Source organism: Acinetobacter sp. ABJ_C5_2, assembly GCF_044538485.1.
GTDB lineage: Bacteria > Pseudomonadota > Gammaproteobacteria > Pseudomonadales > Moraxellaceae > Acinetobacter > Acinetobacter nosocomialis_A.
The window spans coordinates 1-57671 of record NZ_JBIUCS010000011.1 but is presented as its reverse complement, the minus strand read 5'-3'; the positions used below and the strand labels follow the sequence as shown (position 1 = coordinate 57671).

Genomic DNA, 57671 nt, shown 5'->3' with positions numbered 1-57671 from the left:
ACTGCCATAACGAAGTTGAATGATGGTTTGTTTGAAAATATTCGGCAGGCCCTCAATGTATATGTACCCGAAGGTGCAAGACCATATGATGTTGTCAAAGGTACTGATCGAAAAAGTACTTTACCAAAAGAAGTGATTTACTATTTTGAAAACTATGTATGTGACTCGGTCGGTGGCTTTATTAAACAAGCAAGTGACTACCAAGCTATTCTTACTGATATGAAAGCACCTAATTTCTTGATTCCTAGAGGAATTGCTAAACCTACTTAATGTAACAAAGCAATTTGTAGTGTTCCTAAACAGGAGATACCGCAAACTCAGTTTATTGATGCTTATGAACAAGCCCAACAGACAGATAACTTTTTAAATGCATCTTAGTGATGCATTTAAAATACCTTAGCTTTAAAAATAAAAAGTCCAATTGTATTGTATCTGGTTTAAATACACTCTGACTTAAAATGCAGAGCTGGGTTTTAAATAATAATGATAATGAAATTGGAACAGGCGGAATAAATACATCTTCAATAAAGATTGGATAACAAATAGTTATATGGAAAATGCAAATACGGGTGAAAAACATACTGATAAAATCAAGTGACTATCACAAAAGAACAGTTAAAAGTATTTAGCAGCTCATATTTATCCTGATAATACTGTAGAAATAACGACTTCAAATAACTGGCCTGATGCAACAGAAAAAGGGATGAAGTGGATGCATGAATTAAAAAAAAGCTAAATAATTTTTGGAAAATATAGTGGTTTAACTATATAAATACTATTTTTCTTATTAATAAACTGATATGTCAGCTAAGGCTGAAGTAGGTAATTTTTATTAAATATTTAGTATTAAATTATAAGTTCTTAAATTTATAAAAATCATGAGTTTTTATAAATTTAATAATTGGATTATAGAATGAGGTTTTGTGAAATGAGTTTAAAGAAAATATTGTTATTACCAGTAAGTCTAATGTTGAGTGCAGCTGGTTGCGCAGGTATTGGTCCAAATTCGACTTATAATATGGCGGCTACATCTTTTAGTTACGATCCAAGTTATACAAGTTACATGGTGGAGTTGAATGGTTCTGAAATAGGTGGTGGATTTGGAGGTGGAACAAATACCTCTAGTGTAAAGATAGGGCCACAGATAGTTACATGGGGTGAGACAAATAGTAAAAGAAAGCATGTAGCGAAGAATCAAGTTCTTCTTACAAAAGAACAATTAAAAGGGAAAAAATATTTAGCAGTACATATTTATCCTGATGATACGGTTGAAATATCAACTTCAAATGATTGGCCTGAACCTATTCAAAAGGGATTAGATTGGCGAACTGAAATCTGGAAGAAGATTCATAGAAATTAAGAGGCTTATACTATGAATATAAAATTAAAATAGGATGCAAATATTAAATAATGAGAAAATTCATAAATCTTATTTTCGTAAGGTGGTATATATTTCACTTTTTAATTAGTGAGTAAATAAACTTATTGTAAGTTCTTAAATTTATAAAAATCATAAGTTTTTATAAATTTGATAATTGAGTTATAGAGTGAGGTTTAGTGAAATGAGTTTAAATAAAATATTACTGTTTCCAGTTAGTTTAATGTTGAGTGCAGCTGGTTGTGCAGATATTGGCCCAAATGCGATTTATTATATGGCGACAACATCTTTTAAATATGATCCTCGGTATACAGATTATATGATGGAAGTAAATGGCTCTGAAATTGGTGGGGGATTTGGTAAAGCAATATCTACTAATCCAATTAAATTAGGAGAGCAAGTTATTACATGGGGAGAGTCTAATAGTAAAAAGAAACATACTGCAAAGAATCAAGTGATTATTACAAAAGAGCAGTTAAAAGGAAAGAAATATTTAGCAGTACATATTTATCCTGATGATACAGTTGAGATAACTACTTCTAACAATTGGCCTGATCCAACAGAAAAGGGAGTGAAGTGGAGAGAAAAAATAAAAAGTGAGGAATAATAGATATTATTTGGATAATTTACCTAAACTGAATGTAAATATTCATACATTAAAGAGATAGCTATTATATGAATATGATTTTAGTAATGTAGTTAAGGTAATTATTATAAGTTATTAAATTTATAAGAAACATAAGTTTTTATAAATTTAATAATTGGATTATAGAGTGAGGTTTAGTGAAAATGAGTTTAAAGAAAATATTGTTATTACCAATAAGTCTAATGTTGAGTATGGCAGGCTGTGCAGGTATTGGCCCAAATGCGACTTATGATATGGCAACAACATCTTTTAATTATGATCCTTCATATAATAGCTATATGGTGAAGATGAACGGTTCTGTAATTGGAGGGGGATTTGGGAATGCAACCCTTACTAGTTCAATTAAAGTAGGAGAGCAAGTTATTACATGGAAAGATGCAAATACAGGTGAAAAACATGCTGCCAAAAATCAGGTGATTATTACGAAAGAGCAGTTGAAGGGAAAAAAATATTTAGCAGCTCACTTATATCCTGATGATACAGTTGAGATAATTACATCTAATAATTGGCCTGATCCAACAGAGAAAGGTCTTAAATGGCAAGAAAAAATGAGAAATGATAAGAAGTGAGAAAAATAGACATTAGTCAAATATTTCACCTTAAGTTAATATAAATACTCATATATCAAAGAGTTATTAATTATGCGAATACGATTTTAGTAATATAATTTTTATAAATTTTATAATTGAATTGTAAAGTAAGGTCTAATTAAATGAGTTTAAAGAAAATATTGTTCTTACCAGTAAGTCTAATGTTGAGTGTAGCTGGTTGCGCTAGCCTTGGTCCAAATGCAACTTATTATATGAGTACGACATCCTTTGATTATGACCCTTCATATAATAGTTATATGGTGGAGATGAATGGTTCTGAAATTGGAGGTGGGTTTGGGAATGCAACTCTTACTAACTCAATTAAAGTAGGAGAGCAAGTTATTACATGGGGAGAGTCTAATAGTAAAAAGAAACATACTGCTAAAAATCAGGTGATTATTACTAAAGAGCAGTTGAAGGGAAAGAAATATTTAGCAGTACACCTTTATCCTGATGACACGGTTGAGATAACTACTTCTAATAACTGGCCTGATGCAACAGAAAAAGGGATGAAGTGGATGCATGACTTAAAAAAAGCTAAATAAGTTGTGGAGAAATATGTTGAATAGTCAATTACAACATATAAATAGTTTAAATAACGATGTCTTGAATGATAAGCCTTCGTGTAAGCAAGTTTGTCGCGATGTCGTAAATCTCTCAGTTTTTTGATGGTACTAGTAATAATAAAGAAGACGATGAAGATACAAAAAGTAGTCAAATCCTGCTCGATTATGGAGTAATGCTCGAACATACAGTGATAAAAACGAAGCGAAAAATGATTATGCAATTTATGTATCTAATTTACATACACTCTGACTTAAAATGAACAGCTAGGTTTTTACATAAAGATCTGTTGTTATTAAAGATCGAAATTTATATTAAATTTCTGACAAAAAATTTCTAATTAAAAAACCAATATTTGATAGGAAGTGTAATGCCAGAGACCTCAATTCAACAAGAAACACAAAGTACGTGGGCACTATGTCGAGATCCTGTTTTACTGACTATGGTGGGTGGAGCAATTGATACCATTGGCTTTATTGCGTTATTTGGTTTTTTTACCGCGCATGTAACGGGCAACTTGGTGCTTGCAGGAGCAGCCTTGGTGAAGGGTGGTACAGGTGTCTGGATTAAGCTTGCTGCTATTCCATTGTTTATTTTGACGGTGGTGATTACCAAACTGTTAATTGACCGTAGTCAAGCCAAACACAAAACGCTGTCTTATTTATTTTTGTTTGAAGCTATTTTTCTGTGTGCCTTTATGGTTGCTGGGCTTTACTTTGAGCCATTTAAAAATGCTGATGCGATTACCGTTGCTATCACGGGTGGCCTCGGTCTAATTGCCTTAGCTATTCGTAATACTTCAAGTAAAACACTCATTAAAAATATTAGCCCAAGTACCATGATGACAGGCAACACCACCCAGCTTGGGATTGATATTGCCAACTTACTCAAAAACAATAATGAGGCCAATCGGTCAAGCTTGCTTAAAAGTGCCAGTATTGTCATTGGCTTTGTGATTGGTGCTTTTATGGGGGCTGTGCTTTATGTCTATTTTGACTTTTGGAGTGTAGCGCTGTTTATTTTACCTATCCTTTATTTTTCTTATTTGGCTTCACAGCAGAAGTTTAAACAAGCTTAAACAGAGCTGTTGAAAGAGCCTGAATTTAAAAAAATTCGGGCTTTTATTTTTTGAATAAAACACTATTGAAGCTGAGCTGAAATTGTTCGTTCATCGCTTTACAGGCATAATGACGAATGGGGAAATACATTCGCGAAAGGAATGCACAATGACAAAGTCTGGCCATTATTTAGTGCTTGCAATAATGGGGCTGCTTAGCGGTTGTCAGGTCATTCATTTAAAAGAAAGTAACTTAAGTAGCGCTTTAAAAAGTAAAAATGAAAGCATTTTGACTGACAATACGTTAAGCCATCAAACCCAAAACTTGCTATATTTGGTCAAAGAAAATGAGACGTCTTGTCTACAAAATTTTGATGTTTGTTTAAATAAAATTCAGGGGTTGTCTGAAAATAGCAGCCGAGAAGAGCGTTATGCTGCGCTCAGTGAAATTTATTTGGCAAAAGCTTTAGATGTTGGGCGTAGTAGCCAATGTAATGTGGGCAGTAAAAATAATAGCTGTGTTGAGCAAGAGCTGGCGTTGTTTGATAAAAGCTTGCGCTATAGCTATGTCTATTTGTTTGACTCTGAAGAGTCGCCGTTCGATCGAGTGTTTGACCATAGGCAAAATCAGGTACGTATTTTTTATAACGTCGCCTTGTCGAAGCTCATGACCACGTATTTTAATCATTTAAATACGCTTCATTTCCCACCTTTACTAAAAGCAGATGGGCATGAGTACCACGTCAACTTTGACCATGCGCTAGATGTACAACACATTGAAGTCGATACCTTTCGCTCTAGCTACAACATGAACTTTTCAGGGTTTAATACCGTCAACCGTAAGGATGGTTTAGGTGCCGAGTTTATCGTTGGGCGTAAGGAGCATGATGTAAATCATGGTTTCATTTTAGACCCCGATGCTTTTTACGCTCACAATAGTAATCCGAACATACATTTACCACGCTTCTTTCCAGTCACGGCCATTGCCTATCCAAAACAAAAGGCCACAGCCGAACAAGTCATTGCTGGGGCAGATTTGGAAATTTCCATGTTCGACCCATACCGACAGGACCGTGTAAAAGTTGAAGGTGTGGACTATCCGCTTACTGCAAACTATTCGGCACCTTATGGGCTTTGGCTCTCGAAATATAATTTAGGTGCAGCAGGTTATTGGTCTTTAATTAATAAAGAAGCCAATTTGATTATGCCGCATTTATATATGCTGGAACCCTTTAACCCGAATAAAAAAATCATTGTGTTTATTCATGGTTTGGCCAGTAGCCCAGAAGCATGGGTAAGTCTAACCAATGACATTATGGGCGATGCTGAATTAAGAAAAAACTATCAAGTTTGGCAGGTGTTTTATTCAACCAACATGCCGATTTTTGAAAGTCGCTTTCAGATTTATTCATTGTTGAATCAGGCTTTTCAAAATGTTGCTAAAGACAGCTATGCTGCACACGATGCCGTGTTGGTTGGGCATAGTATGGGCGGAGTGATCAGTCGTTTATTGGTAAGTGATGCTGATATTTCAGAACAAGCCATGCAAAAAATGAATGAAGCCCAGCTAAACCGTTTAAAAGAAAATCCGGTGGTGCTAGAGCGCTTTCAATTCAAAGCTTTGCCTTATTTTAAGCGGGTAGTTTTTGTTTCGGCGCCGCATCATGGTACTGACTATGCTGATCGATGGTTTACCCAAATTGCCCGTCGTATTATTCGTTTGCCTGCTGACTTTTTTATTGCAGTTGAAATGAGAGATGAGAAAAATACAAAACTCAGAAAAGGCTTAATTGAAAATGGAGCGAGTAATTTAAGTCGTTCATCTAACTTTATGAAGCTCACTCAAGCCATTCAGCCATCGTCCAATGTGGTCTATCACTCGATTATGGGGAACATGAATGGCACGACAGATAAATCAAAAATGAGTGATGGGATTGTGCCGTATCAAAGTTCACATTTAGGTGGAGAGCAATCAGAACTGATTATTAAAGGTGGGCATTCAATACAAACTAGCCCAGAGGCAATTTTAGAATTACGTCGTATTTTAAGGTTGCATTTAAAGCAGTCGCAGCTTTCAAAATAGAATTTTTGTTTTTAAAAAACCACTGCTGAAATAGCTCAACAGTGGTTGAAGTGATTAATTAAGCTGGTTTTGTTTGAGCGATTTTTTATGCTCAAAGTAGCTGATTGAAAAAATAACCAAGCCAACCAAATACAACACGCCAGACAACAGCAGTAAGTCTAAACCTGCCGCATAGAGCAGCCAAAGTGCATAGATTGAAGCAACACTTGCAATGGCAATATGCGGGGTGCGTTTATGGCGAATAGATTCTTTAAGATAAAAAGCCGACACCAGAAAATAAGGCAGCAAAATCATCACCGATGAAATCAGTAAAAGCTGAGTGTAGTTTTTATTGAAAAAATATACGGCAATGAGGGAGCCTTGTACCACAATGGTGGTGAGCCAAAGCGATGAAATCGGTACATTGTTCTGATTATTCTTTAAAAATAATTTAGGGAAAGCACCATTTTTTGCAGCTAGATATGGAATTTCAGTCGCAAATAACGTCCAGCTTAAATAAGACGATGAAACTGAAATAATAAGCCCGATGGTAATAACAATCGTACCCGGTAAGCCGATCAGTTGCTGCAAAATGGTTGCCATAGATGGGTTATGCATGCCTGCAAGGGCTTCACGACTTGCCACCCCATAAGCCAGTACTGTCACCATGACGTAAAAACTTAATGCCAGCAACACACCTAAAATAGTCGCTTTACCAATGTCATGACGGTTTTTGGCACGTGATGATAAAACTACCGCACCTTCAATACCGGTGAATACCCAAAGGGTAATCAGCATCAGGTCTTTTACTTGCTGCCAAAGCGGAACTTTTAAAGAGAAGTCATTTAAGTTGAGTTTGAACAAATCAAACTTAAAGGCAATAAAAGTAAAGAAGATGAAAACCACCATTGGAATAATTTTGGCAATGGTTGCCAGTAAATTCACAATCGCAGCTTCTTTAATACCTCGGCTTACTAACCAGTGCACCAGCCATACAAAAATGCTTGAGCCAATCAGAGAGTAGAGTGTATTACCTTCACCAAAAATAATGTGGTCTTTGCTATCGGTAAACATGCCGACGCCTGAAAAGGCAATCACTACATAGCCGACAATACCAATGGTGGTACATAACCAATAACCCCATGCCGAGCAAAACCCGATGAGGTCTCCAAAACCTTCCCGCGCATAGTTATAAATACCGCCATCTAGATCTGGTCGTTGACGGGTTAAATGCAACAATGACAGGGCTAAGAAAATAATGCCGACTCCGGTAATGAGCCATGCAACAAGAAGGGCAGAGCCGTTGGCAACTTGAGCCATATTTTGGGGAAGGCTAAATACACCAGACCCCACCATAGAGCTAAATACCAGCGCTGTAAGAGACAACAATCCGATTTTGGCAGCAGACATGGTATTTATTCTTTAAAAAATTGAGAAAGTTCAGCAATGTGTTCTGGTCCAATACCGCAGCAACCGCCGACTAAACTTGCACCTGCTTGCTGCCATTGCTTAGCAAAACCAAGATAAGCTGGAGCATCTAAGTCTTTACGAATTTCATCCAGACCATCGTTGGCTGTAGCGCTTTCATCTTGTGGTGGGAAGGCGTTGGCATAAGCACCAATTTGTACAGACTCTGGAATGAGTCCTTTAATTTCATTAATTGCTTGCAAGATCACTTCAGGTTGGCAGCAGTTAAACAATACTGCTTTGGCATTTGACTGCTTTATAAAGTCAGCCACTTGTTGCATGTTTTCGCCAGAACGAAGTAAAGCTTGTTCTTGTTTGATTTCATCTTGCAGCGTAAATGACACCCAATAGTCTTTACCATCTTGTGGTAATAATGCATGGACTGTTTCAACTTCTTTTAAGCACGATTGAGTTTCAGCGAGCCAGAAATCTACTTCTGGTGCCAATGTGTTAATAATTGGCTCAGCAAGGTTTTTAGCCTGTTCCGGTTGGAACAAGTCGGCGCGGTAAGAACCAAATAATGGTGGTAAACAGCCTGCGATTTTGACATTTTTGCCGCTTTCTTTAACTGCATTTTTTGCTTGTTCAATCGCAACTTTAATTAAACGCACGCCATCAGTTTCAAAACGTTCTTGACCAATATGAAATGGCACAACCGCATAGTTATTGGTTGTAATGACTTCTGCACCAGCGTTGATAAAGTCGAGATGGACTTCTTTTACTGTTTCAGGTGCTTCAATGAGTGCAAGCGCAGACCACTCTGGTTGACGAAACGGAGCGCCACGGCGAGCCAATTCACGGCCTAAACCGCCATCTAAAATTTTCATAAATTACAACGTAAAGGGAGAAAAATAATTCAGCTAATCTAGCGTGTAGATGAATGCTATTCAATCGCTAATATGCTCGATATATTTCTAAATAAATTAGATTGTTATGAATAATTTTTCTTAGGAGGAATTCTGTAAACGATGTTCAGTTTTACTGATGAACTTCATGTGAAAATGAAAATACATTTTCATGAAGTATACAGACTAAAAATACTCTTATAGCGCGCCGTATTGCTGCCAGCTTTCACCTGTATGCTGTGTTTTATAATAGGCTTGAAGTTGTTTAAGCTGTGAAAAATGTATACCTGACCACACCAATAAACTAATAAATATTAAAACTTTAGATAAGTTACGAATTTTATTTAGGCGAGCAAAAGCTAACAGCACAAAAAATAAGGCAGGTAAAAATATAAAGAACTGAATAGGTGAGAAAAATAGATGAGTCGTGCTGAAATATAATGCGGCTGCGCTCATGAACACATTTAGAACAGCACATAGTTTTTGATACTTACCGAGCTTAAATGCATAAGCGGTTATGGCAAATAATACGGCTGAGCTGACATAAATTGCTGTACCGCCAATCATCCACATATAAAACCCGCTTAACAAAAGATAAGCCAGTAGCAAAACAAGTACGAGCTTAAAGCAAAATGATAAGAGGCGAGGTAATGAGTTTAAAGGCGTCATAGCTAGTCTAAATATCTCAACTGAGGTCTTAAAAAACAAAAGGACGAATCGAAATTCATCCTTTTGATATTTTACTTATACATCATCAAACTTAGTTTGCTTTTGCAACTGGGGCAGCAGCAGTTTCATCGTTTGCAGCTTTGAACGGAGATGTATAGTTCAAGCCAAGAGTAGAACTTGTGTACTGACGAACTTTGTCGAGTAACACAGGGTCTTTGCTCAAGTCTTGCTTATAAGAAACTACAATTTCATGAAGCTTCTGGTTCCACTTACCTTCAGTTTGCTGAGGGAAAGCTTTTTCAAGTAAGTTAAGCATGATGTATGGAGAAGTCGAAGCACCCGGAGAAGCACCTAACAATGCAGTTACAGCACCATCTTTAGACGCAAAGATTTCTGTACCGAATTGAAGTGTTGCTGGTTTACCTGGTTCTTTCTTGATGATCTGAACACGTTGACCACCTTGACTTAAACGCCAGTCTTCAGCTTTCGCATCTGGGTAGTATTTACGAAGTTCATTTAGACGGTCTTGGTCTGACATCATTACTTGGCTCACCAAGTATTTAACAAGATCAAGGTTTTCCAAGCCAACAGTGGTCATTGGTAAAACGTTGTTTTTGTTAGTAGATGCAAGCAAGTCAAGCTGAGAACCATTTTTCAGGAACTTGTTTGAATAGGTTGCAAATGGGCCAAACAATACATATTTTTTACCGTCGATATAACGTGTATCAATATGTGGTACAGACATTGGAGGCGCACCAAGTTCAGCACGGCCATATACTTTCGCTGTATGTTGAGACGTAATTGCTGGGTTATCAGTAATTAAGAATTCACCACCTACAGGGAAGCCAGCATATTGTTTGGCTTCTGGTAAACCAGTAAGTTGCAATAATTTAACCGCTGCACCACCTGCACCGATAAACACAAAACGTGTTTTAACGTGATCTGTTTTACCAGTTTTCAAATCTTTGAAAGATACAGTCCAAGTTTTGTCATCATTTTGGCTGATGCCAGTCACTTCAGTTGAAGTCTGTAATTTGAAATTTGGGTTTTGGTTTAAGTGTTTCACTAACTGATTCGTGATTGAACCGTAGTTTACATCTGAACCAACTTCCATACGAGTTGCTGCAACTTTTTGAGTTGGATCACGATCGTTCATCACCAAAGGTGCCCATTGCTTAATCACAGCTGGGTCTTCAGTAAATTTCATACCTTTGAACAACGGGCTTTGAATCATGGCAGCATAACGTTTTTCTAAGAACTGAACGTTATCGCCCCAAACGAAAGCAATGTGTGGAACTGGGTTAATGAATGATTTTGGTTCAGCTAAAACGCCTTGTTTTACCTGATATGACCAGAACTGTTTAGCGACTTCAAATTGAGAAGCAACTTTTTCAGCTTTGACAATTTCCATCTTACCGTTTTTTTCTTCGGTATAGTTCATTTCCATAAAGCCAGAGTGGCCTGTTCCGGCATTGTTAAAGCCGTTTGAACTTTCTTGAGCAACTTGGTCAAGACGTTCATACATACGAATTTGCCAATTCGGTTCAAGCTCAGTGAAATAAGTACCGAGAGTGGCACTCATGATGCCGCCGCCAACAAGAACAGCATCAACAACTGGCTCATCTTTTGCAGTTTGTACTTGTTTTGACGCAATTGGTCTAAACAAGAAAACAATACCTGCAATTAAAATAAGAATGATTAATACCAGAAGGTATTTCAAAAACTTTTTCATGTAAGGGGGACCTTAAAATAAGTTATTTGAGTCACTTAAGGTGTGAGGAAACCTAGACAGCGTATCCAGACAAAATGGATATAAATGCGAAAGTAAAATTCTCCAAAACAGAGAACTTTAAAAAAAGAAAAATTACTTGGGATTATCGCAAACACTCTATATTTTAGACTAATTTTGCATTGACAAGACAATTTTTATAATAAATGGGGTTCATCAAAATCATAAATATGATTTATATTTGATCAAATTGAGCTTTTGTAAGATTGTTTTTAGCTTTTATTTTAATTTAAGTGATTGATAATTAACTATTAAAATAATTTTGGTTAAACTTGAATCATTTGAGGATAATTTGCCTATAAAAATAGATTAATTTTTATTTCATGCCATATTTATGTAAATGTTTAGCTTATAGCCGCTTATTTTTTGTCATACATAGTTCTTATTAATGCTTGTGCAGTACCTATTAAATTAAGGGCATATCTCTGTATAAGAAATATGCCCTTAACGGTTTTATGATGCGACATAGAACGGTGCAGTTGAACGTGGTAACGCTTCGCGTCCACGAATTTGGTCTGCAATTTTCTCGGCAATCATAATGGTAGTTGCGTTTAAGTTGCCGGTAATAATGAGCGGCATAATTGAGGCATCAACCACACGTAAACCATTCATACCGTGTACGCGGCCTTGACCATCTACAACAGCCATTTCGTCTTCACCCATCTTACAACTACAAGACGGGTGGTAAGCCGTTTCTGCATGGTTACGAACAAAGTCATCAAGCTCTGCATCGGTTTGCAAATGTTTGCCCGGGCTAATTTCATCACCACGATATGGGTCAAGCGCAGGTTGCTGCATGATTTCACGTGTAATACGAATTGCATCACGGAACTCACGCCAGTCTTGTTCAGTCGACATATAGTTAAACAAGATACTTGGGTGCGCAAACGGATCTTTCGATTTAAGTTTGATACGACCGCGTGAAGGCGAACGCATTGAACCGACATGGGCTTGGAAGCCGTGTTCTTTTACTGCATTACTACCGTTGTAGTTAATAGCTACTGGTAAGAAATGGTACTGAATGTTTGGCCATTTGAATTCATCCGAACTACGGATAAATCCACCCGCTTCAAACTGGTTACTCGCGCCAATACCTGTACCATTAAATAACCACTCGGCACCAATCGCAGGTTGGTTATACCATTTTAAAGCAGGGTATAAAGAAACAGGTTGCTTACATTTATACTGTAAGTACATTTCCAAGTGGTCTTGCAGATTTTCACCTACACCCGGCAAATCATGAACCACATCAATGTCCATTGATTTTAAGAAGGTACTTTGACCTACGCCTGAGCGCTGTAAAATTTGCGGTGACGCAATTGCACCTGCACAAAGTAATACTTCGCGTTTAACCAATGCGCGTTGTAAGTTGTTTTGGTCAGCGCCAATAATGTATTCAACACCAATCGCTTGCTTTTGGTTGAACAAGATTTTGTTGGTCGTCGCGTGTGTCAAAATAGTCAGGTTTGGACGACCTTTTGCCATATCCAAATAACCACGTGCGGTACTTGAACGACGGCCTTTAGGCGTAACCGTACGGTCCATTGGGCCAAAACCTTCTTGCTGATAACCGTTTAAGTCGTCAGTACGCGGGTAACCTGCCTGTACACCTGCTTCAACCATGGCATGGAACAACACATTGTTGCCATTTTTTGGTGTAGCCACTGATACAGGGCCGCTATCACCATGGTAGTCGTTGCCACCAATGTCACGAGTCTCGGCTTTTTTGTAGTAAGGCAAACAGTCGGCATAAGTCCAGTTTTCAAGGCCTTTATGAGTTGCCCATTGTTCTAAATCCATCGCGTTACCGCGGATATAGCACATACCATTAATTAAAGATGAGCCACCTAAACCTTTACCACGACCACATTCCATACGACGGTTGTTCATGTGCGGCTCTGGGTCAGTTAAATAAGCCCAGTTATAGCGACGACCTTGAAGAGGGTAGGCCAAAGCTGCCGGCATTTGTGTACGGAAATCCAAGCGATAATCTGGACCACCTGCTTCTAGCAGTAAAACGGTGGTATCTTTGTCTTCAGTCAGACGCGCAGCGAGTACATTTCCGGCAGATCCTGCGCCAATAATAATGTAATCATATTCTTTAATATTCATAACTATCCTTTTTTTTTACTAACAGTTTGCCTGAGCAATCTATAAAGACTGCTCGGCATATGTGATTTAGGTTGAAGTGTTTAGAGCGATTGGGGCATTAAAAAATGCTTTGATAATCGCCAAGTTCAACTTGAATAGATTTGATACGGGTATAGTGCCCAAGTGTGGTCAAGCCATTTTCGCGGCCTACACCAGATTGTTTATAGCCACCCACTGGCATCTCGGCAGGCGATTCACCCCACGTGTTAATCCAGCAAATACCAGCTTCAATCTGGTGAATAATGCGATGAGCACGGCTGATGTCTTGAGTAACAACGCCAGCAGCTAAACCAAAGGTGGTGTCGTTAGCACGACGGATGACTTCTTCTTCGGTTTCATAGCTTAAAATGCTCATGACAGGTCCAAAAATTTCTTCTTGAACAATCGCCATCTGGTCAGTGCAGTCGCTAAATACTGTCGGTAGTACATAAGCGCCTTTGGCAAGTTCGCCTTCTGTTGCGCGGCCACCACCAATTAATACTTTAGCGCCTTGTTGTTTGCCTGACTCAATGAAAGACAACACTTTTTCCATGTGAGGGAAGCTAGTGAGTGGACCGAAGTTCGTATCTTCAGCCATTGGGTCGCCAATGCGAATACGTTTTACACGCTCTACAACCGCTTTTTCAAAGTCGGCTAAACGTGATTTTGGAACAAATACACGAGTACCGTTGGTACATACCTGACCTGAGCTAAAGAAGTTCGCCATGACTGCAATATCTGCTGCACGGTTCAGGTCGGCATCTTCACAAATAATCAGTGGTGATTTACCACCAAGTTCCATGGTCACTTCTTTAAGCGTAGAACCCGCAGCACTTGCCATGACTTTTTTGCCGGTTTCCACACCACCAGTGAATGAGATTTTTTCAATCACAGGATGTTCAGTGAGCCATTGACCAATTTCACGGCCAGCACCTTGTACCACGTTAAATACGCCGTCTGGTAAACCAGCTTCTGTATAGATTTCTGCAAGTTTAAATGCAGTGAGTGGTGTTGTTTCACTTGGTTTGAAAATCATAGCGTTGCCGGCTGCAAGAGCAGGGGCAGATTTCCATAAAGCGATTTGAATTGGATAGTTCCAAGCCCCAATACCTGCAACCACTCCTAATGGTTCACGGCGTGTATAAAAGAAACTTGATTCGCGAAGTGGAACTTGGTCGCCCTGAATGGCGGTTGCAAGTCCTGCGTAGTATTCGAGTACATCTGCACCAGTCACAATATCAACTGTAGATGTTTCGCTGTAGGCTTTACCGGTGTCGAGTGTTTCAAGACGGGCAAGCTCATCATTACGTTCACGGAGAATATCGACAGCACGGCGTAAAATACGTGAACGCTCCATAGCGGTCATGGCTGCCCAGATTTTTTGTCCTTGTTGGGCACTTTTTACAGCAGCTTCAATATCTTGTTCAGATGCCTGTTGAAGAGTCGCGATTGTCTCGCCGTTGGCAGGGTTAATACTATTAAATGTTTTACCACTGGTTGCTTCAACGTAGCGTCCATGGATATACAGTTGATAAACTTGTACATCACTCATTTTGTCTCTCCTGCAAAGGCTTGTTCGCAAATTGCAATTGCGTTTTTACATAATCGTAAGCAATGGAACGGGCCAGCTCGCTGTCAAATTCGTTGTGACGGCTTAAACTGCCGCGTAGCCATAATCCATCAATCAATGCTGCCAAACCTCTTGCGGCAACACTGGCCTGTTGTTCATCTATTAACTTGAGAAAATAAAACTTCAAGTTGGAGTACAGGCGTTGATCATTAATCTTTTGCAAACGGCTCAGGTCTGGTACATGCATACTTGCAGACCAAAAGTCTAACCAGACCCGCATTGCTTTTTCATTTACCTGACTAATGTCAAAGTTAGAGTCAATAATTGCCTTAATCTGGCTTTCCGGATGCGAATCTGCTTCTGCTCTGTACTGTTCGGTTTTCCGACGCAAAACATTGAGCATTTCTTGCATACAGGTATTTATTAACCCTTGTTTGTCGCCAAAGTAATGGCTGACAATACCGGTCGACAACTCGGCTTTTTTTGCAATTTGTGCAATGGTGGTATTGGATAACCCCACTTCATAAATTACGTCGAGTGCAGCGTTCATAATCTCTTCACGGCGCACATGCTCTGGTTTTACTCTGCGTTTTGTCATGATTTTCCACATCAGCACTTTTAGGGGTGCTTTAAATTCAGCATGTTAACTTGCAGAGCATCATAGCACTTTTTTTATCATACTTGTTATTGATTGAACGTTCAATCAATAACAAGTATGATGTGTAAAAATCAATGAATTTTTGAATCTGACTTCGGGGAAGAAGAGGTAGAATCAGAAGTTCTTACGGATAGGATGATGCGCATAAGTCCAGTACTTATCACGTTATTTTGGAAAAAATACACCGATTGCAAGGAGCAATAAGATGGTGTTGAAAAGTGATGGATATTCTTCAGACCATATTCGGTTAAATCGTTTTGTATTTTGGAGTTCGGCAGTCAGTATCGGCATTTTTGGCCTATTATTTGTACTGTTTCCAGAAAAAAGTCAGTTTTGGCTGACCTATGTGCAAGAACAGGTAAACCACTTTTTTGGGTGGTATTACATGTTAGTCATTGTGCTGTGTTTAGGCTTTGTGGCTTGGCTTGCCTTCTCAAAAGTTGGGCAAATTCCGTTAGGTAAAGATGACGACAAACCCGAGTTTGGCTATTTGGCTTGGACCTCAATGCTATTTTCAGCAGGGATTGGTATCGCGCTACTTTATTATGGTGTTGCTGAACCTGTTGATCATTTTCTAAGACCACCCGAAGGTGAGGCAGGAACCATTCAGGCTGCTCGAAATGCCATGACCTATAGCTTTTTGCACTGGGGTATTCATGGCTGGGTGCTTTACGCTTTGCTCGGTGTGACCTTAGGTTACTTTGCTTTTAGACAAGATTTACCGCTTGCATTGCGCTCGGCCCTCTATCCAATTTTCGGAGAGCGGGTTCATGGCTTGGTGGGGGATTTTGTTGATGGCTTTGGTATTTTGGCGACTGTCATTTCGCTCGTGACCAACTTAGGTATTGGTGCTTTAGTGTTGGTTTCAGGTATTTGTTATTTAATTCCTGAAATACCGCATAGCTCTGCAACCTTAATTACAGCTGTTCTCGTCATGATGAGTGTTGCGACCATCACAACAGTAGTTGGTATTGAAAAAGGTCTGGCATGGTTATCGCGTATTAATTTGCGTTTGCTCTATGCTTTACTTTTATTTGTATTTTTAACAGGGCCAACTAACCATTTGTTAAATGGTCTTGTTCAAAATGTCGGTGATTACCTCAACAATTTTATGGGTAAAAGCTTTGATATGTATTTATACAATCAAAAAGCCAGTGGTTGGTTGGGTTCATGGACTGTGTTTTATTGGGCATGGTGGATTGCTTGGGCGCCTTTTGTCGGTATGTTTATTGCGCGTATTTCAAAAGGCCGAACCATTCGTGAGGTTGTATTAGGTGTATGCCTCATTCCATTAGGTTTTACCTTGGCTTGGATTTCGATTTTTGGAAACACCGCAATTCATTTTATTCTCAACCAAAAGCAGAAAGCTTTGGGTGATATGGTTTTAAGTGACCCAGCATTGTCATTATTCAAATTACTCGAATATCTCCCGTTTAATCCGTATATTGCCGGGATTGTTGTTGTAATTTGTTTCGTTTTATTTTTGACCCCTGTTGGGTCTGGTACACTAATGATCGCCAATTTGTCCTCGAAAGGGGGCACCAGTGATAGTGATTCACCGATCTGGTTACGCATCTTTTGGTCTGTGGTCATTACCATTGTAAGTATCGGCTTATTATTAGCAGGTAGTTTTAACTCCATGCAAAGTGCAGTGGTGTTATGTGGTTTACCATTTTCAGTCATTATTTTGCTTTATATGTTTGGTCTAGCCAAAGCCCTAAAGCAAGATGATTTTGACCCGAATGTTGCGAAAAAGCAGTTAGCTATTTCAAAAGACATTTCTATTCCATCGAATTGTGACCAGAACAAAGTGACCGAGGTTTTATAACCTTGGTTCATCACATTTATTTATATTTTTTGCGTTCAAAGCAGTCTTTTCATTATTGTTAAATAGTGAAAAGACTAAATTGAATATTTTATTTTTCTTCTATTCCTTGAGGATTGTATGGCAACAGATAATCCAAGAGCAGTTGATGATTTAACATTATCTAAATCTAAAAAAGACCCGCTTAACCGTGTGGTTTTTTATATTTCAGCTCTAATCATTTTAATCTTTTCTCTCGTTACTTTTTTATTTAACGATTTCGCAAATCGAACTATTAACACTGTTCTTGCATGGGTAACGTCAACCTTTGGCTGGTATTATTTACTGGCTGCAACGCTATATATGGTGTTTGTCATTTTCATTGCCTGTTCAAGATATGGTGAAATTAAGCTTGGCCCCAAACACTCAAAGCCTGAGTTTAGCCTACTGAGTTGGTCTGCCATGCTGTTTTCGGCAGGTATTGGTATCGATTTAATGTTCTTCTCGGTGGCCGAGCCATTATCTCATTATATGCAACCGCCTGTCGGAGTAGGCCAGACCTATGAAGCTGCACGCCAAAGTATGGTGTGGACCCTATTTCACTATGGTTTGACTGGATGGTGTATGTATGCCTTGATTGGTATGGCACTTGGTTATTTCAGTTATCGGTATAACTTACCGCTTACCATTCGTTCTGCACTTTACCCAATTTTTGGGAACAGAATTAATGGGGCCATCGGCCATAGTGTGGATACTGCCGCCGTCATCGGGACAATTTTTGGTATTGCGACCACCTGCGGGATTGGCGTGGTACAGCTGAACTATGGTTTACATGTTTTATTAGGACTGCCAGAGAATATCTGGATGCAGTTTGCACTCATTGCCATTGCAGTCGGTATTAGTATTATTTCAGTGACATCTGGGGTGAATAAAGGCCTTCGGATTTTGTCTGAAATCAATATTTATGTATCAATTGGCCTTTTGCTATTTATTTTGTTCTTGGGCAATACCGAGTTTTTACTCAATGCACTGGTACAAAATATTGGTGATTATTTAACTCGCTTCCCAACCTTAGCCTTACAAAGTTTTGCCTTTGAACAACCTAAAGATTGGATGAGCAGTTGGACTTTGTTCTTCTGGGCATGGTGGATTGCATGGTCACCGTTTGTAGGATTGTTTTTGGCCCGCATATCTAGAGGCCGTACTATTCGTGAGTTTGTATGCGGGACTTTAATTATTCCTCTGTTATTTACCTTAACGTGGTTATCCATTTTTGGTAATAGCGCATTGCACAGCGTGATTTTTGAAGGCAACCAAACTTTGGCTGCAACGGTATTATCGAATCCGGCACATGGTTTTTATGACCTGTTAGCGCAGTATCCAGGTTTTACCTTCATTGCTTCAATTGCGACAGTGACAGGTCTTTTGTTCTATGTGACTTCTGCCGATTCGGGGGCATTGGTTTTAGGTAACTTCACCACTAAGCTTACGCATATTGATAATGATGCGCCGCGTTGGTTAAGCGTATTCTGGGCAATTGCCATTGGTTTATTAACGCTAGCCATGCTGATGACCAACGGGATTACCGCTTTGCAAAATGCAACCATCATTATGGGACTGCCGTTTAGTTTCGTGATGTTCCTTGTGATGGCGGGGCTTTATAAGTCGCTCAGACTTGAAGACTACAGGCATGCCAGCCGAAGTATGAATGCAGCACCTGTAGTGGGTAACGTCGATATTCTCAATTGGAAACAGCGTTTGACTCGGGTTATGCATCATCCGGGAACGACTGAAACCAGACGAATGCTCGATACCGTTTGCAAACCTGCTGTTCAAGCTGTTGCCGATGAACTCATTAAGCAAGGTATGAACGTAGACGTGCAGCAAACTCCACTTGAAGATGAAGAGGCGCTATATCACCTCGATATCACCATTCATTTGGAAGAAGAGCAAAACTTCGTGTATCAGATTTGGCCTGTCCGTTATAGCGCGCCTAACTTTAGTCAGCGTGTAAAACGAGGCAAACAGTTCTATTACCGTCTCGAAACTTATCTTTATGAAGGTTCTCAAGATAATGACCTTGTGGGTTACAGTAAAGAACAGGTCATTAATGATATTTTAGATAAATATGAACGACATATGACGTTCTTGCATATTAATCGTATTAGCCCTGGGAACCGTCCATTATTCCCAGATCCGCAAGCTTAAGGGGAATATGCATGGTCTCACCATATCTGCATTCTTTTGCTTTATTTTTCTCTTTGCTCAATCCTTTTTTAATGAGCATTTATATGATTGGCCTGATCCGCCATTCAGAAACCAAGGTGTTTAACAAAGCCTTAATTCAGGGGAGCTTGATTGCCTATATCGTCTTTATGCTATTTGCATGGGGCGGTGAAGCAATCTTTAGTAAGTACCTGAATGTACGCTTTGAGGCTTTCCAGATTTTTGGCGGTCTTATATTTTTAGTGATTGGTTATCGCTATGTGTTTCAGGGAGCCGATACCATTGGTGAAATGCGCGGTGCACCTGAACATTTAGCTGGAACAATCGCCATGCCTTTTATGATCGGGCCGGGCACTATTAGTGCGGCTGTGGTCACAGGTATTGAAATGTCGATAGGTGCTGCAGCACTTGTTATTGGGTTTACTATGTTTTTAACATGCAGTATTTTGATTTTGATGAAATTTTCACATGATCATTTACGCTATAAACATGCAAAATACATCGATCGATATTTTGATATTGTCGGGCGTTTATCTGCTTTGTTAATTGGTACGATTGCTGTTGATATGATTATTAATGGTATTACTGGACTGATCCATAAAGTATAGTCAGGCTCATATAAAACGATGCTGTGTCATTTAAAATGGAACAAAATGGCATAGCATCTTTAGTTTATTTTTGGCTGTTTCTCAGCTTTTTATTTAAGAAAAACTAAAAAATAATTAAAAATAATAGCTTAAAAAATATCCGTTCAAAAAAAGAATTAACAATATTAAAAAATACGATGCTATGTTGTGGATTTAAGCATGTTTTTTTTGTGAATTATCAACCATAATGTTTTCTGAGCTTGTTTTGAGACAGAGTTGAGTCATGCCTACATTAGATGAAATGACAACCGTAACTGATGATCAGTCCGAATTAACCATGTCAGTGTTAATGACCCCAGACATGGCAAATTTTTCAGGTAATGTTCATGGTGGAACAATTCTAAAGCTGTTAGACCAAGTGGCCTACGCTTGTGCAAGTCGTTATTCAGGCAGTTATGTCGTAACGTTGTCTGTAGATAAAGTAAATTTTAAAGAACCGATTTATGTGGGTGAACTCGTTACATTTTTAGCGAGTGTGAACCATGTGGGTCGTACTTCAATGGAAGTGGGTATTCGTGTAGAAGCACAGAATATTCAAAAGCGCACCGTTCGCCACACCAATAGCTGTTATTTCACGATGGTTTCGGTTGATGAGCATGGTAAACCACGTGAAGTGCCTCAATTAAAACTCGATACTGAATGGAAACGCTGTCGATTTGAAGCAGCAGAACACCGTAAGGTGTTGCGCCTACAAGAAAATCATAATCCTTCTTGCAGCATGTATAAGAAAACTTCTTAAACAACAAAGAAGACTAAATTAAAAAAAGATCGAACCGCAGCATGGTTCGATCTTTTTTTATTCACTGAAATTCAACGTCCTGTTTCGTTTCAGCAAAATTATCTCTGAGCTTGGAGGAGAGTACAGAGGTAATTATTGAGCAGCAGGAGCAGCTTCAGAAGCAGAACCTACCGCTTCAGATGCAGCATTTGCAGTGTTTGCTTGCTCTTGAGTTGAAACTACAACTTTATCTTCTGCTGGAGCATGAACTTTATCATGTTTAGAAGCAGCAAAAGTTGAAGCAGCAGTTAAAGCTAGAGTAGTCGCGAGTAAAGTTTTAGCTAATTTCATTTTATGGCATCCTTAAATTCATTAAAAAATAAATCAAACTTAATCGTTCATACCTACCTGATAAAACATGTAGTGCTGAATGACTAAGCTAGGACACATGCTAAGCCGAGCTTTGGATTACATCAATTAACTTAACAATCTATTACGCCTATCTTAACAATATGAAATATACGGGCCGTTTATGTGCATCTACTGTAAAATTGGAGCGCTTGTTGAGCGCTAAAAATGTGAAAGAATATTTCTTGTTGAGTAAAAAAAAGCCAATTTGGTTACGTAAACAAAACACTCTGGCATGAATTGTGAATGCATATAAATAGAATATTCCGTTTAATTATTTTTTATTTAAAGTTAATTTAGATTATTGATGAGAGGTATGTCACAAAAATGCTGTTTTAGCCAGATAATTGAAAACTATAGCTTCAAAATGAAAAATGTTTTCCATGCCACTTAAACAGTGATATACCTTTCTTAGTTTTTAAAACCTTGTTGATTTGAGCCGCTTGTGAAACTGATTGCCCAAAAAACTGTACCTACCCATATTATTTCAGGGTTTTTAGGTGCAGGAAAAACCACATTATTGCAGCATTTATTAAGTCAGAAACCCAAAGATGAAGTGTGGGCAGTTTTAATGAATGAGTTTGGGCAAATTGGAGTCGACCAACAACTGTTACCTCAAGATGAAGGTTATGCCGTAAAAGAATTATTAGGTGGCTGTTTATGCTGTAGTAGCCAGCTTCCCATGCATATTGCTTTGGCTCGCTTGTTAAGTGAACAAAAGCCAGACCGACTCTTTATTGAACCTACTGGGCTTGGGCACCCTTCGCAATTATTTGATCAGTTAACCGAACCTCATTGGCAAAACAGCTTAGCTATGCGTGCATTGGTCACGGTTGTTGATGGTAGCCGTTTGCATGACACCAATTGGGTTAAACAAAACTTGTATGAAGATCAATTAAAAGCTGCACAGATTGTGGTGGTTTCTCATGCTGACACCATGACTTTTGAAGATGATCAGGCACTAGATAGGCTTAAAGATGAATATCAGCCGTATGGGCAGCAATGGCTAAAGACCGAGCATGGTCAACTTGAACTATCACAAATTGATGTTGCTGCTCGTTTAACCGAACGCTCTATACAACCTTTACTTAAGCTTCAAAAACAAATGACCGAAGCCGAAGTTGCAAAAGAAATTCACCAATTGCCTTATCACTATGTTGAGTCTGCACAAGGTTATATTGTGGCGGGTTGGAAATTACCTAAACGTTGGAAATTTGAGTTTTATGCTCTGCTTGATGTGTTGTGTGCACAGCAAGACTGGCTACGTATTAAGGGAATTTTTAATACAGATCAGGGATGGAAGACCTTTAACTTTAACCCTGAGCAGTTTAACTATAAGTCTGGTGAAGAGGGCATTGATAACCGTATTGAAATCATTAGCCAACATGAACATGACTGGCTGGCATTTGAAACTGAATTATTAAGTTGCAGAATTGATGAATAGAGAACATTGAAAAGATAGCTCAATGTTCTCAAAAATATTCATCTATTTTTTGATGTCGAGTACAGCTTTAGCTTGAGCATGGTCAATGTCTTTTTCCCAATGTGCAACGACTACGGTCGCAACACAGTTACCAATTAAATTGGTGCAGGCACGGATAATCCCGATAAACCAATCTACAGACAATAAAAGCACTAAACCAATTGCAGGTAAGCTTGGAATGACTGAAAGTGTCGCCGCAAGAATCACTAAGGCAGAACCCGGAATACCGTGCGCGCCTTTAGAGGTAATGAGCGAAACCAGTAAAATAGCCAACAAGTCATGCATAGAAAGATCGATATTGCAGGCCTGTGCAATAAAGATCACCCCCAAAGTTAAGTAAATTGAAAAGCCATCTAAATTAAAAGAATAACCGGTTGGGATGACCAGACCGACCGTTGAATCTTTAATTCCCAAGTTTTTAAGCTTTTTCATGACTTGAGGAAGAACTGAGTCGGAAGATGCGGTACCTAAAACAATTGCCAACTCATCTTTAAAGTAGCCTACAAATTTGAAAATGTTGAGGCCGGTAAGTTTTAGAATTGAACCTAGAACAATCACAACAAATAAAATGCAGGTTGCATAAAAGAGTAAAACTAAATAGCCGAGTTGTAGAAGTGAGTCTGATCCGAATTTTGCAGTGGTATATGCGACTGAACCGAATACACCAATTGGAGCTAAACGGATAATCAGTCCCATAATTTTAAAGAAGACTTCAGAGAAAGCTTCAAGTGCCTGACGTACCAGCTCTGCTAAATGTTTAGGAATTAAAAGTAGCGAGACACCAAATAAAATCGCGATGAGTAAAATCTGTAAAATATCGCCGTTGGCAAAAGCAGCCGTAAATGTTTTTGGAATAATATTAAGTAAAAAGTCCGAACCTGTATGCATGTCATGAGCACGGTCAGTATAGGTACTTAAATCTTTAGCATCTAAATGATGAATATCGATATTCATACCGACGCCCGGTTTAAAGACATAAGCAACAATAATTCCCAAAATTAAAGCAATACTGGTGACCACTTCAAAATAAAGAATCGTTTTTGCACCGACTTTGCCCATTTTTTTAATGTCGTTTGCACCATAGATTCCCAGTACCACCACACAAAACACAATAGGAGCAATCAACATTTTAATGAGCGAAATAAAACCATCACCAAGAGGTTTTAAAGCTAGGGAGAAATCATGAAAACCAAGACCTACTGCAATACCGAGGAAGAGAGCGCAGAGAACTTGTAGGAATAAACTACGTTTAAGTTTTTGCCACATAAGTCATCAAATCAAAAAGAGAGGAATACAACCCTCTCAAGCAAAAAGCCCGCCAACTTTGAAAGTGCTTGGATGTTTTGGAATATGATGCAAATTTAGAGTGAAAGAAGTTTTGGGTTACTGCGTTTTTTCTATAATTTTTTAACTAAAATCGAGTATTCTTAGCGCCAAATTTTTGGACATATCAACTATGGCGCTTAAAGCAACAATTTATAAAGCGGATCTGAACATTGCCAATATGGATGACCATATTTATGGCGATTATCAATTGACGCTTGCCTTACATCCTTCAGAAACTTTAGAACGATTAATGGTTCGTGTTATGGCATTTGCACGTTTTGCCAGTGATAGCCTTGAATTTACCAAAGACCTTTTTGAAACTGATGAGCCTGCACTTTGGCAAAAAGACTTAACAGGGCAGTTAGAAACCTGGATTGAAGTCGGTTTACCTTCTGAAGATAAAGTGAAAAAAGCCAGTGCCCGTTGTAAAAATGTGGCAATTGTTGCTTATGGTTCACAAGTCGAAGACTGGTGGAAGAGAAACAGTAAAATTAAAACTTTGAGTAATGTTCAGGTATGGCAAATTGCGCCTGACAGTACAGCAGAGTTAGAACAGCTTTGTGAACGCACTATGCAGTTACAGTTAAATGTTATGGACACAGAGTGGACTCTGCTTGGTGAAAAGGGCCAAGCAAACGTGGTGTGGACACAATTACAGTAAAACTGGAAAGCGAAACAAATTTTACAACTTCACTTGCTAGACTAAAGATTGAGTCTGAGCTGTGAATTTAAATGAAACGGAAATGTTATGATCACTGAATTAGAAATTATCGATTTAAAAGTAGGCGAAGGTAAAGAAGCGGTTAAAGGTGCTTTAATTACCACGCACTATACAGGGTGGTTAGAAGACGGTACTAAATTCGACTCTTCAATTGACCGCGGAAATTATTTTGAATGTGTCATTGGTACAGGCCGTGTGATTAAAGGTTGGGACCAAGGCATCATGGGAATGAAAGTGGGCGGAAAACGTAAACTTATTGTTCCTGCGCATTTAGCTTATGGCGAACGCAAAATGGGTAAGATTATTCCGGCAAATTCAAATTTGATTTTTGAAATCGAATTATTTGACGTAAAAACTCGTGATGAGTGATATCAAATTCTTTAGGGTTTGATTTTATATATAAGCTTTAAATATAAATACATTCACTATTTATATTTTAGCTTTTTGAATATTTAAGATTATTTTCAGTTTATTTGATTATAAAGGTGAACTGAAAAACTGTTCTTTTGGGACAGGCTGAACCTAAGGGCTAAATTGACATAAGGTTTAGTTCTTAAGTTTAAATTTCACATAAATAATCTATATTGCTATTGAGACGCTATTTCATGATTACCCGTTTTGCATCTCCTTTGTTGAATCTAACGCTTGGCTTGGCTTTAGCAGGCTTGTCAGGTATGGCATTAGCTAAGCCTCCTAAAATAGATGCTTCAGAACTTACTGTTATTGGCTATCATGAAATTACCGATACTAAAAATGCCTTAATTCCTCAATATGCAGTGACCACGAAACAATTTAGTGAGCATATTGATTGGCTGCAAAAAAACGGTTTCCATTTTATTACTGTAGATCAGTTGATTCGTGCTCATCAGGGCAAAACTGCACTGCCGACCAAGCCAGTTTTATTAACTGTAGATGATGGTTATCAGTCTTTTTATCAAAATGCCTATCCAGTGATTAAGGCTAAAAAAATCCCGGTAGTACTTGCTGTTGTTGGTTCATGGTTAGAGCCTAAAGCAAGTCAGAAAGTTGATTTTTCTGGCGAAGAAATTTCACGTGATAAAATCTTAAGCTGGCCTGAACTTAAAGAAATGCAAGACAGCGGTTTTGTTGAAATTGCAAGCCATAGTTATCATTTACACCGTGGTATTACAGGCAACCCGCAAGGAAACTCTGAACCTGCAGCAACGACCCGTTTTTATGACGTAAAAACTAAAACGTATGAAAACGACAGCCAATATCAGGCCCGAATTTATAACGATTTAAAAAAGAATAATCAGTTGCTTAAAGAACATGGTATACGTTCACCACGTATTATGGTGTGGCCATATGGCCGCTATAATATGCAAACTGTTCAAATTGCTAAAAAGCTTGGTATGCCAATTACCATCACACTTGATGATGGCGCAGATCACGCGAAACAGTCTCTACAAAATATGAGCCGTATTTTGGTAGAGGGCGGAATGAGCACAAATGATTTAGCTCAAGAGATTAAAAACCGTGAGTTAAATTTAACGGATAATAACCGTCCGCAAAAAATCATGCATGTGGATCTCGACTATATCTATGATCCAGACCCGCAACAGCAAGAGCGTAATTTAGGTAATTTACTCGACCGTATTAATGCAATGGGCGTAAATACAGTTTATTTGCAGGCTTTCTCTGATGCAGATGCGAATGGTTCTGCCGATATGGTATACTTCCCAAATCGACATATTCCTATGCGTGCTGATTTATTTAACCGTGTTGCATGGCAAATTCAAACACGTACTCCTGTAAGCCGTATTTATGCGTGGATGCCATTATTGGCATGGGAACTACCAAAAACTGATCCTGTATCAAAAGATTTGGTTATGACCCAACAGGATAAAACGGGTGGACACCTTAATATGGGATACATTCGTTTAAGTCCTTTTTCACCTGAAGCGCGTCAAACTATCCGTGAAATATATCAAGACTTAGCGAAGTCATCGTCTTTCAATGGAATTTTATTCCATGACGATGTGACCCTGTCTGATTATGAAGATGCAAGCCCAGATGCTTTAAAAGCTTATGCAAAACAAGGCTTACCAACAGACTTGGCAAAAATTCGTGCAAATGACGAAGATTTGCAAAAGTGGACTGCATACAAAACCAGATATTTAGATGATTTTGCGATGCAGCTTGTGGATCAGGTTCGTCAATATGAGCCATTCCTGTTAACAGCACGTAATTTATATGCGCAAGTGGCTTTAAAACCATATGCGGAAAATTGGTACTCTCAGTCACTTGAAGAGTCATTAAACCGTTATGATTTTACTGCTATTATGGCGATGCCTTATATGGAGCAAGTGAAAAACTCAGATCAATTCTATAAAGATATGGTTGATCGCGTTAAGCAATATCCAAATGGCATTAAGAAAACAGTTTTTGAGCTACAAGCAACGAACTGGCGTAATAACGAAAAGGTACCTTCAACTGAAATGGCTGCGACGATTCATTCTCTCTATGAACAAGGTGCAATGCATGTTGCATACTACCCAGATGACCCAATTAAAGATCATCCGGACGTGAACGTGATGCATAAAGCATTTGCTGAAAAGTCATCTCGTCTTGTGCCATAGACGAGGCTGAAATATGACAATCTTTGCTGCAATATGGTCGCACGCCCTAAAATTCGTTTTTTATTATCCATTGTTTATGTCATATCTATGGATGATAGGTGCGGTCATTTTCTATTGGAAGGAACGTAAGGCTCCACCTTACGATCAACCAGCTCCATTAGAAAGCTATCCGAAAGTTGCTGTACTTATTCCTTGCTTTAACGAAGGTGATAACGCAGAGGAAACCATTAGTCATGCTTTAAAACTGGACTATCCTAATTTTGAAGTGATTGCGATTAATGATGGCAGTTCGGATAATACGGGTGAAGTGCTGGACCGTTTAGCTGAACAATACGAAAAGCTTCGTGTTGTTCACCTTGCACAAAACCAAGGTAAAGCAATGGGCCTACAGGCAGGCAGCCTGATGACTGATGCCGAGTTTTTAATTGGTATCGATGGCGATGCTTTGCTTGACCCGCATGCAGCAAAATGGATGATTCGTCATTTTCTTCAGAACCCAACAGTTGCAGCCGTAACTGGAAACCCACGTATTCGTACGCGTTCAACTTTGTTAGGACGTATTCAAGTCGGTGAGTTTTCTTCGATTGTGGGAATGATCAAACGTGCACAGCGTACATTTGGTCGTTTGTTTACGGTGTCTGGTGTAATTACCGCTTTCCGTAAAAGTGCTGTTCACCAAGTCGATTATTGGTCTCCAAATATGTTGACCGAAGACATCGACATTACTTGGAAATTGCAGCGTGCGGGTTGGGACATTCGTTTTGAACCGAATGCCTTGGTCTGGATTTTAATGCCTGAAACCTTAAACGGTTTGTGGAAACAGCGTTTACGTTGGGCAATGGGTGGAGCACAGGTTTTAATTAAAAACATTGATGTGTTCACCAAACCAAAATTGAATTTTTTATGGCCTCTCATGTTTGAGCTTTGCTTAACTTTAGTCTGGTCATATTTAATGCTGGCAATGGCTGTGTTGTGGTTGGTACATTTTATTTTACCGGTCCCTGCTTTAGCCGTTGTGAGTTCCCCATTTTTACCGTATGGTAGCGGTATTTTATTGGGGGCAACCTGTCTAATTCAGTTTGCTTTAAGCAAATGGATGGATAGTCGCTATGAACCGCATCTAGGAAAAAACTATTTCTGGATGATCTGGTATCCATTGGTCTTTTGGCTAATCACCATTTCGGCAACCATTGTGGCATTTCCAAAAGTCTTACGACGTGGAGATGAGAAACGAGCACGTTGGGTGAGCCCGGATCGGGGCATTCGTTAGATGAAATGCAAGAGTCATGAGATTTTAAAGATCGTGCTGTATTGATGTCTGGGGAAAACCGCAGCACTTCGTTAGGTAAAGAGAAATGAAGACAAATTCGTTGATTATTGATTTACGTCGTCAATTACCATGGCACAAACGCTATGTTTCTACAACAAGCACAGCCATGATGTGGGGCGGTTGGTTGTTGTTGTGGCGTCCGTTCGTGTTTGTATGGCTATTGGTTGAACTACAAAAAACACATTTGGTACACCGTTTATTTAGTGCCTTTGGTGTGGGAATTGAGCATGGCTTTACAGCACTTATTGCTTGTGCAATTGGTTTGTTGCTATGGAGTCATGTATTGCCTGAACGCCGTGTTGGGGGGAGTGCACTTAACATGAAACAGACAGATGATTATGCACGCTACTTTGATTTGCCAGAGCAAGAAATTGAACAGGGCCGTAGCCAAAAAATTACGGTCGTTCACCATGATGAATTTGGTAAAATTGTTAGAGTTGAATAAACCTAATAAATAAAAAGAAAGCCCACATGATGTGGGCTTTCTTTTTGCATATATGCTTAGAGAGTAATAAGTTTTAAACCGCGAAGTATAAGTTTGAGTAGGTTTTATTTACCTTTAAAAACAGGCGGTCTTTTTTGCAACATGGCAAACACACCTTCTTGAACATCTTCTGTGGTGAGTAAAGGCTGAAGATGGCTCTGTAATTGGCTAAAAGCAGTTTCATAACCTTCATTAATGGCTTCACGGGCAGAAGCGAGGGTCGCTTTTACAGCAAGTGGTGCAGCTTGCGCGATATTTTCAGCCAGTTCTATTGCACGTTTAAGCTCCGTACCTTCTGGGCAAACTTCTGTAATCAGGTTCATATCAAAAGCTGTTTTTGCATCAAAAGAGTCACCAGTGAGCAAATAACGCATGGCCTTAGCCCAACCCGCTGCCTGAGTAAAGCGGGCAGTTGCGCCGCCAAATGGTAAGATGCCACGTTGGACTTCCATTTGCGCAAACTGAGTATTTTCACTCGCAATTGCAATATCTGCATTAAGAAATAGTTCTATGCCAGCTGTATAGCAATAACCTTGTACGACTACAATTAATGGTTTACTTAGTTTTCGGCCAACTGTACCCCACGGGTTAATTTCTTCATCACTAAAATCAAAAACACCTGTAGCAAGTTTAGGTTGTAACTCAACTAAATCTAAACCCGCCGTAAAATGGTCACCATGTGCAAAAATAATTGCACAGCGCAGAGCATCATTATTTTCATATTCGGTCAGTGCTAGTGATAAGTCTTTAATGAGGTGGCTATCAAAGGCATTGCGTTTTGCTGCCCGATCTAGACCAATTAAAAAAATATGTCCTCGAGTTTCACGGCTGACTTTCCCTTCTTGATTTGACATATTCTCACGCTCTTTATTTGTCTTTAATTATCTTTTAAACAATCATTTAAAAACGATCAAATACAATTTGTTGATGACTTGGTAAGTGAAAATAAAATGATGCTATAAATATGAGTTAAAAGTGCAACCTGACTCATAGATGAGTCAGGTTGTATAAGCTTATGCAGAACGCCTTGAATACATCAATAGCCCTAGACATAACATGATTAAACCTAAAACAAGATGTGAGCTAAGTTGTTCATGGTTGAACCACGTTCCCCAAAAAGTGGCTAAAACAGGGGTGATAATTGTAATAAGTAGTACCGTCGTCGGCTGTAGTACCTTAATAAGCTGATAATAAAAAATCATGGCAAGTACAGAAGAAAAGACAGCACTATAGAAGACCGCGAGTGAAATTTTCAGACTTGGAAATTCAGTTGGAAGATGTGACCAGAAGAAAGGCAACAAGCATACATAACCCACCCATGAGACAAGGCTAGAACCCGTCATTTGTATAATGGGATGAATATGCGCTCCGACAGATTTTACGGCAAAAGTCGACAATACATAAAACAGCATAGCGATCAGCTCTAGCATAATACCAATACTGTTGAGCTGAAAACCCGATGAAGATAGCCCTAATGTAAAACTCATCCCGACAAGAGCAATACCGAGACCAAGCCACTGCAAAGATGAAAAACGCTCGCGTCCTAATACAAAAGAGCTAATGAGCCCAGATACTAAAGGAGAGGTGCCGTAAATAATTGAAATAATGGCCGAAGGAACTTTATCTGCACCCATATAGCAAAAAGCCATGGAACCAAACAAACCAATGGCTCCTGCACAGTAGCTTAAAATTGCTTTTTTACTAAAGATCAGTTTTAAACGGAAAAATTTTAGACACAGTAAGGCAATCGGAATAGCGATACTAAAGCGAAGGAATAATCCCCATACCCAGTGAAGTTCTTGTACTGTCCAGACGGCGGCGAGTGGTGTAAGCGACCAAATAACAATGACCGCAATAAATTGGCCGGCTGTAGCGAGTCGAGTCGGAGATGAGGGTAATGCTACAGCCGGCTGAATCTGCGGGCTGGACGTACTCTGTGGTTCAAATAAAGGCTTCATATAGAGCTCCATAAAGTGATGTTTTTTAGGATGAACGGACATAAAAAAAGCCGCGTTTTATGGCGGCTTTTTAAGAAAAATCAGAGAATATATTATGTAATTAACTTCTTGATTTTTTTATTCAAAGCGCCAAATTGTCCAAAACAAGGACGTCGCCAAATGACCACACAGAACTTAATCTCTGGGGCGTAGAATTGACGCGCTAGACAATAAGGGGCTTTAGATAAAAACATGATAAGTATATTAAAAATATAGATGATATTTTTATAACATATAAATAGAAAAGTACAAATTAGATTCAAGCGTGGAATATAGATTTTTTTGAATACGCTAAATTAGTTGTTTGCTTAGCCCCATATTTTTCTCATAATACCTCGTCAAATTGATCTCAATAAGCAGCTGCTCTTATGTCACCTTTAGAAATCTTTGCGGTCTTAATTAGTCTAATTGGAGTCGGATTAACTGTAATTCGCAATATGTGGTGCTGGCTGTTTAATTTCTTTGCCTTTGTTCTATACGCCTATTTGTTTTACGAATTTAAGCTTTATGGTGAAACCATTTTGCAGTTCTTTTTTATGGCTGTAAATTTTTATGGTTTTTACTATTGGCTCAAAGGAAAGCAACAAGATCATGACATTCGTATAGAACCAATAGCTCCTAAAGTTGCAATTTTTCAAATGATCATTGCCGCGGTAGGTGGTTTACTTTTTGGTTTGATACTTAAAAACTTTACCGATGCAGCAGTGCCTATGCTCGACTCACAGCTTGCCGCATTTAGTTTGCTTGCAACTTACTGGACGAGTCGAAAACATATTGCGACTTGGATACTTTGGGTATTTGTCGACATTATTTATGTGGGCATGTTTATTTATAAAGATCTATTTTTAACTTCAGCCTTATATGCAGCCTTTGTGTTAATGGCAGCTTATGGTTGGTATCAATGGGAAAAGGTTAAAAGAAAACAGAACGATCATATAGATTTGAAAAAAACGATTTAATGTATGAGAAAATATTAAAACAATAATCCTGTTTGGAAATTATTTGATGACTCATACTTTAAAAAAACTTTTATTTTGTTTATTTCTTTGTTCTGGTTATGCAAATGCTCAGATTAATGCTGTTCCTTTAAAGCAGCTTAGTAAATTACCGGATTCATGTCAGAAAGATGAAGCTGCTGAAAATAATAAATTAGCTATACAGACGGCACAGGTAAAAATACAAAGCTATTCTTGCTTTAAGCCTGATATAGCTGATGCGCTAGGCTATAATGTATTTGCTATCAATTTAGATAAAAATAAAACCTATTATTTTAAAGCGCAAACTCAGGATATATCCTCAATAGCAGGTCAGACTATATATAAAATTGATTCTGAAACCTTTGCAATAGACAATTATCAGGAGCGTGGTGGAAATTTTATTATTTTTTGGGTAGCGGACTGGTCAAATATTTATACACAAGATATTAGTTATTATACGGATGATGAAACTTCCATAGATAGCTTTATTAAAGACAAACAGATTTATTTACAGAAGAAAAAATATTTGGATAATACCAAAACTAAGAAAGTTGGATCTCCTTTAATCATTATGAAAGACAAACAAAAAGGTTTGATCATTAATAAGACTAAGGCACAAAACTTTTAAATCATTAATTTCTGGATTTTTATGAAAAATTTAACTCATATATTTTTATTTTGTATTGGTTTTTTACTAGCAACTACCTCTTATGCGCAAGTAAATATTAAACCTTTATGGCATGGTAAGGTATTAAACAGTTTTGATATTCCCTTAAATAATCTGAAAAAGCCAAAGCAGGTTATTAAAGGTGAAGCTGATGAATGCAATGGTGGTTATTTTCCAGATCAATGGGTATATGAAGATGGAGTGATACTCTCTACGGGATCTTTAGATAAGGTATATGTAAGCCAGCAAAATGGTCTAAAGTATGGTTCTCGATTATTTAATCATTTAACTACCGAGAATGATTTTAAAAAGTTTTTTGGTAAACAAATAGTTATATCTGAAAATCATACTTACTCTATATTTCCTTGGAAAGGTACTAATGATGGCTTACATTTTCATTTCCGTAATGGAAAATTACACTACTATACGCACTCTATTGATGACTGTTAATGATTAACCTTTAAGAATAGCCATGATCCTGAATTTAGTCATATATAAACAGCAACAGTTTGATGCGATGGCCCAAAAAATTATGGCCGAACCCACAAAATATATAGATTTTAATTCAGTGTCAGATTTTTATAAGGCTGCATGGCTCAAGGATTTTCCACAAGGCACACAGGTCTCTGCGACAGGTTTAGATGATGGTGCTGAAGAGTTTTATGCAGTGGTACAGTTTAAACAGCAGTGCTTAAAGTTTGATATTAAAGAAAGTTATTCGATACTGAGTTTTCAGGATATGAATGGTGAAATTTTTAAGCGTATTTTTTAATTGAAGAAATAAAAGCACAAAAAAAGCGACTTAACGTCGCTTTTTTTAATAAATAAATTTTGAAATTTTATCTGCGGTTGTGATCACCATAGCGGCGATATCTTCTTTAAAGGTCTTTTCATCATAAGTGGTAATTGGGCAGCTCACTGAAAGAACCGCCACCATTTTTCCATTAGATTGTTTGAAAATAGGGGCAGCACAAGCAGCCATATCGTGGTTGTAATGACCCCAGCTCACCATCGATTTTTGAGTTTTTACATAACTCAACTTTTGTAAGAGTGCTTTCAAACTGGTTGGGGTCAGTTCTGAATAACTATCCCACTCATTGAAATTACGGTAACGTTGTCGTACTTCTGCTTCTGGTAAATCTGACAATAACATTTGACCAATAACTGTAGCATGGGCAGGCCAGCGAGTACCTAAACTAATATTGCTGGTAAACGTTCCCATAGATTGAACGTTATTTACAAAAACAATGTGTGTACCTTCTAAAACAGTCAGATGCACTGCCAGTTTGGTCTGGTCACGTAGTTCTTTCATTAAAGGCGTTGATAAATCGAGTAATGAAAGCTTCGATAAACTGTTAAAACCAAGCTCCATGACTTTTGAATCGAGAGCATACGTTTTTTGTGAAGCTTTCCTTAAGTAACCGCAAGCTTCAAGTGTGTAGATCAGACGAAATGCACTAGAACGGTTCACTTCCAAAATTTCGGCAATTTCTGTAATCGTCATTTCTTGTGCTTGTTGATTAAAAGCTTGCAAGATGGCTAAACCACGCACAAGCCCTGGTACTAAATACCGATCATCATTTTTTGTTGTTTCTGATTCTTGCGAATCTTCTTCAATCTCTAGGCTCATTCGTGTTGTTTTCCTATAAATAAAACAGGGTTCGAATTAGGGCATTATGCTTTATTTTAGAACTATTGTAATTATAAAGATCGCATAAAACAATTTTTATATTTAAAACAAAGTTTTTATTTTGAAACGTAACAAATTATTTAAAATTAATTAATTGCATGATTTATATGTTTATTTTTACTTTGACAAAAATTAACCAACAGTATTATTCTTTGCTTGTGTTTTGAAAATGAAATTAAGTTTTGTATATAAAACAAAACGAGGACGCAAGATATGAGTTGGATCTCAGTTTGTCAGCAAGGTGACGTTAGCGAAGATGAGCCGAAAGCCATCGAAATTGAAGGGAAAAAAATAGGCGTATTTTTCGTCGATGAAAATTACTTTGCTATCGAAAATGTTTGCCCTCATGCGTATGCCTTATTAACCGAAGGATTTATCGAAGATCAAACTGTGGAATGTCCATTGCACGAAGCAATTTTTGACATTCAGACAGGTGAGCTAAAAAGTGGACCCGGGTGTAGAAACCTATGTACGTACCCAGTTCGTGTTGAAGGACAGGATATTCAAATTCAACTCTAGTCCTCACATGTACAAGGAAGCAGAACAATGAAGACATTTAATGAAAAGTTGGCAAGTTGGATTCATGCAACGCCGGCAACCGAAGCAGGTATCAACAATATTCAAATTCCTGGTCAATCTGAATTGTTGGTTTGGCAAACACGTTATAAAGAACCAACGCTCTATGAACAAGATTTTGTAAAGAACTTGATTCAGGCATTTTCTGCGGGCGCAACTGAGTTAGATGATGTTGTTTCTGCACTTAATCAGCAAGGTTTCCGCTGTGAATCTGGTGATGAATGGACTTCTGCAAGCTTTACAGAAGAAATGCAACGTTTAGGTTATTGATTCAGGGAAGAATAAAATGAACGCAATCGTATCAACTTCACAAAGCGCTGAAGAATATTTAGAACTTGGTTTACGTGACCAATGGCACCCAGTTTTAGCAAGTTGGGAAGTCGCTGCTAATCCAGTTGGAATTACTCGTTTAGGTGAAAATATTGTGGTTTGGCGTGATGCCGAAGGTCAGGTTCATGCACTTGAAGATCGCTGTCCACACCGCGGTGCTCGTCTTTCACTTGGTTGGAACTTGGGTGACCGAGTAGCTTGCTGGTATCACGGTGTTGAAGTTCGCGCTGATGGTGTCGTTGCTGATGTGCCGGCCGTTCATGAATGTCCAATGACTGGAACCAAATGTTTAAAGAACTATCCGGTCATTGAGCAACATGGCGCAATCTTCATTTGGTTTGGTATTGATGCAAATGAACAACCAGCACCGCTTGAGTTTCCAGAGCAACTTGCAAGCGAAGAGTGGAGTGCATTTCTTTGCCAAGCAGACTGGAAAGTAAACCATCAATATGCCATTGATAACGTCATGGACCCAATGCACGGTACATATTTGCACTGTACTTCACACTCAATGGCAGAAGGTGAACGTACCGCAGAGATGAAACACCGCACAACTGAAAATGGTTTTGTTTTTGAAAAAGAAGGCCAAACAGGTGTGAACTTTGACTGGGTTGAATATGGTTCGACTGGGGCAAGTTGGTTACGTCTTTCAATTCCTTACCGTAAACAGTTTGGTCCGGGTGGTGAATTCTGGATTGTGGGTTACGCAACGCCAATTGATGCCAACAATACCCGTGTATTTTTCTGGCGCTGTCGTAAGGTGAGTGGTTGGCAACGTAATGTATGGCGCTTCTTATATCGCAATCATTTAGAACAATTGCATTGGGATGTATTGGAACAAGACCGCATTATTTTAGAAAACCTTGCGCCAAATGCACGTGCACGAGAATTCTTATATCAACACGATGTTGGACTTGCACGTTTACGCCGTTTAATGAAGAAAGAAGCTGAGAAGCAATTAAAGAAAATTGCTGCACTAAATGCATCAAACCGTATCGAGATGCAGGAAGAAGCTCATGGCTAATGTAGCGTTGTTGCAAGGCAAAAAAGTTTTAGTGACTGGTGCCGCACGTGGTTTAGGGCGGGATTTCGCTCAAGCCATTGCTGAGGCAGGCGCTGAAGTTGTGATGGCAGATATTTTATCTGACTTGGTGCAACAAGAAGCGCAAGCGTTACAGCAACAAGGGCTAAACGTTCATGCAGTAACAGTTGACCTTGCCAATGCAGACTCTATTGAAAATGCGGTTGCAAAAAGCGTGGAAGTATTACAAGGACTAGATGGCCTTGTGAACTGTGCAGCGCTTGCAACCAATGTCGGTGGAAAAAATATGATTGATTACGATCCTGAACTTTGGGATCGAGTCATGAATATTAATGTAAAAGGCACATGGTTAATTACAAAAGCGTGTATTCCACATTTAAAACAATCGGCTGCCGGCAAAATTATTAATGTTGCGTCAGATACAGCACTTTGGGGCGCACCGAACCTGATGGCTTATGTGGCAAGTAAAGGTGCAATTGTTGCCATGACACGTTCAATGGCAAGAGAGTTGGGACAGTTCAATATCTGTGTCAACACATTGTCTCCGGGGCTGACACTGGTTGAAGCAACCGAGTATGTGCCACAGGAACGTCATGATTTATATGTTAACGGAAGAGCGATTCAACGCCAGCAACTTCCACAAGATTTAAATGGAACAGCATTGTATCTACTGTCGGATTTGTCCTCTTTTGTGACAGGTCAAAATATTCCGGTCAATGGCGGTTTTGTCTTTAACTAAGGAGTAGTCAAATGATTACAGGGATCGAGATTTTAAAGTTTGGAGTTGAAGATAGAGCCGCTTCAAACAAGTTTTTGGCAGATTTTGGTTTAAGCCAAAGTACTTCGGATATTGAAGGTGCAGATTTATACCAGACTCAAAACGGCAGCAAGATTTATCTATTTAATTGTGATGATAACCGTTTGCCGCCTGCTATTGAGCAAGGTTCAACTTTACGTGAAGTCACTTGGGGTGTTGATAGTCTTCAAGACCTTGAAGACTTGGCAGCTCGTTTGGCCGATGTAGACGGTTTTAAACGTACTGAAAATACAGTTCAGTGTCTTGACCCAAATGGCATGACCATTCGTTTTGAACAAAGTTTTGTTAAAGAAGTACCTGAACTTAAAACGGAAGGTATTAACCAATACGGCAACATTCAACGTGTGAATGCAGCAAGTCCTGTTTATGAAAAAGGTCAACCTGTTGCGATTGGACATGTGGTGTTTTTCACACCGGATTTGGCAACTACTGAAAACTTCTATATTGAAAAAGTAGGCTTTCATTTATCGGATGCCTATAAAAATCGTGGTGCATTCTTACGTTGCCGCGGTGAAGGTTATCACCACGATTTATTCTTACTTAGCGTTCCAAATAAACCTGCGGGTCTAAATCACGTTGCATTTGTTGTCCGTGATATTCATGAGGTGATTGGAGGCGGTTTACATATGAACCGTTCAGAGTGGTCAACCTTTATTGGACCGGGACGTCATCCAATTTCTTCTGCTTATTTCTGGTACGTCAACTCACCATTGGGTGGTGCATTTGAATATTACACCAACGATGATTATTTGACCGAAGAATGGCAGCCACGTGTAGAAGAACATCGTCTAGAGCTTTTCACCGAATGGGCGATTGATGGTGGTCTTGATGACACAACTCGCCGTCAGGTGAAGCCTGTTTAACAGGGATTGCTTTACAAGGAAGATGGCTATGGAAAAGATCGTAATTGTAGGTGCCGGACAGGCAGCGGGTTGGGCAGTAAGTACCTTACGTCAAAATGGGTATGTGGGCGAAATTCACGTGGTTTCAAATGAAGATCAAGTGTTTTATGAGCGTCCGCCACTGTCTAAGCAAGTACTTTCAAAAGAAGCAACTTATGAAAGTTTGAATCTGTTCTCACCTGAACAGGTTCAAGAGTTCAACGTTCAATGGCATAAACCAGAAATTGCGACAAAAGTCGATCGTGAGCAAAAACAGGTTCATTTAGAAAGTGGCCACATCTTGCCGTATGACAAATTGTTGATTGCAACAGGAAGCCGTGCCCGTGTACCCGTCAATACATGGCAGTTCATTCCAAATGTTGTGACTTTGCGAAATGTACGTGACTGTGAACGTCTGGCTGAAATTTTAAAGAATGCAAAAAATGTTGCTGTGATTGGCGGTGGCTGGATTGGTTTGGAAATCGCTGCAACTGCACGTAAGCAAGGCAAAGATGTTCATATTTTTGAATATGGGGACCGCTTATGTGCAAGAAGTGTGAGTCCGGAAGTTTCTGCATTTTTAAAAAATATGCATGAGGCTCAAGGCACAAAAATTCATTTAGACAGCAAGAGCCTTCACTTAGTGGAAGCACCAGATCAAAAAGTTGAAGTGGTAAACCATCCTCAACATAGCCAGTTATTTGATTGTGTTGTAGTGGGTGCAGGTGCCGAAATTGCGAAAGAGTTAGGCGTGCATGCTGGGCTCGATGTGAAAGATGGCATTGTGGTGAATTGTTTTGGACAAACCTCGGATCAAGACATTTATGCCGCAGGCGATGTCGCGATTCATCCGGGTTTGGGCTATTGCATTCAGTCTTGGGCAAATGCACAAAATCAGGCGATTGCAGCTGCGAAATCAATGCTCGGAATTGAAACTGAATATACCGATATTCCTTGGCTTTGGTCTGATCAATATCACTTTAATATCCAGATTTTAGGCACGTATCAACCTGAAAAAACCAAAGAAGTGGTGATTCGCCAAAGTGGTGAAGATCAGGTGAGCTATTTATATCTGGACCATGAAAATCGCTTGCTGAATATGATTGCCATTAATGACTCGAAGCTAGTCAAACTGGCAAAGCGTTGGATGCAAGCCAATACCGTTTTAGATCCAAAATTATTAGCAGATGCTGAATTTAATGTCATGAAGTTAAAACCGTAAACATTAAATCTGGTTCTCATTACCAAATCGAAGGAATGACACATGAGTAATGAAGAAAAAAGTGGATTAAAGCATTGGGTACCTGCTTTTGTCCTTATGGTGTGTGTAGTACTGGCATTTTTCGACAAGATTAGTATTGCGGTTTTATTTTCAGATCCTCATTTTCAAAGTGCAATGGGAATTGCTGAAGATAAGGCCAAGCTCGGATGGCTCATGACAAGTTTCTTGCTTGCTTATGGTTTTTCATCAGTTTTTCTAAGCTTTTTGGGTGACATCTTTAACCCAAAGAAAATGCTGTTCTGGAGCGTGACCTCTTGGGGTTTACTCATGTTTTGCATGGGCTTCACCACCAGTTATTCAGGCATGTTGATTTTACGTGTATTGCTCGGTTTAGCAGAAGGTCCTTTATTTGCCTTGGCATATACCATTGTTAAGCAGACTTATACAGACCGTCAGCAGGCACGTGCCTCAACCATGTTCTTACTGGGTACACCGATTGGTGCATTCCTTGGGTTCCCAATTACGGCAGCCGTTCTGGCACACCACGACTGGCACACCACTTTTTTTGTGATGGCTGCGCTCACACTCATTGCAATTTTAAGCATTGTTTTTGGTTTACGTAACTTGCAGCTCAAGAAAACTGTCGAAATTGATGGTGAGAGTAAACGTACCAATTTCAAAGGCCACATTGCCAATACTAAATTGCTGCTCAGCAACAGCGCATTCTGGTTGGTTTGTCTCTTTAACATTGCGTTGATGACTTATTTATGGGGCTTAAATAGCTGGGTTCCTTCTTACCTTATGCAAGACAAAGGATTCAATCTCAAAGAGTTTGGGATGTATTCAAGCTTTCCGTTCATTGCCATGTTAATTGGCGAAATTATCGGTGCATTTTTATCTGACAATTTAGGCCGCCGCGCGATTCAAGTATTTAGCGGTTTATTACTCGCGGGCATCTTCATGTACGTAATGGTCATTATGACTGAGCCACTATTGATTATTGCTGCCATGTCTTTAAGCGCGATGGCGTGGGGTTTTGGAGTAGCAGCTGTATTTGCTCTGCTTGCAAGAGTAACGACCTCAAATGTAGGGGCGACTGCAGGTGGAATATTTAATGGTTTAGGTAATTTTGCAAGTGCAATTGCGCCTGTTCTTATCGGTTACATCGTGATGCAAACACATAGTTTTAATTTAGGAATTACCTTCTTGGCTGCAGTTGCTGTCATTGGATCGTTGTTCTTAGTTCCTCTTTTAAAACGTTATTAATTCACTGTATAGGAGTTTAAAAAATGACTACACAACAATTCGAATCGTGGGTACAACCAGAAAATGCTTCTTTAGAAGATTGGTTAAACACGCGTATTGCTCGCTTTGAGACACGTAAATATGACTTTGAGGCTTTGAAGTTCCAAGCAGATTACGACCCGAAATATCGCCGTGCACAAATGCGTTACATGGGTACGGGTGCAACAGGTGTTGCGAATGACGGCAACACTGTACCAGCAGAAAACTTCACATTTTCAACCATGGTTTTGCCACCACAGTGTGAAGGTCCTTTGCACATTCACCATGATGTTGAAGAAGTTTTCTTTATGCTTCGCGGCGAAATTGATTTGTTCATTGAGCACAACGGCGAAAAATTTGAAACCCGTTTAAAAGAGCGTGACCTGATTTCAATTCCACCGGGAATCTACCGTGGTCTGTTTAACCCAGGTCAAGAAGATGCCTTGATGTGTGTGATGTTGGGAACAGGTAAACCAACCATTCCAAACTATCCACCAGAGCATCCATTGTCTCAAATCAAACGTTAATTGTTTGATGAAGTGAATGAAAGGAAAGAATTAAAAATGATGACACTCATTGAAAAGTTAGCAGAATTTCCGGTGAAAATGGTCAATGTTCAAGGCCAGCAACAAGCCTATCGGGAAGCTGGTCAGGGCGAATACCTTGTGCTGTTGCATGGCATTAGCTCCGGTTCTGCTTCATGGGTAAACCAACTTGAAGTGCTGTCTCATCATTTTCATGTCATTGCCTGGGACGCACCGGGCTATGGCAAATCAGATGAACTTTTAACGGATCAACCGAATGCGACCGACTACGCAAAGCGTTTGGCAGGGTTGTTCGATGTTTTAAAAATTGAAAAAGCAATTGTAGTGGGACACTCCTTAGGTGCCTTACAGGGCAGTGCATTTGCTGCACTTTACCCAGAGCGAGTGAAACACTTGGTGGTTGCTAACTTGGCGCAAGGCTACCAACGCCACGATGAACAGACACAAATTCAGGTTTTTGAAAAAAGACCAAAAATGTTGAAAGAACTCGGTGCTAAAGGAATGGCCCAAAGCCGTGGACCTCATTTGATTTATAAACAAGAGCCACAGGCTTTAGCTTTAGTTTCAGAAGTGATGCAGCAGTTGACCTTACAAGGTTTCACACATGCATCGTACTTACTGGCATATGACGAAATACGTAATTATTTAACCGATTTAAAAGTCCCATGCACAGTGATTGCAGGGCAGCAAGATCAAATCACTCCTGCGTTAGGTATACAAGCGCTTGCTCAGGAATTGCAGTTGGAACAGCGCTTCGTCATAGAAGATGCAGGACATTTAAGTTATGTCGACCAACCGCAAGCATTTAACCAAATTATGTTGACGATTCAGGAACAATCGTAAGAGAGATTAAGGATTATGAGCTTCCAAGTTGAAGGAAAAGTTGCAGTTGTTACCGGTGGCTCATCTGGGATTGGGCTGGCTGCTGTTGAAATACTAGTTGCAGAGGGTGCAAAAGTTGCTTGGTGTGGTCGCGATGAAGAACGTTTAAATGCGTCTAAGCACTATATTTTAGAAAAATTTCCGCATGCCAATATTTTTACCAAAGCATGCAATGTGTTGAAAAAAGAAGAAGTTCAGCAATTTGCCAAAGAGGTCAAACTCAATTTGGGCAATGTGGACATGCTCATTAACAATGCTGGGCAAGGCCGTGTTTCAAATTTTGAAAACACACAAGATGAAGACTGGATGAAAGAAATCGAGCTGAAATATTTCAGTGTTTTACATCCGGTAAGAGCTTTTCTCGACGACTTAAAACAGTCGGCAAATGCCTCAATTACCAATGTGAACTCGTTACTGGCATTGCAACCGGAACCGCACATGATTGCGACTTCATCTGCCCGCGCTGCACTGTTGAATTTAACCCATTCGTTGGCGCATGAGTTTACTCAATATGGTGTTCGTGTGAACTCGATTTTACTGGGTATGGTGGAATCTGCGCAGTGGAAACGCCGTTATGAAACCCGTTCAGATTTAAATCTGTCATGGGAAGAATGGACAGGCAATATCGCAAAAAATCGCGGCATTCCTATGCAGCGTTTAGGCCGTCCAGAAGAGCCTGCACGTGCTTTAGTTTTCTTGGCATCACCATTGGCATCTTACACCACAGGTTCGGCAATAGATGTCTCGGGTGGTTTTAACAAACATTTATAAATATCAGGTGCTGTCATGAAAAAGTTGATGATGATTGGTTTTGGCGCAATGGCAGCAGAAGTGTATGCCCACTTGCCTCAAGATCTGCAACTCAAGTGGATTGTAGTGCCATCTCGCAGTATTGAAAAAGTGCAGTCACAAGTCTCTTCCGAGATTCAAGTGATTTCCGATATTGAGCAATGTGATGGTACACCAGACTATGTCATTGAGGTGGCAGGTCAAGCAGCAGTAAAAGAGCATGCTCAAAAAGTTTTAGCGAAAGGTTGGACCATTGGGCTGATTTCGGTGGGTACTTTAGCTGATAACGAGTTTCTGGTTCAGCTTAAGCAAACTGCTGAAAAAAATGACGCACATCTGCATTTACTGGCAGGGGCTATCGCAGGCATTGACGGTATTTCTGCGGCCAAAGAAGGTGGCTTGCAAAAGGTCACTTATAAAGGCTGTAAAAGTCCAAAAAGCTGGAAGGGTAGTTATGCAGAGCAATTGGTCGATTTAGACCATGTTTCAGAACCTACGGTTTTTTTTACTGGAACTGCCCGTGAAGCTGCCATGAAATTTCCGGCCAATGCCAACGTTGCAGCAACCATTGCACTTGCAGGGCTTGGAATGGATGAAACCATGGTTGAGTTAACTGTTGATCCAACTATCAACAAGAACAAACACACCATTGTGGCGGAAGGTGGCTTTGGACAAATGACCATTGAACTGGTGGGTGTGCCGCTGCCAAGTAACCCGAAAACATCAACTTTGGCTGCGCTTAGCGTGATTCGTGCTTGTCGCAACAGTGTAGAAGCAATACAGATTTAAGAAGGATTTGATCATGGCAAAGGAAATTTATATTGCGGGTGAATGGCGATTAGGCCGTGGTGCAGTCATTCAAAGCCTGTTTCCGGCAGATCAGTCGGTAAACGCTGAGCTTTCAACAGCAACGCTTGAAGATGTAAATGAAGCAATTGAAAAAGCGGATCAGGCTTGGCGTCAACCGAGCTGGAGAAACAGCTTGCCGCATGAGCGCGCACGTATTCTCTATAAAGTTGCAGACATTATTGAAGCGCGTGTAGATGAATTAGCGAAACTACAAACCCGCGATAATGGGAAGCCTTTAACCGAAACTCGCGGTTTGGTGATGAGCGCGGCGGCAACTGCACGCTATGTTGCGGCAGCATGTGAAACACTGAACGATGAGCTTACCACTCAACGTGCTCCAGACTTTATGACCATGAGCGTGCATGAACCTGTAGGCGTTGTGGCAGCTATTACTCCTTGGAACTCTCCAATTGCGAGTGAAGTTCAAAAGCTTGCTCCAGCTTTGGCAGCAGGAAACGCCGTGGTGTTGAAACCAGCAGAAGCAACTTCACTGATTGCTTTAGAGCTTGCCAAAATTTTTGAAGAAGCAGGTTTACCAAAAGGCTTACTCAGTGTGTTAGTGGGGCGCGGTTCAGTGATTGGTGATGCAATTGCTCAGCACCCATTGGTTCGTAAAATCTCTTTTACAGGTGGAACAACCACGGGGCGTCATTTGGCACACATTGCCGCAGATAAACTGATTACCACTTCGCTTGAGTTAGGTGGAAAGTCACCAACTATCGTTTTACCAGATGCAGATGTCGAACTGGCTGCTAAAGGTGTCGCGTACGGTATTTTTAGCTCGGCAGGCCAAGCGTGTATCGCAGGTTCTCGCTTGTTTATTCATAGCAGTCTCTACGATCAGTTTTTAACGCGTTTGGTTGAAATTACCAAAGGTTTACGTGTGGGCCATCCGGAACAGGCAGGCGTGCATTTAGGACCACTGGTCAATGACAAACATTTGCAGTCAGTTGATCGCTATGTGCAACTTGCTAAAAGCGAAGGTGGTCAAGTTCTGATTGGTGGTGAGGCACTTACGACTGGTGATTATGCCAAAGGAAGTTATTACTTACCGACCATTATCACGGGCTTAAATAACAGTGCTCAAACCTGTCAGGAAGAAATTTTTGGCCCTGTTTTAGTCGTTATGAAATATGACAACGAACAAGATTTAATTGCCCAAGCCAATGACAGTTGTTTTGGTCTTGCCGCAGGTATCTGGACTGAAAGCTATCGCAAAGCTTGGCGCATCGCACGTGCCTTAGAAGTAGGAACGGTATGGATTAATACCTACAAAAAATTCTCGATTAGTGCGCCGTTTGGTGGTTTTAAAGACAGTGGAATCGGGCGCGAGAAAGGCCGTTTGGGCATTTTATCGTACATGCAACAAAAGAGTATTTATATGGGGCTGAATGAACAGCCTAACCCTTGGTGCGATTAATAAATTCAAGGACTGAAAACAAATTTTGAGGAACAGACATGACTGAACGTGTAAATGTAGGCGAAGCAATCGCAAGAGTTTTAGAAGCGCACCAAGTTGATAGTATTTATGGTGTTATTTCCATCCACAATTTACCTATTGCCGATGCAGTGGGGCGCCGTGAAAAAATGCGCTTTGTCGCAGCACGTGGTGAGGCGGGTGCGGTTACTATGGCAGATGCACACTCACGCTTTAAAGGCTTAGGTGTAGCGTTGACCAGTACGGGTGCTGGGGCAGGTAATGCCGTAGGTTCACTCATTGAAGCAATGAACGCGGGTAGCCCTGTATTACATTTAACAGGTCAAGTTGAGCGTGAATATCTCGACCGTGATGCAAGCTTCATTCATGAAACCAAAGACCAACTTACATTCTTACGTGCATCAAGCAAAGCGGCGTTCCGTATTACCAGTCCAGACAATGCCGTTGGTGTGATTCGTGAGGCAATTCGTGTCGCAACTACAGTTCCAATGGGACCAGTTAGTGTTGAGTTACCAATTGATGTACAAGCAGCAGAAATTGATTTACCACTTAATCTTGGGCCAGTGAAAGCACTTGAATTGCCACAGGCAGAGCAAGCTGAAATTGATCTTCTTGTAAGCGAGATCAAAAAAGCAAAACGCCCGATTTTCTGGATTGGTGGTGGAACTTTAAATAGCGTTGCCGAAGTTAAAGCAATTGCAGATTTAGGTATTCCGGTTGTGTCGTCTACACACGGCCGTGGTGTTTTGGCAGATGATCATCCACGTAGTTTAGGTGCTTTCCATAACTCAGCAGGTGTTGAGCAATTATTAAAAGATGCTGACTTAATGGTAGTCGTGGGTTCTCGTTTACGTAGTAATGAAACCAAAACTTATTCGGTTGAGTTCCCTGAAAACATTATTCAGGTAGATGCCAACCCAGTGGCTCAGCAACGTAATTACAAAATCCGCAACTTCATTTGTGGCGATGCCAAAGATGTCTTAACACGTGTGTTAGAGCAGCTTCAAGGCACTTCAAAAGTTAATACCGATTACGATGCTGCTGTTGTGGCAGCAAAACAGGCTGCAATTGATGCACTGCGTAAGCAAATCGATCAGTACGCTTTAATTTGTGATCACTTACGTGCAGCTTTACCTCAAGACGGCATTTTTGTACGTGACATCACCATGTCGGGTAGTACATGGGGCAGTCGTTTATTCCCTGTACAGGCACCAAACCAAAATATCCACTCACTTGCGGGTGCAATTGGTTTAGGCCTTGCAACTGCAATCGGTGCTTCGGTTGCTAACCCTGACAAAAAAGTGATTGGTTTAGTCGGTGATGGCGGCTTAATGCTTGGTATTGGTGAAATTGCAACTATGGTGCAAGAAAACACCAATATGGTCCTAATGATTATGAATGACGGTGGTTATGGCGTAATGCGTGGCATTCAAAATAACTACTTTGGTGGCCGTCAGTATTTCAATGAACTGCATACTCCAGACTATAAACTTCTTGGCGACTCAATGGGTGTGAAAAGCTGGAAAGTCGGTAGTGCAGAAGAGTTTAAAACGGTTATTCAAGAGGCTGTTGCTTTTGAAGGACCAACTGTAATCGAGCTCGATATGAACTCGATTGGACCATTAAACTTCGCGGGTCCACCGCAAAAGAAACTGTATTAACCAGTTTGGATGGTTTAGTACATATGCGATGGGAGCTGCTAAGCCATCCTTTTTTTAGATAAAATTTTTTGTCTAAAAAACAATAAAAACTAAGTTTTACAGGTAAAACAAATAAAGTTCCAGCAGGACGCTGGAACTCAATCAAGGATGTAGAGATGAAAAAGACTTCATTGATCATGGCATTCATTGCACCGCTTACGCTGGGGGTAAGCGTCAATGCATTTGCAAAAGACTCATTGCTTGAATGGAAAAGTGATGACGGCACTGACTCATTAAAGTTAGGTGGGGTGGTTCGGTTAAATCAACGTTATGAGGATTGGGAAGGGCCAAACCGCGGTTTCGGTAAGCTCTATTTTGATATTTTCAGGGTAGATCTCAAAGGTAAATTTGATGATGCCTATATCAACGCCAGCTATCTATTTCAAGACCAACAGAAAACATCTATTGAAAAAGCGTACGTGGGCTATAACCTAGATGCCAATAACAGCATTGAAGCGGGTTTAGTCTATAAACCTTTTACGATTTATCCATACCCGCAAAATGGCTGGACCTATCACATCCCATTCTTTTTAGGTTATGGCAACAATATTGCGCCGGGGGTTAACTGGAATTATCACAACAAAGATTGGGATGTAAAACTTGGTTATTACCCGCAAATGTTAGAGACGAATTTGCGTTATTCACCTGAAAGTGCAACTTATGATGACTTGGCAGGAAATGCATTTCCATCTCAAAAAGCCTATCAAAATGAAAAGCGTAATCAGGTTAATACCCGCATTGTTCGCAAGTTAGAAACCGATTTTGGTAAACAGGAGTTTGGTGTTTCTGGCGCGATTGCACAGCTACATAACAAAGTGACCGATAAAGACGGCAAATATTATGCAGTCGGCTTACATACCGAAAACAACTACAAACGCTTTAATTTACAAAGTTCGGTCATTCACTATCAATACGATGCTAAAAATCCAGATGGTGTAAATAGTGACATGACCTTAATGGGCAATAATGGTTTTACACCTGCTTATTTCATTGCTTCGGAAGGGACCATAGCCAGTTTAAACCTTGCTTATACATTGCCTGTCACTAATATGGGCAAGCTAAAATCCATTAAGTTTTATAATGACTATAGTTATCTCGATAAAAAACGTGATGATTGGTCAGACTCGCAAATGAACACCACAGGAATGATGTTTATTGCTTCACCATTTATGGTTTGGGCAGATTATACGTGGGGTAAAAACTCTAACATTATTGGTGGTTCGACTAACTCAACAGGGTATACCTCTGCAACTTCACCAAATAGTGATAAATGGCTATACCGTATTAACTTTAATATTGGCTTTACTTTCTAACGTAAGCAGCATTAAAAAAAACCACGCAATCGGCGTGGTTTTTTATTTAATAAGTTAAAGCGTTTAATATCTGTTTTTTTCAAACTTATTCCAAAATACAAAGGCAGTCACAAAGGCCAAAATGGTTAGCGCGAAAATATAATACATCGCACCAATATCACTATATTGACTGAGCCAATGTACTAAAGGCAGGGTCATACCACCAACAATTGCATAAGACAAATTATAAGAAAATGAAATACCCGAGAAACGCACAGGCGCGGGGAACATTTTAACCATACTGCTCGACACCATGCCGACAGTACCAGAGCATAAACCCAACAGCATATAAAAACCAAAAATAATTGAATTGGCAGAATGTCCTAAACTGTTATAAAAAACTGCCGCTGTAAGTGCCACAGCAAGTGCACCGACCATCATGACTTTGCCACAGCCAAAACGGTCAGCAAAATAGCCTGCCAAAATACAGCCGACCATTTGCATGACAATAGCCGCACTTTGCATTTCAAAAGTCTGTGCGCGCTCAAAACCAAATGAACCAATCAATAAATTTGGCATGGCTAAAATCACCACCACCACACATCCTGTTAAAAACCATGTAAATAACATGCCAATCGCAACAGCTGTTTTATGCGTTTTTAAGACTTGTTTTACAGGCATTTCTTTTGAAATTTCTTTACGAGCCTGCATGGCTTTAAACACAGGCGTTTCCTTTAAATAAGTCCGTAAATAAAGTGCGATTAGACCAAAAATACCACCTGCAATGAAAGGAATACGCCAAGCCCAGTCATGGATTTGTCCTTCACTAAAATTCAGTGAAATCCATAAAGACATCAGTGCGCCTAGTAAAATTCCTAAAGAAAGCCCAGCGGTGAGTAACCCATTTGCCAGTCCGATTTTTCTTTCGGGTACATGTTCAGATACAAAGGTCCATGCAGCTGGAATTTCTCCCCCAATCGCAATCCCTTGCACTACACGCATAAGTAGTAAAAGTAGGGGGGCTAAATACCCAATATTTTCAAAGGTAGGCAATATCCCGATAAACAGGGTAGGCAGCGCCATCAGCAAAATAGAAAGTGAAAATAGTTTTTTACGCCCAACCAAGTCACCAAAGTGGGCCATAACCACCCCACCTAAAGGCCTAAAAAAGTAACCTGCTGCGAAAATTCCGTAAGTGTTAAGCATGGCCCAAAATGGGCTAAGGGTGCTTGGGAAAAACAGGTCGGAAATGATTTTGGCGTAAAACACATAAATCACAAAATCGTAAAATTCTAAAGCTCCACCCAATGAAGAAAGGGCGAGGGTTCGTTTATCTTCTTTATTGAGATAGTTCGCATCCTGCAAAGTTAAGTCCTGATCCATTTTTTTACTTAATTGTTGTAATTGAAGTTTGGATATTAATGGAAAAGTGAAGTAAAAGTAAATGGAGGAAATTTGTTCTATACGGAGGTTTAGATTTTCATCACTCAAATAAAAAAGCTTTAAAACAAAAAACGCATTAGATGAAACAAAAACAGATGTAGGAATGACTTTTCTTTTGAGCTATTCAGCGACACAATAAAACTTGTCATAGCCAATTTAATGAGAGATTCAGAGGATGAGTGTAGTTTTACCAGTCGCAAAGCGTGGTGAAGATATCTTAAAACTGATTGCGGCTCCTGTCTCAGCAAATGAGTTAAACAGTGATTGGCTTTATCAGCTTGCTGCTGCTATGCAAGCAACAATGCTTGAGCGTAATGGCGTAGGGATTGCCGCACCGCAAGTTTATATTTCTAAACGTGTCATTATTGTGGCTTCCAGACCAAACCCACGCTATCCCGATGCACCTGAAATGGATGCTGTGGTGATGGTGAATCCTGAAATTTTAGAGTTTTCGAGTGAAACGCTTTTGGGTGAAGAAGGTTGTTTAAGTGTGCCAGACGAACGTGGACAAGTGGAACGTGCAGAAATGGTCAAGGTCAAATACTTAACACTTAAGGGAGAGGCTGTTGAAACAATTTTTCATGGTTTTCCTGCTCGTATTGTTCAACATGAAGTCGATCATTTAAATGGAATCTTGTTTGTAGAAAGAATAGGCTAATCTTTAGATTAAAGTTTTGAAAAACCTATAATGAGCTTGAAATGAATAAGTCATAGCAATTACAATACTTATAGCGTGATATTTAAATCATTATAAAAGATATAATTTTAATATTATCAGCAGGTTGTGCTGAAATTTTGCGCGATGTTGTGAATCTCCTCATTTAAGGTTACTGACCATGAAAACCCCTCTCCCAGAATATTTGGCAAATGTTATAGAAGCCTGTGACATCGATAACAGTGGTCATCTCGCCGATTATATTCCTGAGTTGGCAAATGCAAACCCAGATCGATTAGCTTTAGCAATGTCTACGGTAGATGGCGAAATTTATTCGGTTGGTGATGATGATGTCGAATTCACCATACAGTCGATTTCTAAACCTTTTGTATATGCCTATGTTTTACAACAACTTGGCATTGATGCAGTACTTGCGAAAGTAGGGGTAGAGCCTTCGGGGGAAGCCTTCAATGAAATTTCATTGGGTAAAGATGGACGTCCGAAAAACCCGATGATTAACTCTGGCGCAATTACTGTACATTCCTTGATTCAGGTTAAGCATGGTTTACATAGCGCAGAAATTCTACGCCGTTTTATGAGCGAGCTTGCAGGCCGCGAATTAAGTTTTGATGAGTCTGTTTATGATTCGGAAGTCAAAACAGCCTACCGTAATCTTTCGATCGGTTATATGTTGCGAACTGTCGGAATTTTGGAAACTGACCCTGTAGATATCGTGAATGGCTATATTCGCCAATGTGCGATCATGGTTACAGTTAAAGACTTGGTACGTATGGGCAGTGTACTTGCCAATGGCGGGGTCGACCCTAAAACTGGAAAACGTTTGTTAAACCGATCTGTGGTTAGACAAGTGCTCAGTGTCATGATGAGCTGTGGTATGTATGATGCTGCAGGTGACTGGCTGTCGACTGTAGGTATTCCTGCTAAGAGTGGTGTAGCAGGCGGTATTTTAGGTGTGCTGCCGGGTCAGGTCAGTATTGCTGCTTTTTCACCTCGTTTAGATGAGCATGGTCACAGTATTCGAGGTATCGATATTTTAGAGCGACTATCTCGTGACATGGGATTACATCTCATGGAAGGTACACCTTCTGCACAAACAATTGTACAAAGTCATTACCGTACAGGAAAAGATGCTTCATTAAGTGTGTATGTGCTTCGTGGCGTATTGAAATTTACCGAAGCTGAAATGTTGTTGCGCATTTTACAAGACGAGACAACTGACCAAAGCACAATCGTCATTGATTTAACGCAGATTTCACTTATCCACGATGTGGGTAAACGTATGTTCTTAGAAGGGGTAGATCGTCTGATTGATGATGGTCATACTCTTGTTTTAGTCGACCCTGAACAGCGCTTAGATCATGCCAGAACAGCTAAAGATCGTGAGCTTCATGTCTACCACGATTTTGATGATTTGCTCGAAAAGCATGAGATCCGCACTAAAAAAAAGACTTATAGCGACATCGCGGCACTTCTAAACTGCTGAGGTGTTTTTCCTAGATGTCGCTTAAACATCGCACTGAACGCGCTGGGGTTTGTATACCCCAGTGACTCTGAAATTTGAGCAATAGATTCACCATTCGCAATTTTACTTAACGCAAGTGCAATATGCATTTGCTGTAACCATGCCCGATACGACAGCCCTGTTTCTTTTTGGAACATACGCATTAGGGTTCTAGAACTCGTACCAATTTCATCAGCCCAATCTGTTAAATCTTTTGAACTATCAGGAGCGTGTAATAACTCTTGGCAAATTTTTAAGAGCCGTTTGTCTTTCGGCCATGGAATTTGAATAGGCAACAAATTGGCCCGATGGATTTCTTCAAAAATCAAAATTTGTAAAGAACGGGAAAGTTCTTGAGAGGTCGCAGTATTTGGCGTGTCTTCTCGTTCAATTTCATTTAAACGAATCAAAAGTTCGTGTAGCAGGTTGCTTACTCGAATAATAAAACAATCTTGTCCCATTAGAGCGGCTGCATTTACTTCAACCAATGCCGTATTTAACTTTACGTGACTCAGTGAAATCACGCTGTGCTCTACATGGGCAGGAATCCATAATGCACACATCGGCGGCACAATCCAGACATGATTAGGCGTAAACACCTGAATAGTTCCTGTGGATGCATATAAAAACTGCGCACGTGTATGCGTGTGGGTAGGGGTGATTTCTCGGTAAGAATGCTCAGAAGATAGCCCAATCACAAGTTCAGACAAATCAGACTGAATAAGAGAATCGGACATAAACTATCCTAAAAATTGTCACTTATACGATGATTATTGGAAGATAACTTTATAAGCGACAATTTACAATAAGCACCTTACTTAGAATATTGGAGTTTTTCAGGTATGACGTCTTCAATACAATTGAAAGATGGTATTGCCAATACCGTTGCAAATGATCAGCCTCAAGGAATGATTATTAAAATTGTAGGCGCCGTGGCAGTCGCACATTTACTGAATGATTTAATTCAAGCAGTGCTACCAGCCATCTATCCAATGCTAAAAGCAAACTTTTCACTGAGTTTTGCGGAGGTTGGCCTGATTTCGTTTGTATATCAAATTACAGGTTCACTGCTTCAGCCTTGGATTGGACTTTATACCGATAAACATCCAAAACCGTATCTTCTCCCACTCGGAATGGTCGTTACATTCTGCGGCATTATCTTGTTGGCATTTTCACCTAGTTTTGCTGTGTTGTTATGTGCATCTGCACTGATTGGGGTAGGGTCTGCAACCTTTCACCCAGAAGCTTCACGGGTGGCACGAATGGCGTCGGGTGGACACTTTGGTACGGCTCAATCGACTTTTCAGGTGGGCGGAAACACAGGTACTGCCATTGGCCCATTATTAGCAGCGTTATTGATTGTTCCATTTGGGCAGCATGCAGTTGCGGGCTTGGTTATCATTGCACTTTTAGCAATTTGGGTTTTATTTGGTGTAAGCCGCTGGACGGTAAGTCATGCAAAAAGTCAGGTGGTTACACGTGCTACCCAAGCACAGAGTAAATTGCATGGCCGTAAGCTTATTATTGCTTTGAGCACAATTAGTTTATTGATGTTTGCTAAATTTACTTACATTGCCAGCATTAGTAACTACTTTACTTTTTATCTTATTCAAAAGTTCCATATCAGCATCCAGACTGCTCAGTTGCATTTATTTGCCTTTTTAGCAGCCGTTGCATTAGGTACATTTGCAGGTGGCCCAATTGGAGACAAAATTGGCCGTAAAGCGGTTATTTGGGTTTCATTTGTTGGTATGGCGCCGTTTGCATTAATGATGCCGTATGCAAACTTATTCTGGACAACAGTTTTCTCAATTATTGCAGGTTTGGTGTTGTCGTCTGCTTTTGCTGCGATGGTGGTTTACGCACAAGAAGCTGTTCCAGGCCGTGTGGGTATGATTGCAGGTTTAATGTTTGGTCTTATGTTTGGGGTAAGTGGTATTGCCGCAGCAGGATTAGGGCATTTAGCTGATATTAACGGCATTGAATGGGTATTTGGTTTATGTTCATTCTTGCCATTACTTGGTTTTGCAACAGCACTTCTACCAAACACAAGAGTTAAATAAATGAAAAGACTCTCGGTCATATTCAGCTGAGAGTCTTTTTTAGATAAATATAGCTCCAATTAAAAAGACTATTTTTGAATACCAAATTTAAATACGGTGACACTGTTATAAGTTTGATTTGGGTTCAAACTTGTAGAAGGGAAGGATGGTTGATTCGGGCTATCCGGAAAATGCTGCGTTTCTAATGCTAGCGCATCTGCTTGACGATAAAGCACGCCATTTGCACCAACAACATTTCCTAATAAATGATTGGCTGTATACATTTGAACGCTTGGTTCAGTAGTTAAGACTTGCAGTGTCCGTTTAGATTTCGGATCAAAAACATGAGCTGCAAGATTTAATTTTCCTTGAGACTTTTGATTAATTACCCAAGTTTGATCATAGCCATATCCATAGGCCAATTGCTGATGATTCGCTCGAATATCTTTCACAATTGCTTTAGGCGTCCGAAAATCAAAAGGTGTACCTGCAACCGAAGCTATTTCACCTGTGGGTAAAGAGTTTTGATCGGTTACCAATATACGGTCTGCATTGAGTTGCACCACATGATCTAGTACACCATAAGGATTATTGCCAGCACCTGATAAGTTGAAATAACTGTGGTTGGTGAGATTGACGACTGTTGGTTGATCAGTTTTGGCTTTATATTCGATTTGGAATTCATTTTGATCTGAAAGACTGTAGATCACTTCCACATCTAATTTTCCGGGAAAACCTTGATCACCATTTGGACTGGTTAACTTCAGAGAAGCTTTAACGGTTTCACCTTTGGAAACGAGGGGTTTAACTTGCCAAACACGTTTATCAAAACCCGGATTACCACTATGTAATGAATTTGGTCCATTATTTTTTTCAAGGTTATACGTTTTTCCATCTAAGCTAAATTTAGCATTACCAATACGGTTCGCATAACGACCAATTAATCCGCCAAAATGTATGCCTTCCTTGGTATCAGTGACTTCATAGCCTTTTAGATCATCGAAGCCTAAAACGATATTATTTTGTTTGCCTTGTGCATCGGGAGTCAAAATCTGGGTAATTACACCACCGAAGCTAATAAAAGAAACTGAGACTCCTTTGTTATTGCTCATGGTATAGAGTTCAACTTTTTGACCGTCTTGAGTCGTGCCATAGGGTTTTACATTTAATATTGCTGCATTTGCAAGTTGGGCAAAGCTATAAATCGCAACACCTAAAATTACTAATTTTTTCATGCTTATACTCTATTTTTTAATCGTAGGATTGGATGAATATAAGATTGATTTTTCGTCTTTTTAAAGAGTTTTTTATTATATATAGTGTTAATGATAATTAGCGATGTTAACGCTAAATATTGAACAAGCTGGCACTAATCCTATTAGTAAAACTCAACGGTAAGCTATTTTTATGATTCATCCCGACTCGGTTTTAAAATTTTCACTTGGTCTTAAGGGGCTGTCATTCGAAATAGGCAACCAACACATTCAAATTGAGCAGGGCTTGAGTTTTGTTGATTCAAGAAGTATTCGTTATGGTGTTATTGATGAACTTGCTATCGAAAAGATGATTTATTTCATTGAAGAAATCATCGAGTCAAAGCCACTCAGAAATTTAAATATAAGTGGTGTGGCGGTTACGTCTGATGCAACCATGACACAACTCAGTGAGTTATTTTTTAGTACTAAAAAGCAAATTAGCCGTATTGAGCTTGAGCATGGATTCAATGATTTTATTGAGCGTTTGAGCTACTGCACAAGCCAAGTGGCTCCAGATCAGCTTTATATTTTTACCTACTTTGTATTTGTTCGCGAGATGATGAATCACTTAAGAGTTAAGGAAATTCAGGTCATATAGACAGATAAAAGCTTAAAAGATTCCTCCTGTTGATAAACGGATCTTGGTAGGATTCAATTAAGAAAATATTATTCCAGTAGGATTATTAAACATATATATACTCGAGATAATAAGGAATTGAAATTTCAGTTTCACATATGTCTACAATAAAACTTTTAGGTGAAAAAACATCTTAAATGAAGTCGTAAAAATGGACGTCCTATTTTAATTGCAGAAAATCACTCCCTGATTGATGGTTTACAAGAAGCTATCGGCTCATTAGTTTAAAGAAATGGGTCACATCCTCGTTTTGACATGGTTGGTTAACCAAATGCATTTTTAGATGCAGGGATATTACCAAATTTGCATGATGGGTATGGCATTTCAACTGAAGTAGTTAAAGAGATAATCAGACCTCATTTGAAAGAAAGGTAATGTCTTTTTGATGCAACTAAAATTAAAATAGATTATTTGAACCCTTTAATTTTAAAAATTGAGAGGTATTAAAAATTAATTATATTAATAGATTTTATTTTAATATTTATATATTAAAAGTATTTAGACTAGATTTAATAACTAGTCTAAATATTTTAACTTAAGCTGACATAGGTAGTAAGTATTTATTTAATGATAAGTACCCTATAATTTGTTGTTTTATTAATTTAAGTAGAGTTAATATGGAGGTTTTGATTTCTAGATATTCTGAATAAATCCATCCATTTTTCTTACTACCATGTGCAATATTGTTTCGAAACTCTAATAGTTTATTTAAATTGCTAAGATCACTTTCTGAGATACAAGTATGGTCAAATCCTAAACGGAAAAAAATTTTTTTGAGTACGGGAGGCTTTAAATTAGACTCTACGTCAACTATTTTATCTACTTTTAGCTTTACTTTAGTCAGCATAATATTCTGTATCACTTCAATGAATTCAGTTCTACGACAAAGTTCTTTAAAATCAGGGTCATACTCTTTGTTAAATAAGGGATGCTTTTTATCAGGATTTTTTAAGGCTCCAAATGTAGAGTCTAGGGAACTAGCTACCAGATTTGGTATGGTTTTTGAACAATCGAGTTCAAGTGAATTTATTTGATTAGCACATTTTGTGAACATTAACTTTGCATGCCCTTCAAAATGAGAATATAAAAGTAAAATTAGGGGTTTTGTGTTAATCATTTGTAAAGACTCTTCTTGAGTTTTATTTAGATCATTTTCGAAAAAACGTAATTCTGTTTCTCTCCAAGATAAGTCTTGTTCAAATTCTGATAAAATTTCATCTAAATTAATCAAAATTAATCTCCATTAATCTTGATGAAACAAACTCAATACGCTCATTTAATTTGTTTTTTGTATTTTTACCACCGCCTGTAGTAATAGGCTTAAAATCTTTATTTAACTTAATTGATACTAATTTCTCGCTAATTTTAGCTAAATGGTTAGAGTTCTCACAATCAACCAGATTGATAATCTTCTGTAAAGCTAAGCTAATACTTTCATATTGATAAATAGAAAAGTTTTCATGAATTGAATCAAAGTTCTTTGAAGCTTGCCCAAATACTTTAGAACCCAATGTCTTATTTAGTATTTTGAAGGTCTTATCAAAAATAGCTTTTTCGGTATGGTAATCAAATTCTATAAAATGTATGTCAGAATTAGGTAATGAAACACGTTCCATATATTCATCAAGAAAATCGGCAATATCATGAGTATAATTTTCTCTAAAATTTTTAAATGCTAAAAATCTTAAAATAAGTTCTTGTTTGTATGCATTTATAGTTTTAGCATCTGATATATTTAGTGTTGTATCTTGAAAATCCTGATTTTCAACTAGTTCATTAAGAAAGTCAGGAAAACTTTCATTTAAAATTCGAATAGTACAGTTTCTAAGTTCTTGATCTTCTAGACCTTCTCCACCAGTATTAAGGCGCTTAAACATGTGATATCGAATTAATTTATTACTTTCCTTTCGAATAACTTCCATTCTTATAAATGATCGCTTTAGTCTAATTTGATAAGAAGTAGGTA

Annotated in this window: 55 protein-coding genes and 2 pseudogenes (1 of these 57 running past the window's edge); 40 read left to right on the top strand and 17 right to left on the bottom strand. The window is 39.2% G+C overall.

Features of this window, described 5'->3' with window-relative positions; translation table 11 throughout:
• The 7 genes from ACH8JV_RS11755 to ACH8JV_RS11725 form a co-directional block, all read left to right on the top strand.
• On the top strand, window positions 1-270 hold the 3' end of the coding sequence (locus ACH8JV_RS11755) for a T6SS phospholipase effector Tle1-like catalytic domain-containing protein (RefSeq protein WP_396521413.1). The gene continues 1245 nt to the left of window position 1, outside the view; the window shows 270 of its 1515 coding nt (coding positions 1246-1515); its start codon lies off the left edge, out of view; the stop codon is at window positions 268-270.
• A gap of 658 nt (window positions 271-928) precedes the next feature.
• Window positions 929-1360, top strand: a complete 432-nt coding sequence (locus ACH8JV_RS11750) for a hypothetical protein (RefSeq protein WP_396521411.1) — start codon at window positions 929-931, stop codon at window positions 1358-1360.
• 202 nt (window positions 1361-1562) lie between these two features.
• Window positions 1563-1985, top strand: coding sequence for a hypothetical protein (locus tag ACH8JV_RS11745; protein ID WP_396521409.1), 423 nt, complete (start codon window positions 1563-1565; stop codon window positions 1983-1985).
• Window positions 1986-2167: 182 nt separating this feature from the next.
• Window positions 2168-2593, top strand: a complete 426-nt coding sequence (locus tag ACH8JV_RS11740) for a hypothetical protein (protein WP_396521407.1) — start codon at window positions 2168-2170, stop codon at window positions 2591-2593.
• A gap of 143 nt (window positions 2594-2736) precedes the next feature.
• The gene (locus ACH8JV_RS11735) at window positions 2737-3159 is read left to right on the top strand and encodes a hypothetical protein (protein ID WP_396521405.1); all 423 of its coding nucleotides are present in this window, start codon (window positions 2737-2739) and stop codon (window positions 3157-3159) included.
• A gap of 389 nt (window positions 3160-3548) precedes the next feature.
• On the top strand, window positions 3549-4256 hold the full coding sequence (locus ACH8JV_RS11730; protein WP_396521403.1) for a YoaK family protein: 708 nt from the start codon (window positions 3549-3551) through the stop codon (window positions 4254-4256).
• A gap of 148 nt (window positions 4257-4404) precedes the next feature.
• A complete protein-coding gene (locus tag ACH8JV_RS11725; RefSeq protein WP_396521401.1) occupies window positions 4405-6318 on the top strand; it encodes an esterase/lipase family protein in 1914 nt (637 codons plus the stop codon).
• 54 nt (window positions 6319-6372) lie between these two features.
• Here the strand turns inward: ACH8JV_RS11725 and ACH8JV_RS11720 are convergent, their stop codons facing one another.
• From ACH8JV_RS11720 to betI, 7 genes are all read right to left on the bottom strand, one after another.
• Window positions 6373-7707: a basic amino acid/polyamine antiporter gene (locus ACH8JV_RS11720; protein WP_068566399.1), complete on the bottom strand. Its 1335-nt coding sequence runs from the start codon at window positions 7705-7707 to the stop codon at window positions 6373-6375.
• 5 nt (window positions 7708-7712) lie between these two features.
• On the bottom strand, window positions 7713-8591 hold the full coding sequence (locus ACH8JV_RS11715) for a homocysteine S-methyltransferase family protein (RefSeq protein WP_000696108.1): 879 nt from the start codon (window positions 8589-8591) through the stop codon (window positions 7713-7715).
• 216 nt (window positions 8592-8807) lie between these two features.
• Window positions 8808-9278 (bottom strand): hypothetical protein, encoded by a 471-nt coding sequence (locus ACH8JV_RS11710; protein ID WP_396521398.1) that lies wholly within the window; start codon window positions 9276-9278, stop codon window positions 8808-8810.
• A gap of 91 nt (window positions 9279-9369) precedes the next feature.
• Window positions 9370-11010: a malate dehydrogenase (quinone) gene (gene mqo, locus ACH8JV_RS11705; RefSeq protein ID WP_024433247.1), complete on the bottom strand. Its 1641-nt coding sequence runs from the start codon at window positions 11008-11010 to the stop codon at window positions 9370-9372.
• A gap of 510 nt (window positions 11011-11520) precedes the next feature.
• The gene (gene betA / locus ACH8JV_RS11700; protein WP_004888295.1) at window positions 11521-13179 is read right to left on the bottom strand and encodes a choline dehydrogenase; all 1659 of its coding nucleotides are present in this window, start codon (window positions 13177-13179) and stop codon (window positions 11521-11523) included.
• Between the two features lie 97 nt (window positions 13180-13276).
• Window positions 13277-14749 (bottom strand): betaine-aldehyde dehydrogenase, encoded by a 1473-nt coding sequence (gene betB, locus ACH8JV_RS11695; protein WP_396521396.1) that lies wholly within the window; start codon window positions 14747-14749, stop codon window positions 13277-13279.
• Window positions 14742-15365, bottom strand: a complete 624-nt coding sequence (gene betI, locus ACH8JV_RS11690; RefSeq protein ID WP_004703204.1) for a transcriptional regulator BetI — start codon at window positions 15363-15365, stop codon at window positions 14742-14744. The genes betB and betI overlap by 8 nt, the downstream gene beginning before the upstream one ends.
• A gap of 265 nt (window positions 15366-15630) precedes the next feature.
• On the opposite strand from betI, the gene ACH8JV_RS11685 reads away from it, so the two are divergent.
• The 4 genes from ACH8JV_RS11685 (at window position 15631) to ACH8JV_RS11670 (ending at window position 20841) form a co-directional block, all read left to right on the top strand.
• Window positions 15631-17253 carry a BCCT family transporter gene (locus ACH8JV_RS11685; RefSeq protein ID WP_004703203.1) on the top strand — a complete coding sequence of 541 codons (1623 nt, stop codon included), beginning with the start codon at window positions 15631-15633 and terminating at the stop codon, window positions 17251-17253.
• Between the two features lie 117 nt (window positions 17254-17370).
• On the top strand, window positions 17371-19437 hold the full coding sequence (locus ACH8JV_RS11680) for a choline transporter (RefSeq protein WP_191028575.1): 2067 nt from the start codon (window positions 17371-17373) through the stop codon (window positions 19435-19437).
• A gap of 11 nt (window positions 19438-19448) precedes the next feature.
• Complete coding sequence (locus ACH8JV_RS11675; protein WP_002054351.1) at window positions 19449-20063, top strand: MarC family protein; 615 nt, start codon at window positions 19449-19451, stop codon at window positions 20061-20063.
• Window positions 20064-20325: 262 nt separating this feature from the next.
• Window positions 20326-20841 carry an acyl-CoA thioesterase gene (locus ACH8JV_RS11670; protein ID WP_004703199.1) on the top strand — a complete coding sequence of 172 codons (516 nt, stop codon included), beginning with the start codon at window positions 20326-20328 and terminating at the stop codon, window positions 20839-20841.
• Between the two features lie 132 nt (window positions 20842-20973).
• Here the strand turns inward: ACH8JV_RS11670 and ACH8JV_RS11665 are convergent, their stop codons facing one another.
• Window positions 20974-21171: a hypothetical protein gene (locus ACH8JV_RS11665; RefSeq protein WP_002054416.1), complete on the bottom strand. Its 198-nt coding sequence runs from the start codon at window positions 21169-21171 to the stop codon at window positions 20974-20976.
• Between the two features lie 502 nt (window positions 21172-21673).
• On the opposite strand from ACH8JV_RS11665, the gene ACH8JV_RS11660 reads away from it, so the two are divergent.
• Window positions 21674-22672 (top strand): CobW family GTP-binding protein, encoded by a 999-nt coding sequence (locus tag ACH8JV_RS11660; RefSeq protein WP_396521393.1) that lies wholly within the window; start codon window positions 21674-21676, stop codon window positions 22670-22672.
• A gap of 42 nt (window positions 22673-22714) precedes the next feature.
• Here the strand turns inward: ACH8JV_RS11660 and dctA are convergent, their stop codons facing one another.
• Window positions 22715-23977, bottom strand: a complete 1263-nt coding sequence (gene dctA, locus ACH8JV_RS11655; RefSeq protein WP_396521391.1) for a C4-dicarboxylate transporter DctA — start codon at window positions 23975-23977, stop codon at window positions 22715-22717.
• A gap of 190 nt (window positions 23978-24167) precedes the next feature.
• Between dctA and ACH8JV_RS11650 the strand changes: the two genes are divergently transcribed.
• The 5 genes from ACH8JV_RS11650 (at window position 24168) to pgaD (ending at window position 29133) form a co-directional block, all read left to right on the top strand.
• A complete protein-coding gene (locus ACH8JV_RS11650) occupies window positions 24168-24698 on the top strand; it encodes a YaeQ family protein (protein WP_396521389.1) in 531 nt (176 codons plus the stop codon).
• Window positions 24699-24785: 87 nt separating this feature from the next.
• Window positions 24786-25127, top strand: coding sequence for an FKBP-type peptidyl-prolyl cis-trans isomerase (locus ACH8JV_RS11645; RefSeq protein WP_002054441.1), 342 nt, complete (start codon window positions 24786-24788; stop codon window positions 25125-25127).
• Between the two features lie 236 nt (window positions 25128-25363).
• Window positions 25364-27358 carry a poly-beta-1,6-N-acetyl-D-glucosamine N-deacetylase PgaB gene (pgaB, locus tag ACH8JV_RS11640; RefSeq protein WP_396521387.1) on the top strand — a complete coding sequence of 665 codons (1995 nt, stop codon included), beginning with the start codon at window positions 25364-25366 and terminating at the stop codon, window positions 27356-27358.
• A gap of 13 nt (window positions 27359-27371) precedes the next feature.
• A complete protein-coding gene (pgaC, locus tag ACH8JV_RS11635) occupies window positions 27372-28628 on the top strand; it encodes a poly-beta-1,6-N-acetyl-D-glucosamine synthase (protein ID WP_261491610.1) in 1257 nt (418 codons plus the stop codon).
• An 85-nt stretch (window positions 28629-28713) separates the two neighbouring features.
• Complete coding sequence (gene pgaD / locus ACH8JV_RS11630; RefSeq protein ID WP_311072180.1) at window positions 28714-29133, top strand: poly-beta-1,6-N-acetyl-D-glucosamine biosynthesis protein PgaD; 420 nt, start codon at window positions 28714-28716, stop codon at window positions 29131-29133.
• Window positions 29134-29237: 104 nt separating this feature from the next.
• Here pgaD and ACH8JV_RS11625 read toward each other — a convergent pair whose 3' ends face one another.
• Window positions 29238-30026 carry a crotonase/enoyl-CoA hydratase family protein gene (locus tag ACH8JV_RS11625; protein WP_396521385.1) on the bottom strand — a complete coding sequence of 263 codons (789 nt, stop codon included), beginning with the start codon at window positions 30024-30026 and terminating at the stop codon, window positions 29238-29240.
• A 159-nt stretch (window positions 30027-30185) separates the two neighbouring features.
• Complete coding sequence (locus ACH8JV_RS11620) at window positions 30186-31130, bottom strand: DMT family transporter (RefSeq protein ID WP_396521383.1); 945 nt, start codon at window positions 31128-31130, stop codon at window positions 30186-30188.
• Window positions 31131-31537: 407 nt separating this feature from the next.
• Between ACH8JV_RS11620 and pnuC the strand changes: the two genes are divergently transcribed.
• From pnuC to ACH8JV_RS11600, 4 genes are read left to right on the top strand one after another with little or no spacing between them, the layout of a single operon-like run.
• Window positions 31538-32128 carry a nicotinamide riboside transporter PnuC gene (pnuC, locus tag ACH8JV_RS11615; RefSeq protein ID WP_049065220.1) on the top strand — a complete coding sequence of 197 codons (591 nt, stop codon included), beginning with the start codon at window positions 31538-31540 and terminating at the stop codon, window positions 32126-32128.
• A gap of 46 nt (window positions 32129-32174) precedes the next feature.
• Window positions 32175-32774: a hypothetical protein gene (locus ACH8JV_RS11610; protein ID WP_263613130.1), complete on the top strand. Its 600-nt coding sequence runs from the start codon at window positions 32175-32177 to the stop codon at window positions 32772-32774.
• Between the two features lie 21 nt (window positions 32775-32795).
• Window positions 32796-33263, top strand: coding sequence for a hypothetical protein (locus tag ACH8JV_RS11605; protein ID WP_396521380.1), 468 nt, complete (start codon window positions 32796-32798; stop codon window positions 33261-33263).
• 22 nt (window positions 33264-33285) lie between these two features.
• Entirely contained in the window at window positions 33286-33585 is a 300-nt protein-coding gene (locus ACH8JV_RS11600; RefSeq protein WP_348888763.1) for a hypothetical protein, read from the top strand.
• A 45-nt stretch (window positions 33586-33630) separates the two neighbouring features.
• On the opposite strand, the gene ACH8JV_RS11595 is transcribed toward ACH8JV_RS11600, so the two are convergent.
• Entirely contained in the window at window positions 33631-34443 is an 813-nt protein-coding gene (locus ACH8JV_RS11595) for an IclR family transcriptional regulator (protein WP_199968365.1), read from the bottom strand.
• Between the two features lie 273 nt (window positions 34444-34716).
• On the opposite strand from ACH8JV_RS11595, the gene ACH8JV_RS11590 reads away from it, so the two are divergent.
• The 14 genes from ACH8JV_RS11590 to ACH8JV_RS11525 all read left to right on the top strand — a co-directional run bounded on the left by ACH8JV_RS11590 (window position 34717) and on the right by ACH8JV_RS11525 (window position 48171).
• Entirely contained in the window at window positions 34717-35022 is a 306-nt protein-coding gene (locus tag ACH8JV_RS11590; RefSeq protein ID WP_002117586.1) for a non-heme iron oxygenase ferredoxin subunit, read from the top strand.
• Window positions 35023-35049: 27 nt separating this feature from the next.
• Window positions 35050-35349 (top strand): recombinase-like helix-turn-helix domain-containing protein, encoded by a 300-nt coding sequence (locus ACH8JV_RS11585; protein WP_005070730.1) that lies wholly within the window; start codon window positions 35050-35052, stop codon window positions 35347-35349.
• A 16-nt stretch (window positions 35350-35365) separates the two neighbouring features.
• Window positions 35366-36433 (top strand): Rieske 2Fe-2S domain-containing protein, encoded by a 1068-nt coding sequence (locus tag ACH8JV_RS11580; RefSeq protein ID WP_396521377.1) that lies wholly within the window; start codon window positions 35366-35368, stop codon window positions 36431-36433.
• Window positions 36426-37190 (top strand): SDR family oxidoreductase, encoded by a 765-nt coding sequence (locus ACH8JV_RS11575; RefSeq protein WP_000024374.1) that lies wholly within the window; start codon window positions 36426-36428, stop codon window positions 37188-37190. Before ACH8JV_RS11580 ends, ACH8JV_RS11575 begins: the two co-directional genes overlap by 8 nt.
• Window positions 37191-37201: 11 nt before the next feature.
• Window positions 37202-38131: a VOC family protein gene (locus ACH8JV_RS11570; RefSeq protein ID WP_396521375.1), complete on the top strand. Its 930-nt coding sequence runs from the start codon at window positions 37202-37204 to the stop codon at window positions 38129-38131.
• A gap of 28 nt (window positions 38132-38159) precedes the next feature.
• On the top strand, window positions 38160-39371 hold the full coding sequence (locus tag ACH8JV_RS11565) for an NAD(P)/FAD-dependent oxidoreductase (protein ID WP_396521373.1): 1212 nt from the start codon (window positions 38160-38162) through the stop codon (window positions 39369-39371).
• A 42-nt stretch (window positions 39372-39413) separates the two neighbouring features.
• Entirely contained in the window at window positions 39414-40637 is a 1224-nt protein-coding gene (locus tag ACH8JV_RS11560; RefSeq protein ID WP_396521371.1) for an MFS transporter, read from the top strand.
• 23 nt (window positions 40638-40660) lie between these two features.
• On the top strand, window positions 40661-41182 hold the full coding sequence (locus ACH8JV_RS11555; protein ID WP_336169476.1) for a cupin domain-containing protein: 522 nt from the start codon (window positions 40661-40663) through the stop codon (window positions 41180-41182).
• A 36-nt stretch (window positions 41183-41218) separates the two neighbouring features.
• Window positions 41219-42043, top strand: a complete 825-nt coding sequence (locus ACH8JV_RS11550) for an alpha/beta fold hydrolase (RefSeq protein WP_396521369.1) — start codon at window positions 41219-41221, stop codon at window positions 42041-42043.
• A gap of 15 nt (window positions 42044-42058) precedes the next feature.
• Window positions 42059-42853 (top strand): SDR family oxidoreductase, encoded by a 795-nt coding sequence (locus ACH8JV_RS11545; protein WP_000009973.1) that lies wholly within the window; start codon window positions 42059-42061, stop codon window positions 42851-42853.
• A gap of 15 nt (window positions 42854-42868) precedes the next feature.
• Window positions 42869-43660, top strand: coding sequence for an aspartate dehydrogenase (locus ACH8JV_RS11540; protein WP_209048729.1), 792 nt, complete (start codon window positions 42869-42871; stop codon window positions 43658-43660).
• 13 nt (window positions 43661-43673) lie between these two features.
• Window positions 43674-45140, top strand: a complete 1467-nt coding sequence (locus tag ACH8JV_RS11535; protein ID WP_005124539.1) for an aldehyde dehydrogenase — start codon at window positions 43674-43676, stop codon at window positions 45138-45140.
• A gap of 38 nt (window positions 45141-45178) precedes the next feature.
• Window positions 45179-46819, top strand: a complete 1641-nt coding sequence (locus tag ACH8JV_RS11530) for a thiamine pyrophosphate-binding protein (protein ID WP_396521366.1) — start codon at window positions 45179-45181, stop codon at window positions 46817-46819.
• Between the two features lie 155 nt (window positions 46820-46974).
• The gene (locus ACH8JV_RS11525; RefSeq protein WP_396521364.1) at window positions 46975-48171 is read left to right on the top strand and encodes a hypothetical protein; all 1197 of its coding nucleotides are present in this window, start codon (window positions 46975-46977) and stop codon (window positions 48169-48171) included.
• 63 nt (window positions 48172-48234) lie between these two features.
• Here ACH8JV_RS11525 and ACH8JV_RS11520 read toward each other — a convergent pair whose 3' ends face one another.
• Window positions 48235-49533, bottom strand: a complete 1299-nt coding sequence (locus ACH8JV_RS11520; protein WP_396521362.1) for an MFS transporter — start codon at window positions 49531-49533, stop codon at window positions 48235-48237.
• Between the two features lie 235 nt (window positions 49534-49768).
• Between ACH8JV_RS11520 and def the strand changes: the two genes are divergently transcribed.
• Both def and ACH8JV_RS11510 read left to right on the top strand, forming a co-directional pair.
• On the top strand, window positions 49769-50251 hold the full coding sequence (gene def, locus ACH8JV_RS11515) for a peptide deformylase (protein WP_396521360.1): 483 nt from the start codon (window positions 49769-49771) through the stop codon (window positions 50249-50251).
• Between the two features lie 178 nt (window positions 50252-50429).
• Window positions 50430-51752: a glutaminase gene (locus ACH8JV_RS11510; protein WP_348896060.1), complete on the top strand. Its 1323-nt coding sequence runs from the start codon at window positions 50430-50432 to the stop codon at window positions 51750-51752.
• Here the strand turns inward: ACH8JV_RS11510 and ACH8JV_RS11505 are convergent.
• Entirely contained in the window at window positions 51719-52507 is a 789-nt protein-coding gene (locus tag ACH8JV_RS11505; protein WP_396521358.1) for an AraC family transcriptional regulator, read from the bottom strand. The two genes, ACH8JV_RS11510 and ACH8JV_RS11505, sit on opposite strands and share 34 nt — an antisense overlap.
• Before the next feature lie 105 nt (window positions 52508-52612).
• Between ACH8JV_RS11505 and ACH8JV_RS11500 the strand changes: the two genes are divergently transcribed.
• Window positions 52613-53833, top strand: a complete 1221-nt coding sequence (locus ACH8JV_RS11500) for an MFS transporter (protein WP_311072145.1) — start codon at window positions 52613-52615, stop codon at window positions 53831-53833.
• 68 nt (window positions 53834-53901) lie between these two features.
• Here the strand turns inward: ACH8JV_RS11500 and ACH8JV_RS11495 are convergent, their stop codons facing one another.
• Window positions 53902-55047 carry an aldose epimerase family protein gene (locus ACH8JV_RS11495; RefSeq protein WP_396521356.1) on the bottom strand — a complete coding sequence of 382 codons (1146 nt, stop codon included), beginning with the start codon at window positions 55045-55047 and terminating at the stop codon, window positions 53902-53904.
• Window positions 55048-55219: 172 nt separating this feature from the next.
• Between ACH8JV_RS11495 and ACH8JV_RS11490 the strand changes: the two genes are divergently transcribed.
• Window positions 55220-55666, top strand: a complete 447-nt coding sequence (locus ACH8JV_RS11490) for a hypothetical protein (protein WP_396521354.1) — start codon at window positions 55220-55222, stop codon at window positions 55664-55666.
• Between the two features lie 113 nt (window positions 55667-55779).
• Window positions 55780-56080 (top strand): annotated as a pseudogene (locus ACH8JV_RS11485) (transketolase family protein); the annotation flags it as partial.
• Window positions 56081-56240: 160 nt separating this feature from the next.
• Here ACH8JV_RS11485 and ACH8JV_RS11480 read toward each other — a convergent pair.
• Entirely contained in the window at window positions 56241-56936 is a 696-nt protein-coding gene (locus tag ACH8JV_RS11480; RefSeq protein ID WP_396521352.1) for an MAE_28990/MAE_18760 family HEPN-like nuclease, read from the bottom strand.
• A pseudogene (locus ACH8JV_RS11475) lies at window positions 56929-57671 on the bottom strand (DUF262 domain-containing protein); the annotation flags it as partial. The pseudogene ACH8JV_RS11475 and the gene ACH8JV_RS11480, both read right to left, overlap by 8 nt.

What these genes read in the sequence shown, in the direction of transcription:
- ACH8JV_RS11750 (WP_396521411.1), top strand. Translation starts at nt 929, where the DNA reads ATGAGTTTAAAGAAAATATTGTTATTACCAGTAAGTCTAATGTTGAGT.
- ACH8JV_RS11745 (WP_396521409.1), top strand. Translation starts at nt 1,563, where the DNA reads ATGAGTTTAAATAAAATATTACTGTTTCCAGTTAGTTTAATGTTGAGT.
- ACH8JV_RS11740 (WP_396521407.1), top strand. Translation starts at nt 2,168, where the DNA reads ATGAGTTTAAAGAAAATATTGTTATTACCAATAAGTCTAATGTTGAGT.
- ACH8JV_RS11735 (WP_396521405.1), top strand. Translation starts at nt 2,737, where the DNA reads ATGAGTTTAAAGAAAATATTGTTCTTACCAGTAAGTCTAATGTTGAGT.
- ACH8JV_RS11730 (WP_396521403.1), top strand. Translation starts at nt 3,549, where the DNA reads ATGCCAGAGACCTCAATTCAACAAGAAACACAAAGTACGTGGGCACTA.
- ACH8JV_RS11725 (WP_396521401.1), top strand. Translation starts at nt 4,405, where the DNA reads ATGACAAAGTCTGGCCATTATTTAGTGCTTGCAATAATGGGGCTGCTT.
- ACH8JV_RS11720 (WP_068566399.1), bottom strand. Translation starts at nt 7,707, where the DNA reads ATGTCTGCTGCCAAAATCGGATTGTTGTCTCTTACAGCGCTGGTATTT.
- ACH8JV_RS11715 (WP_000696108.1), bottom strand. Translation starts at nt 8,591, where the DNA reads ATGAAAATTTTAGATGGCGGTTTAGGCCGTGAATTGGCTCGCCGTGGC.
- ACH8JV_RS11710 (WP_396521398.1), bottom strand. Translation starts at nt 9,278, where the DNA reads ATGACGCCTTTAAACTCATTACCTCGCCTCTTATCATTTTGCTTTAAG.
- mqo (WP_024433247.1), bottom strand. Translation starts at nt 11,010, where the DNA reads ATGAAAAAGTTTTTGAAATACCTTCTGGTATTAATCATTCTTATTTTA.
- betA (WP_004888295.1), bottom strand. Translation starts at nt 13,179, where the DNA reads ATGAATATTAAAGAATATGATTACATTATTATTGGCGCAGGATCTGCC.
- betB (WP_396521396.1), bottom strand. Translation starts at nt 14,749, where the DNA reads ATGAGTGATGTACAAGTTTATCAACTGTATATCCATGGACGCTACGTT.
- betI (WP_004703204.1), bottom strand. Translation starts at nt 15,365, where the DNA reads ATGACAAAACGCAGAGTAAAACCAGAGCATGTGCGCCGTGAAGAGATT.
- ACH8JV_RS11685 (WP_004703203.1), top strand. Translation starts at nt 15,631, where the DNA reads ATGGTGTTGAAAAGTGATGGATATTCTTCAGACCATATTCGGTTAAAT.
- ACH8JV_RS11680 (WP_191028575.1), top strand. Translation starts at nt 17,371, where the DNA reads ATGGCAACAGATAATCCAAGAGCAGTTGATGATTTAACATTATCTAAA.
- ACH8JV_RS11675 (WP_002054351.1), top strand. Translation starts at nt 19,449, where the DNA reads ATGGTCTCACCATATCTGCATTCTTTTGCTTTATTTTTCTCTTTGCTC.
- ACH8JV_RS11670 (WP_004703199.1), top strand. Translation starts at nt 20,326, where the DNA reads ATGCCTACATTAGATGAAATGACAACCGTAACTGATGATCAGTCCGAA.
- ACH8JV_RS11665 (WP_002054416.1), bottom strand. Translation starts at nt 21,171, where the DNA reads ATGAAATTAGCTAAAACTTTACTCGCGACTACTCTAGCTTTAACTGCT.
- dctA (WP_396521391.1), bottom strand. Translation starts at nt 23,977, where the DNA reads ATGTGGCAAAAACTTAAACGTAGTTTATTCCTACAAGTTCTCTGCGCT.
- ACH8JV_RS11650 (WP_396521389.1), top strand. Translation starts at nt 24,168, where the DNA reads ATGGCGCTTAAAGCAACAATTTATAAAGCGGATCTGAACATTGCCAAT.
- ACH8JV_RS11645 (WP_002054441.1), top strand. Translation starts at nt 24,786, where the DNA reads ATGATCACTGAATTAGAAATTATCGATTTAAAAGTAGGCGAAGGTAAA.
- pgaB (WP_396521387.1), top strand. Translation starts at nt 25,364, where the DNA reads ATGATTACCCGTTTTGCATCTCCTTTGTTGAATCTAACGCTTGGCTTG.
- pgaC (WP_261491610.1), top strand. Translation starts at nt 27,372, where the DNA reads ATGACAATCTTTGCTGCAATATGGTCGCACGCCCTAAAATTCGTTTTT.
- pgaD (WP_311072180.1), top strand. Translation starts at nt 28,714, where the DNA reads ATGAAGACAAATTCGTTGATTATTGATTTACGTCGTCAATTACCATGG.
- ACH8JV_RS11625 (WP_396521385.1), bottom strand. Translation starts at nt 30,026, where the DNA reads ATGTCAAATCAAGAAGGGAAAGTCAGCCGTGAAACTCGAGGACATATT.
- ACH8JV_RS11620 (WP_396521383.1), bottom strand. Translation starts at nt 31,130, where the DNA reads ATGAAGCCTTTATTTGAACCACAGAGTACGTCCAGCCCGCAGATTCAG.
- pnuC (WP_049065220.1), top strand. Translation starts at nt 31,538, where the DNA reads ATGTCACCTTTAGAAATCTTTGCGGTCTTAATTAGTCTAATTGGAGTC.
- ACH8JV_RS11610 (WP_263613130.1), top strand. Translation starts at nt 32,175, where the DNA reads ATGACTCATACTTTAAAAAAACTTTTATTTTGTTTATTTCTTTGTTCT.
- ACH8JV_RS11605 (WP_396521380.1), top strand. Translation starts at nt 32,796, where the DNA reads ATGAAAAATTTAACTCATATATTTTTATTTTGTATTGGTTTTTTACTA.
- ACH8JV_RS11600 (WP_348888763.1), top strand. Translation starts at nt 33,286, where the DNA reads ATGATCCTGAATTTAGTCATATATAAACAGCAACAGTTTGATGCGATG.
- ACH8JV_RS11595 (WP_199968365.1), bottom strand. Translation starts at nt 34,443, where the DNA reads ATGAGCCTAGAGATTGAAGAAGATTCGCAAGAATCAGAAACAACAAAA.
- ACH8JV_RS11590 (WP_002117586.1), top strand. Translation starts at nt 34,717, where the DNA reads ATGAGTTGGATCTCAGTTTGTCAGCAAGGTGACGTTAGCGAAGATGAG.
- ACH8JV_RS11585 (WP_005070730.1), top strand. Translation starts at nt 35,050, where the DNA reads ATGAAGACATTTAATGAAAAGTTGGCAAGTTGGATTCATGCAACGCCG.
- ACH8JV_RS11580 (WP_396521377.1), top strand. Translation starts at nt 35,366, where the DNA reads ATGAACGCAATCGTATCAACTTCACAAAGCGCTGAAGAATATTTAGAA.
- ACH8JV_RS11575 (WP_000024374.1), top strand. Translation starts at nt 36,426, where the DNA reads ATGGCTAATGTAGCGTTGTTGCAAGGCAAAAAAGTTTTAGTGACTGGT.
- ACH8JV_RS11570 (WP_396521375.1), top strand. Translation starts at nt 37,202, where the DNA reads ATGATTACAGGGATCGAGATTTTAAAGTTTGGAGTTGAAGATAGAGCC.
- ACH8JV_RS11565 (WP_396521373.1), top strand. Translation starts at nt 38,160, where the DNA reads ATGGAAAAGATCGTAATTGTAGGTGCCGGACAGGCAGCGGGTTGGGCA.
- ACH8JV_RS11560 (WP_396521371.1), top strand. Translation starts at nt 39,414, where the DNA reads ATGAGTAATGAAGAAAAAAGTGGATTAAAGCATTGGGTACCTGCTTTT.
- ACH8JV_RS11555 (WP_336169476.1), top strand. Translation starts at nt 40,661, where the DNA reads ATGACTACACAACAATTCGAATCGTGGGTACAACCAGAAAATGCTTCT.
- ACH8JV_RS11550 (WP_396521369.1), top strand. Translation starts at nt 41,219, where the DNA reads ATGATGACACTCATTGAAAAGTTAGCAGAATTTCCGGTGAAAATGGTC.
- ACH8JV_RS11545 (WP_000009973.1), top strand. Translation starts at nt 42,059, where the DNA reads ATGAGCTTCCAAGTTGAAGGAAAAGTTGCAGTTGTTACCGGTGGCTCA.
- ACH8JV_RS11540 (WP_209048729.1), top strand. Translation starts at nt 42,869, where the DNA reads ATGAAAAAGTTGATGATGATTGGTTTTGGCGCAATGGCAGCAGAAGTG.
- ACH8JV_RS11535 (WP_005124539.1), top strand. Translation starts at nt 43,674, where the DNA reads ATGGCAAAGGAAATTTATATTGCGGGTGAATGGCGATTAGGCCGTGGT.
- ACH8JV_RS11530 (WP_396521366.1), top strand. Translation starts at nt 45,179, where the DNA reads ATGACTGAACGTGTAAATGTAGGCGAAGCAATCGCAAGAGTTTTAGAA.
- ACH8JV_RS11525 (WP_396521364.1), top strand. Translation starts at nt 46,975, where the DNA reads ATGAAAAAGACTTCATTGATCATGGCATTCATTGCACCGCTTACGCTG.
- ACH8JV_RS11520 (WP_396521362.1), bottom strand. Translation starts at nt 49,533, where the DNA reads ATGGATCAGGACTTAACTTTGCAGGATGCGAACTATCTCAATAAAGAA.
- def (WP_396521360.1), top strand. Translation starts at nt 49,769, where the DNA reads ATGAGTGTAGTTTTACCAGTCGCAAAGCGTGGTGAAGATATCTTAAAA.
- ACH8JV_RS11510 (WP_348896060.1), top strand. Translation starts at nt 50,430, where the DNA reads ATGAAAACCCCTCTCCCAGAATATTTGGCAAATGTTATAGAAGCCTGT.
- ACH8JV_RS11505 (WP_396521358.1), bottom strand. Translation starts at nt 52,507, where the DNA reads ATGTCCGATTCTCTTATTCAGTCTGATTTGTCTGAACTTGTGATTGGG.
- ACH8JV_RS11500 (WP_311072145.1), top strand. Translation starts at nt 52,613, where the DNA reads ATGACGTCTTCAATACAATTGAAAGATGGTATTGCCAATACCGTTGCA.
- ACH8JV_RS11495 (WP_396521356.1), bottom strand. Translation starts at nt 55,047, where the DNA reads ATGAAAAAATTAGTAATTTTAGGTGTTGCGATTTATAGCTTTGCCCAA.
- ACH8JV_RS11490 (WP_396521354.1), top strand. Translation starts at nt 55,220, where the DNA reads ATGATTCATCCCGACTCGGTTTTAAAATTTTCACTTGGTCTTAAGGGG.